Source organism: Rhizobium pisi (assembly GCF_003938655.1).
Lineage (GTDB): Bacteria > Pseudomonadota > Alphaproteobacteria > Rhizobiales > Rhizobiaceae > Rhizobium > Rhizobium pisi.
Map to the genome: position 1 here is coordinate 111370 of NZ_RJJT01000003.1, position 57140 is coordinate 168509.

Here is a 57140-nt window from a genome sequence, read left to right on the forward strand (position 1 = left end):
GATTACTTGACGGCGGCGCCGACGACGGAATCCCAGTTCTTGGTGATGGCTTCCTTGCCGGCAGCCTGTTCTTCGAGCGTCGGGAAGACAGCCTTTTCATAGGCTGCTGCCGGCGGCAGCTTGTCGAGCAGGTCCTTCGGGATCTTGTTTTTCTTGGCAAGATCGTTGAAGCGGATCGGGTGGCAATAGCCCTTCAGCCAGCCGAGCTGACCTTCGTCGGAATAGAGGTATTCCATCCAGAGCTTGGCAGCGTTCGGGTGCGGAGCGAAGGCGGAGATAGCCTGGACGTAGACGCCGGCGACGACGCCGGTCTTCGGAACGATGACCTCGAACGGCGGGTTGCCCTTCAGGCTCTGGCCCCAGGAGAGGGCGTTGTAGTCCCAGGCGACGATGATCGGCGTGGAGCCCTGCGCGAACGGAGCAGCCTTGCCGACAACCGGTACGAAATTGCCGCTCTTGTTGAGTTCGGCGAAGAACTTCAGGCCTTCTTCGCCTGCCTTGGCGGCGTTACCGCCGGATGCCGAAAGACCAGCGGCATAAACGCCCTGGACAGCCTGGTTGGCTGTGCGCGGATCGCCAGCAAGGGCGACGGTGTTTGCGTAGTCGCTCTTCTTCAGATCGGCCCAGTCGGCCGGCGACTGCTTGACGAGGTCCTTGTTCACGAGGAACGAGAGGACGCCGTAATAGTCGCCGTACCAGAAGCCGTCGGCATCCTTTGCGGTGTCCGGGATCGAGTCCCAGGTCGATACCTTGTAAGGCTGGATCAGGCCGTCCTTCTTGGCGGACGGACCGAAGGAGAGGCCGACGTCGATGACGTCAGGAGCCTGCGGGCCGGTGTTGCCCTTGTTGGCCTTGATGGCTTCGACTTCGTCGCCCGAACCTGCATCCGGGTTCAGTTCGTTGACCTCGAGGCCATACTTGGCCTTGAAGCCGGCAATGACGTCACCATAGCCGCACCAGTCGTGCGGAAGAGCGATCGTCGTCAGGGTGCCTTCCTTCTTGGCGGCAGCGATAAGTTCAGCGCTCGGCTCAGCAGCGGCAATCGCGGTCGAAGCCACGATCATCGCAGTAGAAAGTGAAAGCAGTCGAGAAAGGTTAGAGATCACTGTTGTTCTCCTTCGGGTTTCAGTGTCTGGCGATGCTGTTAATGAGCTTGCATGAAGCTTGTGTGACACTTGGATGACGTTAATTTTGCCATGAATGGCAAGCGTTTGCGACGGATGGTTTATTTGCGACAGCGCCATCGGTTTTCGCGAAAAGCCGTCATTGTTTTTCCTTTGTTTTAGCCGCCCTCCTACCCCGGTTTGCGGAAAAGCTTGGTCTGCTCGAACAGGCCTTCCAGCGTCTTCATGCGCTCCTTCGTCTCGTCCCAGGTCGAATTCTGAACAGCCTCGATCAGCGCTTCGACGATGAAGAGAGTGACGACGGAAGAATCCCAGGCGGACGGCGCCTCAATCCGGACGCGGAAGGCATGCCTGGCAAGCTTGGCGGCAGGCGAGCCCCACTGATCGGTGAACACCACGATTTCGGCGCCGCGCTTGCGGGCGGCGGTGGCAAGGCTCACCATCTCCTGCTCGTAGCGGCGGATATCGAAGATGATCAGGACGTCGCCGGCATTCATGTTGAGGACATATTGCGGCCAACTGCTGGAATTCGACGACAGCAGCGTCGTTGCCGGCCGGATCACCTGCATATGAGTGAAGAAATATTCGGCGAGCGCGCCGGTGATGCGGCCGCCGGCGAAATAGAGGCCGCGCTTGCGGTCCGACAGCAGCGCGGCGACGTTGTCGAAGGTCGCGGTGTCGAGATCGGTCAGCGTCTGGCGCAGGTTGCCCATGATGGCATCGGCGAAACGGTTGAGGATATGCGTGCCCGGCGCGTTCTGCGCCCAGCGATCGTGCTTGGCTATCGGGTTGGAGATCGTCGCCTCGACTTCCTGATGCAGATGCGCCTGGAAATCGGGATAGCCCTTGAAGCCGAGCTTCTGGACCATGCGCACGACGGTCGGCGTCGAGACGCCGGCATTCTCGGCGATGGTGGTGATGCTGCCGAGGCCGGAAACCGGATAATTGTCTAGAAGGCTTTCCGCCAATTGCTTCTCGGCGCGCGTCAGCACCCCAAGATGCGAGTGGATGACGTCCGAAACCGTCTTCGACGCAGTTGTCACTGACTTTGCTCCCCGGGATGGTCTAGCGCCACTTTCCCACCCAAAGTTAACAACGCTGTCATAATCCATGTCAACTGCCGTCATGAAAAGAAATTTTCAGCGGATGCTTGACAGCGGCCGAAAGCTGAAGAATTCTTTTCTTATAAATATTTTATTAAGGGACAGGAGTGGCGCCTTTGGTGCTGGCCCAGCCGAAAATCCTCAGCGAAGCCGATGGCGAATGCGTCGGGATCGAGCGTATTGGCGGCCGCAGCCCTGTGCTGCTGGTTTGCGAGCACGCTTCGAACACGCTTCCTGCCCGGTTCGGCGATCTCGGCCTGTCCAGCGAAGCGCTCTCGAGCCATATCGCCTGGGATCCGGGGGCTCTAGCGGTTGCGCGCGGCATCTCCAAAGCGCTCGACGCCACACTTGTCTATCAGCGCTTCTCCCGGCTGATCTACGATTGCAACCGTCCGCCGAGTTCGCCGGGCGCCATGCCGGAGACGAGCGAGATCTACGTCATTCCGGGCAACAAGGATCTGACCGACGAAGAGCGCCTTGCGCGCACGGACGCACTCTATGTGCCTTTCCACGACGCCATTCGCGAGCTGATCGGCGATCGTCGGGCGAGGGGCCAGGACAGCGTCATCGTGACGATGCACAGCTTCACGCCGATCTATCACGGCCGCCAACGCGCCGTCGAACTCGGCATATTGCACGACGAGGACAGCCGGCTCGCCGACCGCATGCTTGACGCTGCGGCCGAGGCGCCGCTCTACCGAACGGAACGCAACGAGCCTTACGGGCCTAAGGACGGCGTGACTCACACGCTGATCCTGCACGGGCTTTCGAACGGCTTGCGCAATGTAATGATCGAGGTCCGCAACGACCTCCTCACAGACGATGGCGGCCAAGGGGTCATGGCCGACTATCTGACAGGGCTTCTCCAGCAAAGCCTGGACGCCTGATAAAAAAGAAGACCCGAGGGAGCAGTTTATCTGCGGACGTCCGCACGGCGCAAATGCCGCGGACAATTGGCACTGGACCGGCCCGCAATCCCGCGGCCGATCGTGAACAGGGGGAAGTCATGTCGGACTATACCGAACTGGACAAAAAGCAGGATGTGCACATCCTGCATTCCATGGGCTATGCCCAGGAACTCGAACGACGCATGAGCTCGTTCTCGAATTTCGCCGTATCATTCTCCATCATCTGCATTCTCTCCGGCGGCATCAATTCGCTGGCGCAGGCAACCTCGGGTGCCGGCGGAGCCGCTATCGGCATCGGCTGGCCTGTGGGATGCTTCATCTCGCTCGTCTTCGCCGTCGCCATGGCGCAGATCAGCTCGGCCTATCCGACGGCCGGCGGCCTCTATCACTGGGGTTCGATCCTCGGCAACCGCTTCACCGGCTGGCTGACCGCCTGGTTTAACCTGCTCGGTCTCGTTACCGTGCTCGGCGCCATCAATGTCGGCACCTATTATTTCTTCATGGGGTCGTTCGGCACCAGCTATTTCGGGCTGACGGACACGACGTTGGTGCGCATCGTCTTCCTCGTCATCATCACCGGCGCGCAGGCGCTCGTGAACCATATGGGCATCGGACTTACCGCGAAGCTGACCGACTTTTCGGGTTATCTGATCTTCGCGACCTCGATCGCGCTGGCGGCCGTCTGCCTGATTGCAGCGCCCTCCTACGAGATCAGCCGTCTCTTCACCTTCGCCAACTATTCCGGCGAAGCCGGCGGCAATGTCTGGCCGTCCACCTCGGGCGCCTGGGTCTTCCTCGTCGGCCTGCTGCTGCCGATCTACACCATCACCGGCTACGACGCCTCGGCGCATACGTCGGAAGAAACGGTCAAGGCCGCCGAGTCGGTTCCGCGCGGCATGGTCGCGTCCGTCCTGTGGTCAGCGCTTTTCGGCTACATCATGCTGTGCGCCTTCGTCCTCATGCTGCCGAACATGGACGATGCGGCCAAGCAGGGCTGGAACGTGTTCTTCTGGGCGATGGACAGCCAGGTGAACCCGATCGTCAAGGACATTCTCTACCTCGCCATCCTGGTCAGCCAGTGGCTGTGCGGTCTTGCGACCGTCACTTCGGTCTCGCGCATGATCTTCGCCTTCTCCCGTGACGGCGGTCTTCCGGCATCGAAGGCGCTGTCGAAGGTCAGCCCGCAGTATCGCACGCCGGTGGCCGCGATCTGGACCGGCTCGATCCTGTCGGTACTTTTCGTCTGGTTCACGTCACTCGACTTCATGAAAATCGGTGACACGCCGGTTTATACGATCGTCGTCTCGTGCACCGTCATCTTCCTCTTCTTCTCCTTCGCGATTCCGATCACGCTCGGCCTCTTCGCCTGGGGCACATCGAAGTGGGACAAGATGGGTCCGTGGAACCTCGGCGAAGGCGCCTTCAAGCTCTTTGCCGTGCTCACGATCATCGCGATGGTCCTGATCTTCATTCTCGGCATCCAGCCGCCGAACGGTGCTGCGCTCTACGTTACCGTTGGCTTCCTCCTGCTGACCGCGATCGTCTGGTTCGGTTTCGAAAGCCGGCGCTTCAAGGGTCCGCCGATCGGCGCCGATGTGGCAAAGCGTCAGGCCGAGATCGCGGCGGCCGAAGCAGCCGTCGGCGAAAGCGGCGAACGCTAAACATCGAGCTTCCCTCTCAAAGGATGGGGCCGCGTCCTGCGGCCCCATCGGATCAACGAAAGCGCATCGGGCCGCGATCTCAGGCCGAGCGCATGCGATTTCGTTGCCCCGATCTCTCAATTCCAATTCAGGCGGATCAATCATGAGCAGCAGTTACACAATCGACGATCTCAGGAAGGATGTTGCCGAAGGGCGCATCGACACGGTTCTGGCCTGCCAGGTGGACATGCAGGGCCGGCTGATGGGCAAGCGTTTCCAGGCGGAATATTTCGTCGAGAGCGCCTGGAAGGAAACGCACAGCTGCAACTATCTGCAAGCGACTGACATGGAGATGGAAACGGTCTCCGGCTACAAGGCGACGAGCTGGGAGAAGGGCTACGGCGACTACACGATGAAGCCGGATCTGGCGACGCTGCGCCGTATTCCCTGGCTGGAGGGCACGGCGCTCGTGCTCTGCGACGTGCTCGATCATCACACGCACGAAGAGGTCGCCCATTCGCCACGGGCGATCCTGAAGAAGCAGGTGAAGCGCCTCGAAGACATGGGCATGAAGGCCTACATGGCTTCCGAGCTCGAATTCTTCCTGTTCGACCAGACCTACGAGGCTGCGCAGGCTTCCGGCTACCGCAACCTCAAGCTCGCCAGCGCCTATAACGAGGACTATCACATCTTCCAGACCACCAAGGAGGAAGAGGTGATGCGGGCGATCCGCACCGGGCTGCAGGGCGCCGGTATTCCGGTCGAGAATTCCAAGGGCGAGGCTTCGGCCGGCCAGGAAGAAATCAACGTGCGGTATGCCGACGCGCTCGCGATGGCCGACCGGCATGCGATCATCAAGAACGGCTGCAAGGAGATCGCCTGGTCGAAGGGCAAGGCCATCACCTTCCTCGCCAAGTGGAACTATAATGCCGCTGGCAGTTCCTCCCATATCCACCAGTCGCTCTGGAGCCTCGAGGAAAAGCCGCTGTTCTTCGACCATGCCGGCAAATACGGCATGTCGCCGCTGATGCACAATTACGTTGCCGGGCTTCTCTCCCATGCGAGCGAGATCACCTATTTCCTGGCGCCTTACATCAATTCCTACAAGCGCTTCATGGCCGGCACCTTTGCGCCGACCAAGGCGATCTGGAGCAAGGACAACCGTACTGCCGGTTATCGCCTCTGCGGCGAGGAAACCAAGGGGATCCGTATCGAATGCCGCGTCGGCGGCTCCGATCTCAATCCCTATCTCGCCTTTGCCGCGCTGCTTGCCGCCGGCATCGACGGGATCGAGAACAAGCTCGAACTCGAAGCTCCCTTCGTCGGTGACGCTTACGGCGGCAAGGACATTCGCGAGATCCCGCGCACGCTGCGCGCGGCTTCGGCCGCGATGACGGAATCGGCAATGCTGCGCAAGGCCTTCGGCGACGATGTGATCGACCATTACACCCGTGCCGCCGAATGGGAGCAGGAAGAATACGACCGCCGCATCACCGATTGGGAAGTGGCGCGCGGTTTCGAAAGAGCTTAATAGGCATTTGCGGGCTGCTTGCCCCTCACCCTAACCCTCTCCCCGCATGCGGGGAGAGGGGACTTGCCATGCGAGACGTGGCGGGGAACGGAGAGATTGCGGCATTCCCCTTCGCCCCGTTTACGGGGAGAAGGTGCCGGCAGGCGGATGAGGGGCTGTCGCCCACCTGAATTTTGATCAATACGAGGATGGAAATCGATCATGGCAATGATCCAATGCATTTCACCGGTGGACGGATCGGTCTACGCCGAGCGACCGGCACTTTCACTTGACGCTGCCAAAGACGTTGTGGCGCGCGCCCGCAAGGCGCAGAAGAGCTGGGCGAAACGGCCGCTCGAAGAGCGTGTCCAGCTTGTGCTGAAGGGTGTGGCGCGGCTGAACGAGATGTCTGACGTCGTCGTGCCGGAGCTTGCCTGGCAGATGGGCCGTCCGGTCAAATACGGCGGCGAATACAGGGGCTTCAACGAGCGCTCCAACTATGTCGCCTCGATCGCGGCGGACGCGCTGGCGCCTCTCGTCGTCGAGGAGAGCGAGCGTTTCGAGCGCCGCATCGAGCGCGAAGCGCATGGCGTCGTCTTCGTCGTAGCACCCTGGAACTATCCCTACATGACGGCGATCAACACGATCGCCCCGGCGTTGATGGCTGGCAATACGGTGGTGCTGAAACATGCCTCGCAGACGCTTGTTGTCGGCGAGCGGCTGGTGCAGGCCTTCATCGAGGCCGGCGTTCCCGAAGACGTGTTCCAGAACGTCTTCTTCGATCACGAGACGACGTCGGCGCTGATTGCCGCCGGCAGCTTCAATTTCGTCAACTTCACCGGATCGGTCGAAGGCGGACGGTCGATGGAGCGGGCCGCTGCCGGCACTTTCACCGGCCTCGGCCTCGAACTCGGCGGCAAGGATCCGGGCTATGTCATGGAAGACGCCGATCTCGAAGCGGCGGTCGATACGCTGATGGATGGCGCCACCTATAATTCCGGCCAGTGCTGCTGCGGCATCGAGCGCATCTATGTGCATGAGTCGCTCTATGACGCCTTCGTCGAGAAATCGGTCGCCTGGGTGTCGAATTACAAGCTCGGCAATCCGCTCGATCCGGAAACCTCGCTCGGGCCGATGGCGAACAAGCGCTTCGCCAAGGTGGTGCGCGAGCAGATCGCCGATGCAGTTTCCAAGGGTGCCAAGGCGCTTGTCGACCCTAAGCTTTTCCCTCAGGATGACGGCGGCGCCTATATCGCACCGCAGGTTCTCGTCGATGTCGACCATTCCATGGCCTTCATGCGCGAGGAAACCTTCGGCCCGGCGGTCGGCATCATGAAGGTGAAGAGCGACGAGGAGGCACTCGCTTTGATGAACGACAGCCAGTACGGGCTGACGGCTTCGCTCTGGACCAAGGATGTCGAACGGGCTGCACGTCTCGGCCGCGAGATCGAAACAGGCACCGTTTTCATGAACCGCGCGGACTATCTCGATCCGGCGCTCTGCTGGACCGGCGTCAAGGAGACCGGCCGAGGCGGCTCGCTGTCGATCATCGGCTTCCACAATCTGACTCGTCCGAAATCCTTCCATTTGAAGAAAGTCACAGCATGAGCAGCAACATCACCGCAAACTGGAGCTATCCGACATCGGTCAAGCTCGGCCGGGGCCGCATCAAGGAACTGGCCGACGCCTGCAAGAGCCTCGGCATCAGAAAGCCGCTGCTGGTGACCGACCGCGGCCTCGCCTCGATGGCGATCACCAAGAACGCGCTCGATATCCTCGAAGATGCCGGCCTTGGCCGGGCGATCTTCGCCGATGTCGATCCAAACCCGAACGAGAAGAATCTCGAAGCCGGTGTCAGGGCCTTCAAGGACGGCGGCCATGACGGCGTCGTCGCCTTCGGCGGCGGCTCCGGTCTCGATCTTGGCAAGTGCGTCGCCTTCATGGCCGGCCAGACGCGGCCGGTCTGGGATTTCGAAGATATCGGCGACTGGTGGACGCGCGCGAGCCTCGAAGGCATCGCGCCGATCGTTGCCGTGCCGACGACGGCAGGCACCGGTTCAGAAGTCGGCCGCGCCAGCGTCATCACCAATTCCGAAACGCATGTGAAGAAGATCATCTTCCATCCGAAGTTCCTGCCCGGCGTCGTCATTTCCGATCCGGAACTGACCGTCGGCATGCCGAAGATCATCACGGCCGGCACCGGCATGGATGCCTTTGCCCATTGCCTGGAAGCCTATTCTTCGCCCTTCTACCACCCGATGTCGGCCGGCATCGCGCTCGAAGGCATGCGGCTGGTCAAGGAATTCCTGCCGCGCGCCTACAGGGAAGGCACCGATCTCGAAGCCCGCGCCAATATGATGGCTGCCGCCGCCATGGGCGCGGTCGCCTTCCAGAAAGGGCTTGGCGCCATCCATGCGCTGTCGCACCCGATCGGCGCCGTCTATAACACCCATCACGGCATGACCAATGCTGTGGTGATGCCGGCGGTGCTGCGCTTCAACCGCGCTGCCATCGAGGAGAAGATTGGCCGGGCGGCCGCCTATCTCAGCATTTCGGGCGGTTTCGACGGCTTCTACGATTACGTGCTGAAGCTCCGCTCCGATCTCGGCGTGCCGGAGACACTGACGGCGATGGGAATCGCCCCCGACCGCATCGATGAATTGTCGGCCATGGCGATCGAAGATCCGAGCGCCGGCGGCAATCCGGTTGCAATGACGCTCGAAAATACCAAGGCGCTTTTCAGGGATTGCTTCTGACAATTGAAGGCGGACCTGCAGACTGGCCCGGAAGGCTTTGGCTTTCCGGGCCTTTTTCGTTTCAAGGCATCCCTAATTTTAGGGATGTGAAAAATAACAGGCTGCAATTTCGGCGGGCGCGTTTGGAATTTGTTAACCATGATTGTAAAGGATGGCTTAACCGCACGATGCTCCGAGAGTGCGCAAAAGAGCGATGCCGGCTCGCATCATTGCCTTCCGAGGAACGAACATGCCTGTCATTACTTTCGCAAATACCAAGGGCGGCGCCGGCAAGACGACCGCTGTTCTGCTGCTCGCGACCGAGCTTGCTCGTACGGGTTACCGCGTCACCATCCTCGACGCCGATCCGCAGCACTGGATTTCGCGCTGGCATGAGATATCAGGTCACGTGCCCAATATTTCGGTGATCGATTTCGTGACCACCGCCTCGCTGCCGCAGCATATCAGCGAGAACAAGCACAATACCGACTACTTCATCGTCGATCTGCCGGGTGCGCGCAATCCGCTGCTCGCCACCGCCGTCGGCCTTTCCGACCACGTGCTGATCCCGATCCAGGGCTGTGCGATGGATGCGCGCGGCGGCGCTCAGGTGCTCGAGCTGCTGCAGTATCTGGACGAGAAGGCGGGCATCAAGATCGGCCATTCGGTGGTGCTGACCCGTGTCAACTCGATGGTGACGACGCGGGCGCTGCAGCTCGTCAAGTCGCTGCTCAGCGAGCGGCACGTGCCGGTGCTGGATACCGCCATCATCGAACGCTCGGCTTTCCGCGACATCTTCGACTGCGGTGGCACGCTGCATACGATCGATCCGACACGCGTCAGCAATCTCGACAAGGCGCGTGAAAACGCCACCTGTTTCGCCGAGGAAATGATGCGCAAGCTGCCGGTCAAGCTGACGGCGTCCGCCCGGATGGCGACGGCAGCCTGACAGTTAGCGTATCCTCGAACGACATGCGTCCGGTTCGCACCGCGACGCATTTCGTTTTTCAGGCGCTTGCCGTGCGGCTGCCATCATGGAGGGAATGAGCCAGAAGGTCGGAAAGGCGCCTTTTGACGTCGGCCAATTCGTCCGACATGCGATTGCGTTGCCGCGGCAGGCCTATATCGACCACCTCCAGAATGCGTCCCGGCCAAGGGCGCATCACGACGACGCGATCCGCCAAATAGGCTGCCTCTTCGATATCGTGCGTGACGAGCAGCATCGTCGTGGCATTCGCGCGCCATAGATCGATCAGATGATCCTGAAGTTCGACGCGCGTCATCGCATCGAGCGCGGAGAAGGGCTCGTCCAACAGGAGCACGGCCGGCTTTGTCACAAGTGCGCGCGCCAAGGCCACGCGCTGCGCCTGCCCGCCGGATAGTTCCTTGATCCAGCGCTTCTCGTAGCCGCGAAGACCGATCTTCTCCAGGGCCGCCGACACCTGCTCATCCCGTTCGCGGCTTGCCAGATTACGTAGGCCGAAACCGATATTGTCCGCGACAGTCAGCCAGGGAAAGAGCCGAGGCTCCTGGAAGACGATATTCACCAATGAGTCCGGCTCCGTCAGCAGCCGTCCCTCCAGGCTTATTTGGCCCTGCGTGGGAGCTTCGAGGCCCGACAGCAGCCTCAGAAGGGTGCTCTTGCCGCAGCCCGATCCTCCGATGACCGCGACCAATTCCCCCTTTCCGATATTGAGGGAGAAGTCTTGCAGCGCATGTGTTCCGTTGGGATAGATCTTGGACAGAGAGCGGATATCGAGCATGTCAGATCCTGCTCGCATGGCTGTCGCGCCAGCGCAGGAACGGCGCGCTCGCAATCAGAAGCAGGCTGTCGGTGGCCTTGCCGACAACGGCAAAGATCAAAATAGCGGCAAGGATCTGGTCCGGTTTTCCGAGTTGCTGACCATCCACCAGAAGATATCCCAGGCCTTCGGATGCGCCCATGAATTCCGCCGCAACGACGAACATCCAACCGAGACCCAGGCCTGCGCGCAAGGCAAGGATAAAGTCCGGAAGGACCGCCGGCAGCAGGATCAGACGAATGAGCTCGAAGCCTGAAAGCCGAAAGACACGACCGACCTCGACGATGCGTCGGTCAACGCCGGTAACGGCGCCATAGACCCCGAGATAGACCGGGAAGAAGACGCCGACGGCAATCAGGGCGACTTTGGAAGCTTCGAAAATGCCGAACCACAGGATGAACAGCGGCACCCAGGCAATGGAGGGAATTGCCCGCAGAGCCTGCAGCGTTGGATCCAGCAGGCGTGCTAGCAGTTTGGAGTAGCCGGTCAGCGCCCCAAGAGCGGTTCCCGCCAGCGACCCGAAGGCGAAACCGATCGTCACTCTGCGCAGCGTCGCGCCGACATGTGTTGTCAGATCTCCGGATGCCGCCAGCGCATAGACCGTAGAGAGAATTTTCGAGGGCGGAGGCATCAGGCGGCCGCCGACTATTCCCGCACGGACGAGGATCTCCCATGCGGCAAACAACGCGAGCGGAAACACGATTCCGACGATCGGATGATCGAAAGGCGAAACTCGGCGCCGCCGGGTCTCCCTTGCTGCTTCCGTCTTTTGCCATGACAGCGCGATGTCCACCAATGACATGGGGATGCTCTTTCTATCGCTTCACTGGCCGAGAGCGGCGGAGGCGTAGCTGGGGTCGATCAGCGCCGATACGGTCTTGCCGACATCGACATCCGCCTTGATGACATCGGCCTTTTGCAAAGCCAAACCCGCGGCTTCGATCGTCTCGCGCTGGGCATCGCCGATCACGGAATAGGTGAGGTTCGTGCGCTCCAACTGGCGGTCTATCACGCTATCGGGCAGCTTGGTGGCGGCGACGAGGGCGGCCTTGAGCTTGGCCGGATCTTTCAGAGCTTCGGTGCGCGCCTTTTCATAGGATGCAAGCACGCGTTTGACGAGATCGGGATGGGCGGCGGCAAACTCTTCGCGCACGTTGAGAACGCCCCAGCTGTTGTTGTCAGGCTTGCGGTAGAAGAGCACATCGCCATCTTCAATCTCGGCGGAGGCCATGATCGGATCGAGGCCGGCCCAAGCGTCGACGTCGCCGCGCTTCAACGCAAGGCGTCCGTCCGCATGCTGCAGCAGAACAAGCGAGACATCCTTTTCAGTCAGGCCTGCATCGGCGAGAGCGCGCACCAGGAAAATGTGCGGATCGGTGCCGCGCGTCACAGCGATGGACTTGCCCTTGAGGTCCTGTACCTTGGCAATGCCGGTATCCTTGCGGGTTACGAGCGCGGTCCATTCCGGACGTGAATACACATAGATGGATTTGATCGGGTTGCCATTGACGCGGCCGATCAAGGCAGCCGCACCCGCGGTCGAGCCAAAGTCGAGGGAGCCGGCATTCAGGAATTCCAGGGCTTTGTTGGAGCCTGCGGACTGGACCCAGGTTATCTTGATCCCATCCTTTTCGAATTCCTTTTCCAGGATGCCTTCATCCTTCAGAATGAGGCTGACCGGGTTGTAGGTGGCCCAGTCCACGCGAATTTCCGAGACATCGGCAGCCTGCGCCGTGCCGACGGCGATCAAACCCGCCAATACGCTCAAAGCCAATCGAACAAGCGATTTCATACGACCTCCAAAATGTTAGGAAGTGAAATCTACAGATTTAATAGCTTTTTGCGCGCTTTCGGGTTCCAAACTTTGGGACGGGAGAGCAAATTTGAACTGCCGCCGCAGCCCGCGCTAGATTGTTGTGTCAAAAATGCTGTTGGCACCGACCGACCCTGCCGCGCCTCGGACGATCCCAGCCGCCTGGCATCGTCGTCTGTTTGCTTGCGGTCATTCCGCCCGAAGATGCGGGGTCAGTCGACGAATTCGACCGTCACGCCCGGCTTGACCATCTTGGCAAGTTCGGTGGCATCCCAGTTGGTCAGACGGATGCAGCCATGGCTCTGCGTGCGGCCGATCTTGGAGGGCTCGGGCGTGCCGTGGATGCCGTAGGTCGGCTTGGAGAGCGCCATCCAGACGGTGCCGACCGGGCCGTTCGGGCCGGGCGGAATGTTGAGGATCTTGTCGTTGACGCCCTGCTGGAAATTGATCTTCGGATTGTAGGTGTAACCCGGATTGAGGGCGACGCGCTCGACAGTCACCGTGCCCGAGGGGGAGGGCGTGTCGGTGGAGCCGATCGAAGCCGGGTAGGCGGCGAGGAGGTTGCCGGCGCCGTCATAGGCGAAGACCTGCTTGCGGGCCTTGTCGGCGATGATGCGGGCGACGTCACCGGTCTTCGGCTCACCGGGATTGACGACCTTGATGACGGTGCCGGGAACGCTGAAATCGGCGCCGGGGTTCATCTCCTTGAGGAAGGCCTCGTCCATGTGGAAGCGCTCGGCGAGCATTTCGGTGGTCGAGGTATAGGCGAGCGACGGCAATAGCGCCTTCTGCGAATAATCTTCAGGGATCTGCGCGACGAAGGGGCCGGCGGCATCGGCCGGGGTGATCGTGTAGCTGACGACGGGCAGGCCGCCGTTCATGCGCAGCTCTTCCAGAATGGCATCGGTGTCGTTCGGATCGAGTTTCGACCCGGTCATTTGGTCGTAGGCATAGATGCCCTTGGTGACGTTCGAGCCCATATGCCCGTCGATGACGCCGGGGGAGATGCCGGCGCGGTCGAGGAAGACCTGCAGTGCGACGATCTCGGGCTTCGACTTGTTCTTCAGCGTGATGACGGGCTCTTCTGGTACCGCCTTCGGCGCGTCGGCCGGCGGAATCTGCTGATCGGGATCGATCGAGGCATAGTCGTCGCCCGGCTGCGGATTGCCGATGCTGTTGTCGTCAGGATAGGGCTGCTCGCCGAGCGGCCGGCGCTCGATCGCCGCATCCCGCGGAATGCCGCCGGTCACGGCCCCGCGCTCGGAGTAACGCGTATCGCCATTGTTACCGTCGTCGGCATAATAGGGATCGTTGCCGTACTGGTTGGCATCGCGCGAGCCGGGGCGAGGCGGATAATAGCCGCGGGCACGCATCTCGGTGGCGACGATGTTGCCGTAGGCATCGATCAGCACTCGGTTGCCGCTGCGGTCCCGGGCGTAGGCAGCGCCGGGGGGGAGGTAGTCGAGGATTTCGCCGTTCGGCGTAACCAGCACGATATCGCTCTGGCGGCGGTCGCGGAACTGCTGCGCGCCTGCCTCAGGCGCTGCGGCGGCAAGGGCTGCCAGCACGACCGCAAGCGAAAATGCCGATTTCAAAAAGCGATTCACGTCTCAAACCTCGAACGGTGACTGGGCAGACACACACCCGTCAATTTTGACGCTAGTGTGGAATTTATGAAACTGTGCTGAACAAAATATGAAAATCACTAAGATTTCCTTTTACTCATAAACGTTTGCGTTCTTGTGTCCGTTCCGCAAAATCCACCGTTGCGGCGAAAACGCAAGATGGAGGCGGCGCCAATTGACGAAGGGCGGACCAAAACCTAACGCTACGGCGGGCGATAAATCCTTGAGGAGACTGCGATGATCGAATTTGCCGCCGCAAGCGGGCCGCGCCTGATGCTGGATGAAACATCGGTGCTGGATATCGGCGGATGTATCGTCGACGGCGTCGATATCGCGCCGAAGCGGGCCATTCCCGATGACGGCGATCCGCGAATCGATCATTCGCTTGAAGGCTTCCTCTTCACCTGCGGACCGGACCATATCCGCCACCGCCAGCCGATCCCCGGCCGGTCGGACGGCAAGGTCTATCCGTTGCACGGATCGGCCTCCGGCCATGCGGCGAAGGTGCTGTGGACGAAATTCGAAAACGGCAATGCCGAATGCCGCGCCGATATCGACATCATGACCGTCGAGGGCCTGTCGCAACGCATCGAGCGGCTGTGGCGGATCGAGGGGGCGACCGGCGAGGTGCGGCTCGAGGACCGCGTCGTCAATACCAGCGACCGGACCGTGCCGACCTTCCTGATGTATCACATGAACACGGGCGGCAAATGGCTGGACGAGGGCACCCGGCTCGAAGGGCAGATGCTGGAGAATGGCGGCTTTCCCTGGACCTTCGGCGAGGAGCCGGGCGGCATCTTCTGCCTCCCCACGCCGGTGACGGAGGAGGGCTTTGCGGAGGTCCGGCTCGGGCCGATCGCCGCGATCGGCGGCAGGACGCTTCGCGTGCGCTTCCGTGCCGATACGCTGCCTTATCTGCAGGTCTGGCGGAACCAGAAGACGCCGGCCCATATCATCGGCATCGAGCCCGTTTCGCACCGCTGGGTCTTGCGCGACGAGCTTGAGGCGGCCGGAGAGTTCAACATGCTGGCGCCTGGCGAGAGCCGCAGTTATGCGCTGACCTTCACCTTCCTGTGAGTGAAGTGTTGTTGACGCCTGCCGGCCTGCGTCGTAGACCTTCAGCCCACGATTTTTAGGAGACAGGACGATGGATATTCGCCAGATCGACGATGAATATTCGGTTTCGGGTCAGATCACGCCCGAGGACCTCGACGAGATCAAGGCGCTGGGCTTCAAATCGATCGTCTGCCATCGCCCCGACCAGGAAAGCCCGGACCAGACGCCGTTCTCGGTCATCGAGGCGCGCGCCAGGGAGCTCGGCCTCGATATCGCCCATGTGCCTGTGGGACCGATGGGCGTGACCGAGGAAGCGGTGCAGGGCATGGTCGACGCGCTCGACGAATTCCCGCGGCCGATGCTCGGCTATTGCCGCTCCGGCGCACGCTCGACGGCGATCTATCAGAAGACCCATCATATCCGCGGCTAAGCCCGGCTCCGGAGCCCGATTTTCCGGCGCTGTTTTTCAGCGCCGTCATTTTCCATTCACTGAGGAGACTATAATGAGCATCAAGCGTATCGACGTCGGCTCGCGCATGAGCGGCGCCGTCATTCATGGCAACACGGTTTATCTCGCAGGCCAGGTCGGCGAGGGCGAAAGCGTCACCGATCAGTGCAAGTCCTCGCTTGCCGAAGTCGACCGCCTGCTGGCTGCATCAGGCAGCAGCAAGTCGAAGATCCTGCAGACGATCATCTACCTCTCCGATATCGCCTATTTCGCAGAAATGAATGCCGTCTGGGAAGGCTGGATCGACCCGGCAAACCCGCCGGCACGCGCCACCAGCGAAGCCAAGCTCGCTGCGCCGAAATACAAGGTCGAGTTCATCGTCACGGCTGCGCTCGACTAAGGTCGCCGCAAGTCTGCTCTCAAAGCCGGTGGGGCAACCTACCGGCTTTTTGTTTGCGCGATTTCAGAAAGAGTGCGCGTCGGCGTGATCGCCTCCGGATCGAGCTTCACCTCGATGATCGCGGGTTTGCCGCTGGCGCGCGTGCGTTCGAAGGCGGGGGCGAATTCCTCGGTCTTCTCCACCGTCTCGCCATGGCCGCCATAGGCGCGGGCAAGGGCTGCGAAATCGGGATTGGTCAGATCCGTGCTGCTGACGCGGCCCGGATATTCGCGCTCCTGATGCATGCGGATCGTGCCGTACATGCCGTTGTTGACGACGACTGATATGATCGGCAGGCCGTAGCGGATGGCGGTGGCGAATTCCTGGCCGTGCATCATAAAGCAGCCGTCGCCGGCAAAGCAGATGACCTCGCGCTCGGGAAAGAGATGCTTGGCGGCGACGGCGGCCGGCAGGCCGTAACCCATCGAGCCGGAGGTCGGGGCGGACTGCGTGTTGAAGCGGCGGAAACGATGGAAACGGTGCACCCAGGTGGCGTAATTGCCTGCGCCATTGGTGAAGATCGTCTCCGGCCCGGTATTGGCCTCCAGCCATTCCATGATCGGTCCCATCTGGACGGCGCCCGGGCCTGTCGCCGGCGGCTTCGACCAGCCGAGATAGGCCTGGTGCAGACGCTCGGTGCGCTCGGCCCAGCGCGGCTCGGCCGGCGCTTCCAAATCGGCAAGTGCGGCGACGAATTCGGAGGGTGCGGCGCAGATGGCGAGATCCGGACGGTAGATCCGGCCGAGTTCGGAAGCGTCGGGATAGACGTGCACCAGCGATTGCTGGGGGTAGGGGATATCGACCAGCGTATAGGACGAGGATGGCATTTCCGACATGCGGGCGCCGAGCAGGATCAGCAGGTCGCTCTCCTTGACCTCTTTTGCCAGGGCAGGATTGATGCCGATGCCGACGTCGCCGGCATAGCAGGGATGGAGATGATCGAACAGCATCTGCCGGCGGAAGGAGCAGCCGACCGGCAGGCTGAAGCGTTCCGCGAAGCTCTGGAAATCGGCAACGGCATCGGCATCCCATCGCGTGCCGCCGAGGATCACCATCGGCCGCTCGGCCTTCAAGAGGCGCAGATACAGATCGTCGATCTGGCGGCGGCCGGGATGAGCTTCGACGCGCGTGTAGCGCCGGGCGCGGGGTGCTTCCACCTCGTCGCGCAGCATATCTTCGGGCAGCGTCAGCACGACGGGGCCGGGGCGGCCGGAGGTCGCGATCGCAAAGGCGCGGGTGACGAATTCGGGAATGCGGGCGGCATCGTCGATTTCGCCGACCCATTTGGCGAATTCGGTGAAGGCGCGACGGAACTCGACCTCCTGGAAGGCTTCGCGCTCGCGCGCTTCCCGCTGCACCTGGCCGATGAAAAGGATCATCGGGATCGAATCCTGTCTTGCGATATGCAGCCCGGCCGACGCGTTGGTGGCGCCGGGGCCGCGGGTGACCATGCAGACACCGGGTTCGCCCGTCAGCCTGCCCCAGCAATCGGCCATCATCGCAGCTCCGCCTTCCTGACGGCAGACGAGGACGTCGATATCGCTGTCGCGCAGCGCGTCGAGGACGGCAAGGAAGCTCTCGCCGGGCACGCAGGAGAGGCGTTTGACGCCGTTTGCCTTCAACGCCTCGACGATCAGTTCTCCGCCCGTTTTCTTCATGACCAAGCCTTCTTCATGACGATGCCTTCCTCTCGTACTCAGCGAGTTCCGCCAGAATTTCATCCCTGTGTTCGCCGAGGCGCGGGCTCGGCCTGGTGTAACGCAGCGGCGTCTCGGACATGACGACAGGCGTCCTGACGCCTGGGATCATCGTGCCTGCGGCATCCGCAAGGTCGATGCGCAGGCCGCGGGCCTGCACCTGCTGATCGGCGAACATTTCCTCGATCGTGTTGATCGCGCCGGATGGAACCCCATTCTCCTCGCAGGCTTTCAGGAGATCCGCCTTCTGCCATTTCAGCGTCTCGGTAGAGATGAGGCGGCGCACCTCGCCGCGATTGGCGACGCGAGCCTTGTTGGTGGAAAAGCGCTCGTCGCCTGACATCGCCTCCAGGCCGAGGATGGTGCAGAGGCGGCGGAACTGGCCGTCGTTTCCCACAGCAAGGATGAGATAACCGTCAGCCGCCGGCACGACCTCATAGGGCGAAATGTTGGGATGGGCATTGCCGAGGCGGGTCGGTGCGGCGCCGGAAATGAGGTAATTCATGTTCTGATTGGCAAGCACGGCCGACTGTACGTCGAGCAGGGCCATGTCGATGAGCTGGCCTTCGCCTGTTTTCAGCGCGTGGATCAATGCGGCCTCGATTGCCGAGACGGCATAGATGCCGGTGAAGATATCGGCGATAGCCACACCCGCCTTCATCGGCTGGCCGTCAGGCTCTCCGGTGATCGACATGAAGCCTGAGATGCCCTGCACGATATAGTCGTAGCCGGCGAAGCTGGCATAGGGGCCGGTCTGGCCGAAGCCGGTGATCGAGCAATAGACGAGCTTCGGGTTCACCTTCCGCAGGCTGTCGTAATCGAGCCCGTATTTGACGAGGCCGCCGAGCTTGAAATTCTCGATCACCACATCGGCGGTGGCCACGAGCCGGCGGACGAGATCCTGGCCTTCCCCGCTCTTCAGGTCGGCGGTGATGGAGCGCTTGCCGCGATTGGTGGCGTGATAATAGGCGGCCGAGAGATTTTCGCCGTCGGCGCCTTCGACGAAGGGCGGTCCCCATTGGCGGGTATCGTCGCCGCCATCGGGATTTTCGACCTTGATGACGTCGGCGCCGAGATCGGCAAGCATCTGTCCTGCCCAGGGGCCGGCCAGCACTCGGGCAAGCTCGATCACCCGGATGCCGGCAAGCGGCGGCTTTTTCGTCACGGTTTCCGTCATATTCCTCCGGAAGGCGGTTACGGCGCCAGCGTCGCCTCAGATGTATCGGATACGGGTCTGGATGCAAAGCGGCGCTCGCGCCAGAGGATGTAGAAGCCCGACGCCATGATGATCATGATGCCGAGCCATTTGACCGCATTCGGAAAGTCGCCGAAAACCAGCCAGGCGAAAATCGTCGCCGATACGATCTCGAAATATTGCAGCGGCGCCAGCGTCGAGGCCGGTGCGGCGCGATAGGCATAGACGCCGAAGATGCCAGCGGTTGCCGCCGTGGCGCCGACGCCTGCGAGATAGAACCAGACATTGCCCTGCGGCATGACGGGATCGAGGAGATCTGAACCGGTTCCCTCGCCGAAAAAGAGCAGGATGGCGCAGAAGAGCAGGCCCCAGATGCCCATCTGGAACTGCATCGCCCAGGGGTCTTCCCTGTGCGAGAGGACGCGGGTCATCAGCACGAAGGTTGCGATGCAGAGCGCGCTGAGGACGGGCAGAAGCGCGACATAGCCGACCTCCTCGAAGCTCGGCTGGATGATCAGCATCGCCCCGAAGAAGCCGACGCCGCAGGCGGTATAGCGCCGCCAGCCGATCGTTTCCTTCAGGAAGATGCCGCCGAAGATCGTCACGATGATCGGCTCGACGAAGAAGATCGCAATCGCGTCGGCGACCGCCATGTATTTCAGGGTGGTAACGAAGGAGATCATCGAGACGGTGATGATCGCGCCGCGGATGGCATGGAACAGGCTCTGGCTCCACGAGAAATCGGTAAAGCTGCGCCGCCACAACACGATCGGCAGCATGCAGAGCGCCTGGATGGCGAAGCGGGCGGCGGTGACCTCGGCGGATGGAATGGTGACGACAGCAAGCTTGGAGAAGACATCGATGAGCGGCGAGACCATCACCGATAGAAACATCAGCGCAAGCCCGGTCGTCACTTCGGAGGCGGACGAAACTGTGCGGGAGGAGGAGCTGCTCATGATGGAATCCCTGTGGCTCAGGCTCTTGCGATGGCCCCGTCGCACCAGTCCGCGAAGGCCGCGGTCGCCGCATCCGCGCCGATCTCGTTCAGCGTTTCGTGCCGCATGTCCTGATATATCAAGGTGCTGATACGAGAGAAGCCCTGGCCTTTCAAATGGTTTGACAGCCAGAGGATGGCTTTTCCACGCTCCGTTGCTGGATCTTCTTCGCCGCCGACCAGATGGATCGGCAGATCTCGCGCCAGCCGGTCGAGATGGGCCTTCTGCGGCGCGCGGAAGGTCATCTCGAAGAGATCGAGCCAGAGGGAGACGGAGGCATCGAAGCCGCAAAGCGGATCGGCGACATATTTCTCGACTTCTCCGGGAATGCGCGACAGCCAGTCGAATTCGGTGCGGTGGCCGGGAACGGATTTGCCCCAGGCGCCGAAGGTGAGTTTCGGCAGCAGGCCGCTCGGCACGTCGGAGCCTTTCAGCATGCGCTCGGCAAGGAGGATCGCCTGGGCGGCGCGGCCGGCAAGGCCGACGGCGAAATTCGAATTCCAGACGGCGACGGCATCGAAATCGGCCGGAGCCGTGACCGCCGCATTGAGAGCGATGAGGCCGCCCATCGAATGGCCGAAGAGGATCACCGGCAGGCCGGGGTGGCGGGAAGCGGCATGGGCGCGCATGGCGATGACGTCGCCGATCACCTTATCGACGCCGCCGCGCCGGGCAAAACGGCCGATCGGCGCGTCGGGCGCCGTCGTCTCGCCATGGCCGCGGTGATCGTGGGCATAGACGTGATAGCCGCGCGCCGCCATCGTCTCGGCAAAGGCGCGGTAACGTTTGGAATGTTCGGCGAGCCCGTGCGATATCAACAGGATGCCGCGCGCCGGGCCGGCAGCCTCGGCATGATGATAGGCGAGCGACGCCTCCGGCACCACGAGCCTTCGCGTTTCAGAAAACATGCAGGTCCTCCTTGCGGCAACAGACCAGATCGCCGGGCAAATGCAACAGAGGCGTTTGATTTATCCGATAGCAATTTGCGATGCTGTTGCGATTCAGGGTTGCGGGCTTTCGATCTTCATGCTTATTTGTTCCTGTATTGTTCTTTTGGGGGTTGAAATGAGCAGCATGCAGTTGCGTACCTTGGCGTTCGCCTTGTCGATGGTTCTTGCCGGCGCCGCCACGGCGCAGGAAGGCGGCGGGCGCACCCGCTTCATTCTGGCGGCGAGCTGGCAGCCCGCCTTCTGCCAAACGAACCAGAAGAAGGCCGAATGCGCCAGCCAGACCGGCGAGCGTTCCGACGCGACGAATTTCTCGCTGCATGGGCTCTGGCCGATGAAGCAGGATTATTGCGGCGTGAGCGCCGAGCAGAAGGCCGCCGACAAGGACGGCAAATGGAACGAATTGCCGGAGGTCACGCTCTCGGCGGAGGCGAAGTCGGCGCTCGCAAAGGCGATGCCCGGCACGCAGTCCGGCCTGGAACGGCATGAATGGGTGAAGCACGGCACCTGCACGAAGATGAGCGCGGAGGATTATTTCGGCGTCGGAATTCATCTCGTCGACGCGCTCAACGCCTCGGCCGTGCGCGATCTCTTCGCCGCCAATATCGGCAAGACAGTCAAGGCCGACGCGATCAAGGCGGCTTTCGACAAGAGCTTCGGGCCGGGCGCCAGCGACCGCGTCAAGATGAGCTGCCGGCGGGCTGGTAGCGTCAGGGTGATCAGCGAGCTGACGATCGGGCTTTCTGAGGACGCAGGAACGGCGTCTGCGAAAAGTGCCGTGCTTGCCGATCTGATCCAGGGGGCGGGAAAAACCTCTTTCGGCTGCGATGAAGGCGTCGTCGATGCTGCGGGTTTCTGACCGGAAATCCTGAGTAAACCGGGTTTCGGCGTTGCCCGCAGGCGCTGTTTCGCCTACATAGCGGCACGATTGAAGTTTCCCGCCCGGAGCAGCGCAGTTATGGCACGTCAGTTCATCTATCACATGTCCGGCCTCAACAAGGCCTATGGCAACAAGAAGATCCTGGAGAACATCCACCTTTCCTTCTACCCGGATGCCAAGATCGGTATCCTCGGGCCAAACGGCGCCGGTAAATCCACCGTGCTGCGGATCATCGCAGGTCAGGACAAGGAATATACCGGCGAAGCCTGGCTCGCCGAAGGTGCGACGGTCGGCTACCTCGAGCAGGAGCCGAAGCTCGATCCTGCCAAGACCGTGTTCGAAAACGTCATGGAGGGCGTTGCCTCCAAGACGGCCATCCTCGATCGCTACAACGAATTGATGATGAACTATTCCGACGAGACGGCGGAAGAGGGCGCCAAGCTCCAGGACATCATCGACAGCCAGAACCTCTGGGATCTGGAAAGCCAGGTCGAGATGGCGATGGAAGCGTTGCGCTGCCCGCCGCGCGATGCCGAGGTCACCAGCCTTTCCGGTGGTGAGCGCCGCCGCATCGCGCTCTGCCGCCTGCTGCTGTCGCAGCCGGATCTGCTGCTGCTCGACGAACCGACCAACCACCTCGACGCCGAAACCATCGCCTGGCTCGAAAAGCATCTGCGCGACTATCCGGGCGCCGTGATGATGATTACCCACGACCGCTACTTCCTGGACAACGTCACCGGCTGGATCCTCGAACTCGACCGCGGTCGTGGCATTCCTTACGAGGGCAACTACTCGGCTTACCTGCTCGCCAAGGCCAAGCGCATGCAGCAGGAAAATCGCGAAGAGGCAGGCCGTCAGAAGGCGATCAGCCGCGAACAGGAATGGATCGCCTCCAGCCCGAAGGCCCGTCAGGCCAAGTCCAAGGCACGTATCAAGTCCTACGAGCAGTTGGTGGAAGCCGCCGAGAAGCAGCGTCCCGGCGACGCTCAGATCATCATCCCGGTCAGCGAGCGTCTCGGCCAGGTTGTCATCGAAATGGAAGGCATCACCAAGGGCTTTGAAGGCCGCACGCTGATCAACGACCTGTCGATCAAGCTGCCGCCGGGCGGCATCGTCGGCATTATCGGCCCGAACGGCGCCGGCAAGACGACGCTGTTCAAGATGATCACCGGCCAGGAAAAGCCGGATAGTGGTTCGATCCGCATCGGCGAGACCGTCCATCTCGGTTATGTCGACCAGAGCCGCGACGCGCTTGCCGCCGACAAGACGGTCTGGGAGGAAATCTCGGGCGGTGCCGAAATCATCAAGCTCGGCAAGTTCGACATGAACTCCCGTGCCTATTGCGGCGCCTTCAACTTCAAGGGCGGCGATCAGCAGCAGAAGGTCGGCAATCTCTCGGGTGGTCAGCGCAACCGCGTTCACCTTGCTAAGATGCTGAAGGCCGGCGGCAACGTTCTGCTGCTCGACGAACCGACCAACGACCTCGATACGGAAACGCTCGGCGCTCTGGAAAGCGCGCTGGAAGCATTTGCCGGCTGCGCCATCATCATCAGCCACGATCGCATGTTCCTCGACCGTCTGGCCACGCATATCCTGGCTTTCGAAGGCGAGGGCCATGTCGAATGGTTCGAAGGCAACTTCGAGGATTATGAACAGGACAAGGTCCGCCGCCTCGGCCCCGACGCCCTCAACCCGGGCAGCCAGGCCCACAAGCGCCTGACGCGCTGATCGCAGCAGGGCGCTGGGCGATTTACTCGCTGGGGATATTTTCGCGAGAGTTTGGCTGAATAGTCGCCGCAAAACTTGATTTTGCGGCGACGTAAAATCAAATATTGCAGCAGTTGTATATTTCGGCGATTTGCAATGCGTGAGATGCCTGGGTGGCGCCTAACTGCGTGTGACGTGCGTCCGCGCCAATTTTCAACGAGCCTAACGATTTTGCTATGGCCCCTGTGAAAAGCGAATTTCCCGCCCTTCTAACTTATCGACTCCGCCTGCGTGAATCGGTTTTCGATGACTGCGGCGACGTCCACGACTTGCTTTCTATTCCGGAAGTCACCCGGTTCTCGAACTGGTCGGATGCGCCGAAAAAAGGACAAACCGAGCGCGTGATGAAATGGATGTGCGGCGCATTCGCGAAGGGAAAGGGCTGCGCGTGGATCATTGAGGACCGCGCCTCAGGACGGTTTTTAGGAAGCATACGGTTCAACAGCATCGATAAGTACTCAAAATGGGCTGAGATCGGCTACGAATTGCATCCATCCTTCTGGGGGAAGGGACTAATGAGCGATGCGGTGAAAGCAGTCGCTCGATGTGGGTTCGATGACTTTTCCCTGAACCGGATCGAAGCCTGGACTCTGCCTGGAAATCCGGCGTCGGACCGGGTTCTGGAAAAAGCCGGGTTCCGATATGAAGGGACACTTCGCCATCAGGCGTGGTTCAAGAACGCCTTCCATGACTTCCGAATGTTCGGCCGTCTAGCCGGTGAACCGCCTGACCTGCCAAAAAGATCCTGAGTTTAGTAATAGACCGATCGTCCTTTGCGAGATCGGTGGTCCATATTTTGGCCCGGCATTGACGGTTCGGTCGGTGTTTTTTTGCCCAACGAGCCTTGTCGCAATCTGAGCAGCCAATTTCGCGGAGAGCGCAAATTGACGCTTGCCACGTTCTTTCAAATCACATAAAGATATCTTTATATCTTGATTGGGCTGGAAATGAGCGAACCCTTGAAGCTAGGACTGGATGGGCTGGTGGACGTCTTGAAGGCGGCCGGCGAGCCCACGCGCCTGCGTCTTCTGGCACTTCTCGACGGCGGCGACCTGACGGTCACCGATCTTACCGAAATCCTCGGCCAATCCCAGCCCCGCATCTCCCGCCACCTGAAGCTGCTCGGCGAGGCCGAACTGATCGAGCGTTACCAGGAAGGCGCCTGGGCCTATTTCCGGCTCAAGCAGGACGGCAAGGCGGCCCTGCTCGTGCGGGCGCTGTTGAAGCATGTTTCCGAGAACGATCCGACCGTCCTTCGCGACGGCGAGCGGCTTTCGCAGGTCAAGCGTCAGCGGGCCGAGCGGGCGCAAGCCTATTTCAGCCGCAACGCCGCCGAATGGGACGAGCTTCGCCGTCTGCACGCGGCCGACGAGGAGGTCGACGCTGCCGTCATCCGGCTGCTCGGCAACCAGCCGATCGATTCACTGCTCGATCTCGGCACCGGCACCGGCCGCATCCTCGAGCTTCTGTCCGGCCTCTACCGCCGCGCCATCGGCGTCGACGCCAGCCGCGACATGCTGAGCGTGGCGCGCGCCAATCTCGACAAATCCCGCATCACCAAGGCGACGGTCCGTCACGCCGACATTCTGAACCTTCCCTTCGAGGGGCAGGATTTCGATCTGGTGACGATCCATCAGGTGCTGCATTTCTTCGATCAGCCGGAAATTGCGATTGCCGAAGCGTCGCGCATGCTCCGGCCAGGTGGCAGACTCGTGGTCATCGACCTCGCGCCGCACACGCTCGAATATCTCCGCGACGAGCATGCCCATGTCCGTCTCGGCTTTTCGCACCAGGCGATGTCCGACTGGCTACGCAAGGCCGGGCTCGACGTCGAGCAGGTCGTCGATCTTCATCCGGGTCAGCAGGGCGGGCAGGGATTGACGGTCACCGTCTGGCTCGCGCGCGATCCGAGGCGCCTCATGGCTTCGCAGACGAGCGAAGGCGCCGAACCTACATTTGCCGGGAGAGTATGACATGGCTTTGAAAAACGAAGGACGCGGGCGCAACATCGGGATTTCCTTCGAATTCTTCCCGCCGAAATCGGAGGAGATGGAAGGGCAGCTCTGGGATACCGTCAGCAAGCTGCAGGACTGGGATCCTGATTTCGTGTCGGTGACCTATGGCGCCGGCGGCACCACCAAGGCGCCCACGCTCTCCGCCGTCACGCGTTTCCTTTCGCAGACGCCGCTTGCCACGGCCTCGCACCTGACCTGCGTCGGCGCGACGAAGGAGGAAACGCATCATATGATCGATACGTTTCGCAAGGTCGGCGTAAAGCATTTCGTGGCGCTGCGTGGCGATGCGCCCGGCGGCGCCGGCGCACCTTATCAGCCGCATCCCGGTGGTTACGCCAATGCGGCGGAGCTGGTGGCCGGTCTCAAGTCGGTCGGCGATTTCGAGATTTCGGTCTCGGCCTATCCGGAAAAGCACCCGGAAAGCCGCGATACGGCCGCCGATATCGACATGCTGAAGCGTAAGGCCGACAATGGCGCCGACCGGGCGCTGACGCAGTTCTTCTTCGACAACGACAATTTCGAGCGCTACCTGGAGCGGGTGCGCGCTGCCGGCATCACGATCCCGGTTGTGCCCGGCATCATGCCGATCCAGAACCTGACGCAGTTGAAGCGTTTTGCCGGCGCCTGCGGCGCGGTCATCCCCGCATTCCTCGACGAGCGCTTCGAGGGCTTCGACGACAAGCCCGAGGAGCGGGCGAAGGTCGCGGCCGACGTTGCCGCCGAGCAAATCGAGGATCTCGTTCGGCGCGGCCTCGACGAGTTCCATCTCTATACGATGAACCGCGCGCCGCTCGTTTCCGCCGTCCTCGACAATCTCGGCTTCTCCCGCCGGGCGCAGAAGAGTGCCGGCGCGGCAGCCTGATCCTCTCGGCACGGCTCAAATGTGAAAAGCGCATGTCGGGCGGGACATGCGCTTTTTTGTCGGCGGATTGATCAGCTATTGGGGAGTGTAGGCACTATCAGTCATTTCGCCTTCGTGATCCGGCTCAGATAAAGAGCATGGACAGGACGAAAACAAACGCTGCACTGACCAACAGAACATTCAAGGATTGCGTGAGTCCCATGTCTGTCTCCTCGCGTTAACCGTCAAATATTATGACCGAAATATGTCGGTTGGAAAGCAGATTCTATGCTGCAGTGCCGAACCGGTCAGTGGATAAATGAAAACGTGATTCTGTAACTAATTGAAATTATTTTATAATTTTGAATAAATTTTTGTTCACAGAATTTAACATGCCGTTAAATCGGGCGATTGGGGATTTACCTATGCGCCCAAAACATGGCGGACGCGCAAGCGGTTGAAAACATAGAGGAACCGCAACCGGTTTTCAGGCTGTTCTCGCCAACCGACGATAGGCGCGGCCGTCGAGGATGACGAGGCCGAAACCGATGAGCGCCATTCCGGCGTATTCGGCAGCACTGAGCCTCTCACCGAGAAAGAGTACGCCGAGAAGGATGGCGCTCGGCGGCACCAGAAGGGTGACGAGAGAGGCGTTGGTGGCTCCCGCCGCGGCCATGATCCTGAAATAGAGGATATAACCGAAGGCGGTCGACAGCAGCGCCAGCGCCAGGATGGCGAGGATCGCATCGAGCGGCGGTATTGCAAGCGTCCAGGGGCGATCGGCCAGCAGCGATAGCGGCAGTGCGATCAGCGAGGAGGCCGTCAGTTGGCCGGCCGACGTGACAGGGGCGGGGACGTCCCTGAAACGTTTGCCGTAGGTGGCGGCGAAGCCATAGGAGACGGCGGCCAGCACGGGAAGCAGCAGCGCCCAGAGCGGCGCCTCGCTGCCGGTGGAGATGCCGGGGCCGATCAATACGATCGTTCCGGCGAGGCCGACGAGGCAGCCGGCGATCTTTGCCGAGGACAGTTTCTCGTCCGATGTGAAGTAGTTGGCAATGAGCACTGTCCAAATCGGCGTCGTCGCGTTCAAAATCGCCGCAAGGCCGGCGCCGATGCGGGTCTGGCCGAAGAAGATCAGCGCGTGCGGGAGCGCATTGTTGATGAGGCCGAGGATCAGGAATTCGCGCCAGCGGGCCTTGAGGATCGGATAGATGTCGAAACGGCCGGCGATATAGACATGCAGCGCCAGCGCCGCGAGGAACAGCCTGAGAAAGACGAGGGTCAGGGGCGGCACGTAATGGACGGCGATGCGGGCAAAGAAGAAGGAGCCGCCCCAGATCAGGCCGAGCAGGACCAGCAGACCCCAGGTCCAGGCATTCATTCTGCTTTCCACGCCGCTTCCTCCACCGCAAATCGCATTGCCGCCGGAGTTCGTCTAAAACTGGCGGCTTTTCACCACGAAGTCTTAGCGCATGCAGGAAACGGCGCCACCCGTTTCTTGCGGAACGGATGGCGGAAGACCGTCAGTGATGGTCAGAGAGCGTTGAGAAGGGCAGGGGTCGCCCAGCCGTCGGCCGGCATGCCCAAGCGCTGCTGTTCCTTCTGGATCGCGATACGCGTGCCGGAGCCGAGGATGCCATCGATCTCGCCGACATCATGACCGAGCGACTGCAGCTTGTTCTGCAGCGTCTTCATCTGGTCGTTGGCGAGCCCCTGTTCCGGTGCGCCCTTGAGATAGGTCGGGGCGCCGGAAAGGCGGGTCCCGAAATACGCGGCCGAGGTCGTGTAGATGAACGACTTGTTCCACTCGAGATAGATCTTGAAATTCGGATAGGCGATGAAAGCCGGTCCCATGCGGCCTTGCGGCAGCACGAGATCGCCTTCGAGATTGGCGAAGGCGGTGTTCTCGTCTCGCGGCTTGACGCCGAGCGCGAACCATTCGCCTGCTTTCATCGTGCCGCCGAGGCCGGATTTCTCCCAGGGCAGATTATCGGGCACGGTCACTTCCTGCAGCCAGGGCTGGCCGCGCTCGAAGCCGAGATGCTGGATGAATTTCGCCGCCGTCAGGATGGCGTCCGGGCCGCTCTGCTTCAGGCGGATGTGGCCGTCGCCGTCGCCGTCCATGCCATAGGCGATGATGTCGCGCGGCAGCATCTGCACCTGGCCGATCTCGCCGGCCCAGGCGCCGGTGTTGGTCGCGGGGTCGAGATCGCCGTGCTGGACCATCTCAATGAGAGCGATCAGCTGCGGGCGGAAGAGTTCCGGGCGGCGGCAGTCGTGCGACAGCGTCACCAGCGCGTTGCGGGTGTTGAAATCGCCCTGGACGGCGCCGAAATCGGTTTCCATCGCCCAGAAGGCGGTGATGACGCCCGAGGGAACACCGAATTCCTGCTCGGCGCGGGCAAAGACGTCGGCATATTGCTTCATCTTCTGGCGGCCGATGTCGAGGCGGGCCTGGCTGACGGTGCGCTGGGAGAATTCGAGGAAGGTCTGCTTGAAGACGCCTTGGGCGCGATCGCGGCTGAGCACCTTGGGATCGATCTCGGCGCCGGCAAGCGCTGCGTCGGCGGCTGCCGCACTTGCGCCTGCGGCGACCGCATCGGTTTTGACGCCTTCGAGGAAGGCCGTGAGATCGCCGCCGCAGGGTGCTGCCGGGGCTGTTGGGTCTGCGGCCGGGGCTTGCTGGGCGGCCGCGCCGCCTGCAAGGGCGAGGGCAAACAGGAGGGCGAGTGCAGAGCGGCTTGCGAGCGAGCGGTGCATGAATGCGGTCCTTATATCAAACGGATGTCCGTCGCTTTCCCAGAGGAATGTGACGGAAGCAAGAAACATCGAAAGACGTTACTAAGAATTTCTATCCTTGGAAACGGCCGCGACCCAATTGTTCCAGTTCTTTGCGCTGCCGGCAAAGACGTTGATATCGGTCGGCCCCTTGATGCCGGGAATAACGCCGGTCGAGGTATATTGCCAGAAGGCCCAGCGGCGGTCGGAATAGGTCACTTCCGGGTGTTTCGCGACAGAGCGGACCCAGAAATGATAGTCTTGGAAGTAGCCGGCGAGGTTGTCGCGATGGAAATCGACCGAGGTATAGATGATCGGGCGCTTGCCGTAGTAAGCCTCCAGCCGGTCCATGAAACGCTGCATTTCGGAGCGCACCGTTTCCGGGTCGGGCCGGTAGCGGCAGGTCTTCGACTCGGCGTTCCATTCGACGTCGAGCACCGGCGGCAGGCGCATGGCCTCTTTCGGCACGTTGCGGATGAACCAGTCGGCCTGTTCGTCGGCCGAGGAGCAGAAATAATAGAAATGATAGGGCGCGTGCGGGATGCCGGCGGCGCGGGCCTCGCGCCAATATTCGTCGAAGCGGGGATCGACCCTGTCCTTGCCTTCCGTCGCCTTGATGAAGGCGAAGCCGACGCCGGAGTTCCTTACCGTGCTCCAGTCGATATCGCCCTGCCATTTGGAAATGTCGATGCCATGGATGGCATTCAGCTGGGGATGCTTCGGACCGAAATCCTGCGGATCGGTGTCCTTGAAGCGCATCTTCGGCTTGATCGATGCGGTTTCCAGATAGTCATGACCTGCTGAGGAGCAGCCGGCCAGGAGGATGGCCAAAGGCAGAACGCAAAACAAAAGCCGGCGCATGGGTATCCCGTCGTGAACCGAATGATCTCTTTGCCCCACAGCCTGACCTTCGAATATGACGAGCCCAGCAGAGGAATAACCCTCTTTTCACCATATCAACGTAAAAAATCGGTTAGTTTCAAGCGAATTATGAGCGCTTGCTGATAATAGCCGCCCGCCAGGCATAGCCGCCGCCGACGGTTTCGAACAATAATCTCGCGTTGTTTTCATGGGCTTGCGCTTCCAGCACCTCGCGCAGATCGGAGCGCGGGGTGACGTGGAATTTCGCAAGCCAGGACTGCAGCATGCGGCGGAACCAGCGCGGCAGGCCTTCCTGCTCGCCGAAATCGACGATGTGCAACTGGCCGCCGGGTTTGAGCGCGGCGATCGACGCGTCGACGGCGCGTTCCCAATCCGGGATCATCGACAACGCATAGGAGATCAGGATGCGGTCGAAACCGCTGACGCCGAATTCGCGCGGGGTAAACGCGGTGGCGTCGGCGACGCGGAATTCCGGGATCGTCGCCTTGGTGGCGAAGGTCTTGCGCGCCGAGATCAGCATTTCCTGGGAAATGTCGAGGCCGAACAGCTTGGCGGTCGGGAAATGCTTGTGGGCGAAGGCCATATTGCGGCCGGTGCCGCAGCCGACTTCGAGCAGGGTGCCGCCCTCGGGCACGTCGAGATTGCGGATCGTACTGTCGCGGCCGAGAAGATAATATTTGCGGGTGAGGTCGTAGATATGGCGCTGGTAGCGGTACATGCCATCCATGAGGCTGGCATGTTCACCGCTCTTTTCTGCCGTCTCGGTGCCGACCTTGCTCACGCCTTCTTCCCGTAAATGTGGAAGCCGCCGTAAATCGCCGAGCGATCGAGCGCGGTCAGTTCACGCGACTTCTCCTCGAAGTAATCCCACTGGTCGCGGATCGAAGGCGACAGGCGGCCTTCGATGATGCTCTTCTCGGCAGCGGTGCGGAAGATCACACGGGCGCCATCGCGCGCCGTGCGGGTGATTTCCCGCCAGACGTCGTTGAGCTGCGTGTCCGTCATCCAGTCCTGCGCGTCGAGCAGGATATAGCGGTCGCGCGAGGCGGCCGGCTCGCGCGCCAGAAGCTCGGTGAAGCTTGCATGGTGGACGTTGACGCGGTCGACATTGGCGCGGATCACCTCGTAATGCTCCGGCTTCAGATAGGTCGGCAGCGGCCCTTCCTTTTCGGTGCCGTAGCGCCGGCCGAAGGCCTGCCAGGCGAAATAGTTGTCGCTCATCGGGAAATGGCAGGCGAGCTTTTCCAGGCGATGCTTCAGCACCGGCGCGATCGAATGATCGTCTGCAAGGCTTGCGAGCTCGTCATATTGCTGCGGCGGAATGCCGAGGCCGAAAAGCGAGCTCTTGCGGCCGGTGATCCACCGCACGACCGGCTTTTCGAACAAGGGCGCGATCTGTTCGTCGAAGAACTGGCGCTGTTCGCGGATCGTGCGGGTCTTGGTCATTTCGCGCAGCTTGACGCCGTGCAGGCGGGCAAGAAGATGGGCTGCGCCGATGAAGCGGCCGAGCAGGCCCGTTTCATAGATATTGCGGTCGAAGACGGTGACGCGGCGGCGGCCGAACTTGCGGCCGTTCCAGTAGTTGCGGGTCGTCTCGTCGAGCTTGGCGGAGAGGTGCCGGTCGAAGGCGCGGCTGTTCGACTTCTCGTTCGGCATCGCCAGGAAACGGACGAGATCGGCATGATCGGGGAGATGCTTGAAGGCGGCGAGCTTCAGGCGGTTCAGCGCGATATGGTGCGGGTTGAGATCGACCACGTCGATCGAGGCCGGCGCCTTGGAGAGATAGGCGAGCATGTTGCAGCCGCCGGAACCGATGGTGACGATGCGATGGTTTGGCTTCAGCTCCATCGCCTGCATGTCGAGATCAGGATCTTCCCAGATCTGCGGGTAGACGAGGCCGGAGAAGAGAAGGCCGAAGAGGCGCTCGGAAAAGCCGTCCTTCGAAAAAGCCTTGTGGCGGAGAAGGGCGTCCTTGAGTTTCCGGTTCTTGCGGAAGCCGGCATCCGGTGCAAATTCTGACATGAGTCTGTCACCTTTTTAGCGTTCAGGGCGTGTAACGCGCCTCTGCTACAGTTTGATGACGCGGGCTGTGGGCCTTGCGTTCTCGATACATGCTCCTCCTCGGAAAGTGATCGGGGTGACGGGCCTTCTTCACGCCGCCCTCTTTCCGGCGAGCGCAATTCCTGCTTCTCTCGGGGCATTCGGAGGAATGCCATGCGATTTGTTCTGCGTGTCCTGAAGGCGCTTGCTCTCCTTCTCGTTCTCGTCGTCATCGCCGGCACCGGCTGGCTCTTCGTGCAGCCGCCGGAACTCTTGCGCGTCGGGGACGGTTACGCCGCCAAGATCGTCTGCTCCAATGTCTTCATCGCCGGCCGGGAGGCGGACGAGGTGCTTCGTGACGATGTTCAGGCGCCCGGAAATCCGTTGCTGCGGCTGATGCGCGTCGGCGTCGACCGCGACAACGACCGCGTGACGGCGCGTTTCATGGGGCTGTTTGCGCCGAGCTATGCGCTCTATCGCAGCGGTCTCGGCTGCACGACCGTGCCGGACGGCGATTTCGAGGCGGCGGCGAAAGCCGTGCCCTTCGATGCGCCGCCCAGGATGGAGGCAAGCGACGCATTGTGGCCGGAGGGCGAGGGCGCCGGCAATGAGCCGGACAAGACGATCGCCGCGCTACTGGCCGATGCCCGGTTGGCCGGGCCGGCGATGCGGGCGATCGTGGTGGTGCGCAGCGGCCGCATCGTCGCTGAAGCCTATGGCCCCGGCTTCTCGGCGAAGACGCCGCTGATCGGCTGGTCGATGACGAAGACGGTGAATGCTGCGATTCTCGGCCGGCTGATGCTCGACGGCAAGATCTCCTTCGACGACGATCATCTGCTGGCGCAGTGGAAGAACGACGAACGAGCCAGGATCAAGGTGTCCGACCTGCTCGGCATGGAGAGCGGCCTTTCCTTCAACGAGGATTATGGCGATGTCGCTGACGTGACGCGCATGCTCTATCTCGATCCAGACATGGTCTCGCTGCCGGCCAACGCGCCGATGGAGGCCGCACCCGGCCAGCTTTTCCGCTATTCGAGCGGCACGGCCGTGCTCTTGTCGCGTATCTGGATGGACAGGGTCGGCAACGCGCAGGCCGCCTTTTCCTATCCGCATGACGCGCTGTTTTCACCGCTCGGCATGACGAGCGCCGTCTTCGAAGTCGACGCGCGCGGCACGTTTGCCGGCAGCTCCTATCTTTACGCAACGGCGCATGACTGGGCGCGATTCGGGCAATTCCTGCTGCAGGACGGTGTGTGGAACGGCCGGTGGCTGCTGCCGGAGGGTTTCGTCGGCGCCATGCGCACCCCGACGGCGGCTTCGAACGGACGGTATACGCAGGGCCAGGCCTGGCTCGCCCCCGGCGGACCGAGCGCTGCGTTCGGGCTGCCGGAGGATACGTTCTGGCTGACGGGCCATGACGGGCAGAGCATGGCGATCGTGCCTTCCGCCGGGCTGGTCGTCGTCCGGCTCGGACTGACGCCCGGCTGGCTTGGCTATCAGCCGCAGCCGCTTCTCAAGGCGATCCTGGCAGCCTTGCCGCAAGCCGGAGAGCCGCAACAGCAGGCCGGATCGCAATAGCGCACGCAAGCGCAGCCATAAGCAGGCTTCGAAGCCGTTTCAGTTTCGTTGTTAGCAATTGCCCGGTGTCAATAATTGCCTTGGGCGACGTCGGTCATGCCCTTGCGCTTGGCGTCGTAGTAATAGCCGCGCGCATAGAGGCGGACGGCGTCGTCTTCCTTGTTGTCGGAGACGAGCCAGGCGCCGCGCAGATATTTCGCGGCATATTTGATGTTGGTCTCGGCGTCGAAGAGGCCGCCCGGCGCACCGTCATAGCCCATGGACTTGGCGGTGTTGTACTTGATCTGCATCAGGCCGAAATAGCCGCGCTTGTTATAGGCCTTCGGATTGTAACGGCTTTCGCGATGGACGATGCGGTGGAGCAGCGTCTCGGGAATTTCGTAGATCTTCGAATATTTCTGGATGAGCTTGGTGACGAAGCTTTTCTCGACGGTCGGCGCGTCGTCTGTGTCGTCGTCGCTGAACATCGGCGGCGCGGTCGGCGGATCGATCGGCCCGGATTCGTCGAAGCCGTAATCCATGGAGCGCGGCGTGGTGTCGACCGCGGCAAGTGCCGCAAGGGCGCTGTTCTGCGGCGTTGCCGCAAAGGCAAGCTGTGTCGTCGGCTGCGCGGGCGTGCCCGGACGCGGCGTCGGCACGACGGACTGGATCGCCGTCATCTCCGGCGTCAGCGGGATTTGCGCATAGGCTACCGGCTGGATGCCAAGATCGGCGGGCTGGGACGCCGTGGCAGCCGGCATCGCCGTTGCGGTCAGCGAAGGAGTTGTCTGCGTCTGGGGAAGAACGGCGCCGGCAACTGCCTGGCCGGAAGCGCCCTCGGCTGTCGGGATCGCGGCGAGTGTCGCATCTTCGCCGGGCTTCGGCATCGGTATCACGGTCTGAGCGGCTGTCAGTTCGGCCTGGGAGGTGTATTCGACGCTCGAGCAGCCCGTTACCACGCCGCAGCAGAGCATCGTGGAAACGACAAGACCGCGTTTTAAGCCGGACAATCCGATCGCTACCATTCCGTCACTTTCGTGAAATCGCGCCGCCCCGGCAGCGTATAAAAGTTACTAAATACCTTAAGCCCCGCTGACCGCATTAACCTATTCGTGGCTTTCCGGCAACCACGGAATGTTACTAAGCTGCAATACGGCGATACCCGGCCGTTACGGCGCCTGCGGCGATCAGCAAAGTGCCGCCTGTGCGGTTTACGGCGCGCTGGACGCTCGCCTTGCGAATCAGTCCGCGGGCGGCATGGGCGAGAAGCGCATAGGTGGAGGCGTTGAGGATCGCGAGTACGAGGAAGGTCGCTTCCATGATCGCCATCTGCCCGAAAAAGGGCAGGGCGGGGTTGAGGAACTGCGGCACGAAGGCGACGAAGAAGACGATGCTCTTCGGGTTGAGGGCGGTGACGACATAGGCGTGGAGGAAGATTTTGAGCGACTTCTCTTCCGGCAGATTGTCGTTGTCGGCAACCGGCTCGCCGATCACGGGAGCCCGCCAGAGCTTGATTCCCAGCCAGATCAGGTAGGCGCCGCCGATCCACTTCAGGACGGTGAAGAGGGCGGCGGAGGTGGCGAGCACCGCGCCGAGACCGAAGAGGGAAGCCGTCATCGCCGTGAAGTCGCCGAGCGCCACACCGCTCACCGTCGCGAACGCAGTCCTGCGGCCATGACCAAGCGCATAGGAGACGACGAGCAATATCGTCGGCCCCGGTATGGCCAGCATGATGGCGGATGCGGCCGCAAAAGCGACCCAGGCTTCAACCGACATGGTGTCTCCTCCTATTCCTCAGGAAGAAGCAAAGACATCATATTAACGATCCGTCAATCACGCTTCCTTGTATTTCTGCCCTATATTGTCCATGACTTCGGCAAACCATGCCGTAGAAAGGTCAAAAGCCTTGCCGCCCTTGATGCGCGGGAATTCTATAGTGCGCAATTTACCGTTCTGCGCTTCATCGTGACCGGTGACGCCGGAGACTTTGTTAAGAGCGCTTTCGACGGCGAGGTCGACCATGCTCTGGATCAGCCTGAGGTCGTCGCCATTGGCCGGAGCCGAACGGGCGAAATAGCCGGATTTCTGTACGAGGGAACGTTCGGCATCGAGCAGATTGGCGAACTGCTTCTGGAACCAGGCGCCGACATTGATCGTGTCGATCTTCACATGACCGAAAGCGTCGCGCTTGACGGTCTCGCCGGCGGCTTCGCGCTCCGCGACGATGGCGTCGAGGCAGGCGCCTTCCGAGACGAAGACGGTGGCATGGCCGGTGCGGTCCATGATGTCCTTCAAGCGGGCGGCCTCGGCATCGAGGTCGAAGGCCATCTCGGGCAGGTAGACGGCGTCGATGCTCTTCAGATGCGCATCCATCATCAGGCCGTCGACATACTGGTTGCGGCTGGTGCGCTGGAGATAGGCGCGAGCGGTGGCGGCCGTCAGCCAGCCGCAATGGCGGCCCATAACCTCGTGGATGACGAGGGTGCGGGGCGCTGCCGTCTGCTCGTTGCTGACATTGTCGAAGAAATGCGCGCCGACTTCGGCGGCCGTCCAGGCGCCAAGCGACTGGCGGATCGGCACCACGTCGTTGTCGACTGTTTTCGGCAGGCCGACGACCGTGAGATTGTAGCCGTTGGCGGCGAGATAGGCGGCAAGGTCGGCAGCCGTGGTGTTGGTGTCGTCGCCACCGATCGTGTGGAGAATGGTGATGCCGTCGTTGGCGAGGCGTTCGGCGGCGACCCGGAGCGGGTTCTCGCCTTCCTTGACCAGGCCGCGCTTGACGCAATCGGCGGCATTGGTGAGCTTGACGCGGCTGTTGCCGATCGGCGAGCCGCCGTAGCGGTGCAAGAGCGGCGCCTTTTCGCGCATATCGCGACTGATTGCGATGCTGTCGCCGAGCAATACGCCCTGATAGCCCGACTTGTAGGCGACGAGGTCGATCTCGGGTGCGACGTCGCTGTAGCGTTCGATGAGGCCGCCGACGGCGGAGGAAAGACAGGGCGCCAGGCCTCCGGCGGTCAGCATTGCGACTTTCTGTTTGGCCATGGATCCCTCCTGCGGTGTTACTGTGCGGCAGCGTAGCTAGCGCATGGATGCGGCAGGGAAAGGGCCCTGTAAAGTAAAGAATTTACGAAAAACGCGCCTTTCTGCGGCTGCCGACAGCAAAGGCTAATGGAACCGCCGATATAATCGTTTCAAGCCCGGCCTGTGCGTCTGGAAGCTTTTGTGGAAATCGTCGACGTGGCGAACCGGGAGCCATGCGAAGTGGAGCAGGGGCGCTTGCTGCGATGCAATAATTACCGAATTGTGAAAACTGTTTTCGATCCTACGACCAATAGTCGCCTTGCAAAGGCTCGGATTCTTTGGTCAAGCTGTTTGTTATAACGGCAAGCGTGCGAGAGATCTTCGATGTCCTTCTGGGAAAAACTGTTGAATGCCATTGGCAATACCGCGGGCAATGCGCTCTCCGCGGTGGTCGAGGCTATCCGCACGGTTTTCGAAGGCGATCCGGAGACGCGGCGCAAGGTGGCCTTTTCCGTGGCGATCATCGCGCTTTCGGCCAAGATGGCCAAGGCTGACGGCATCGTCAGCGAGAAGGAGGTCGAAGCCTTCCGCGAAATCTTCGAGTTTCCTGCGGACCAGGCGAAGAACGTCGCCAGGCTCTACAATCTCGCGCGCCAGGACGTCGCCGGCTACGAAGCCTATGCCGAGCGGCTTTCTTCGCTCTGCGTCACCTGCGCGGCCAATTGCCCGGTGCTCGAAGACGTGCTCGACGGCCTTTTCCACATCGCCAAGGCCGATAGGCTGGTCCACGAGAAGGAACTGAATTTCCTGCGTCATATCGCCGAGATCTTCCAGATGAGCGAGACCCGCTTCGAGCAGATCGCCGCCCGCCACGTCTTTTCCGGCGGCGATCCCTATAAGGTGCTTGGCGTGTCGCCATCCGACGATTTTCTGACGATCCGCCGCCGCTACCATGGCCTCGTGAGCGAACATCACCCCGACCGGCTGATCTCGCGCGGCGTGCCCAAGGAGTTCCATGTGATCGCCAATGAGCGCATGGCGGCGCTGAATGCGGCCTATGCGGCGATCGAGAAGGAACGCCGCGCCGCATGACCTCTTTCGAGGCCGATTATCGAAGCGCATCCGTGCGTCCATCGCCGAACCATGGCGAGCGGGCGGACGGGCGCGATCCCGATATGATCCTGCTGCACTATACCGGCATGCCGACGCCAGAGGGCGCGCTCGACTGGCTCTGTCGCGCCGAGAGCCAGGTTTCCAGCCATTATTTCGTGCATGAGAACGGTGACGTGGTGCAGCTCGTGCCGGAAACGCGGCGCGCCTGGCATGCAGGCAAGAGCAGCTGGCACGGCGAGACGGATATCAATTCGCTGTCGATCGGCATCGAGATCGCCAATGCAGGCCATCCCGGCGGCCTTCCCGACTATCCGAAAGAACAGATCGCGGCGGTGATCGAATTGTGTCGCGACTGTGTCAAACGTTGGTCGATCGCGCCGGAAAGGGTGCTTGGTCACTCCGATGTCGCCCCTGTCCGCAAGGTCGATCCGGGCGAAAAATTCCCCTGGGGCGAGCTTTGCCGGGCGGGTGTCGGGCACTGGGTCGAGCCGGCAAGGATCACCGGCGGGCGCTTCTTCCAGCGTGGCGACGCCGGCCAACCGGTCGAAGCGCTGCAATCAATGCTGTCGCTCTACGGTTATGGCACTGAAATCACGGGTGAATTCTCCGAAAAGACGGCCGGCGACGTGGAAGCCTTCCAGCGCCATTTCCGCCCCGAACGGGTGGATGGGATCGCCGATTTCTCGACCATCGACACGCTGCATCGGCTGCTGTCGGCGTTGCCGCGTTATTCCTGACGGTAGAAGCCGGATTTTTCGGCGGTTTTCCCGTGTTGGGCGAGAAATCTGCCGCGCCACATCATTTCCCTATTATCTCCTCATTGCGATGGTCTAAGAACGCCCGCTGAACAGCGCTCGCGGCTTATTTAAAGTGTAACGACGAGCGCAAAATGAAACGATAAGAATTGCTGCGGACGCGATCAGTCCTTGATCGCGTATGACCGGATGACGGCGAGGCGCGCAGTCCTGCAATTCTTTGGGTCGGAGTAAAGAGACTATATGAAGAATTTGATTATTGGCGCTGCGGCGTGCTTCGGCATGCTGCTGGCAGGGTATAACTTTGCCTCGGCGAATGATGACTGGGGTGTCAGGGCGCAAACCATCTCGCTGAAGACCGTTGATCGCCAGAGCGGCTATGCGATGCCCGACTTCTCCACCGCCGCCGTTCCCTATGCTGCGCTGATCAATAAATATGCCGCTCAATACGACGTCCCCGTCGCACTCGCCCAGGCCGTCGTTCGCGTCGAGAGCAATTTCAATCCGAACGCGCGCGGCAGCGCCGGCGAAATCGGCCTGATGCAGATCAAGCCGGCAACGGCCAGGGTGATGGGGTATTCCGGCACGAGGAAGGGCCTGTTCGATCCCGAGACCAATATCAAATTCGGCATGAAATACCTGGCGGCCGCCCACCAGCTCGGCGGCGGCGAGACCTGCAACACCATCCTCAAATACAATGCCGGCCATGCCGCAACCCGCATGAACCCAGTGTCGAAGACCTATTGCGGCAAGGTGCTGGCAATGCTCGACTGAGCACGGCCGCACAAGCGCTTTCGAGAACTCTTGCGGCAATTTTGCGATATGAATCAGTGCGCTTGCCGTGATATCCCAGCTTGAAACGAGGTGGGCCACCTCGCAATGAGGTGGAAATGGCAGTCGATTTCAGGTTCATCGTCATCGGGCGCGGCATGATGGGGGCGGCGGCCGCGCGGCATCTCTCCTCGATGGCCGACGGCATCGCGCTGATCGGCCCGCGCGAGCCGGAAGAGCGAAAGACGCATGACGGCGTCTTCGCCAGCCACTATGACGAAGCGCGCATTACCCGCACCTTCGACGCCAATCTGGCCTGGGGAACCTTCGCCGCGCGGGCGCTCGACCGCTACCGCGAGATCGAAGCAAAGAGCGGCATTTCCTTCTATTCCGAGGTCGGCTGCCTCTATGTCGGTCCTCAGAAGGCCGAGGAGGACTTTTTCCGCGACGCCGTGGCCGTCAGCCGGACGCTCGGCAGCGATATCGAGGCCATCGCGCCGGCGGAACTCGGCCGGCGTTTTCCCTATTTTGCCGTCGATCCCGATTTCACAGGATATTTCGAGCGTAGGCGTGCCGGACATATCAACCCGCGGGCGCTGGTGCGGGCGCAGGTGAGCCTTGCCGAGCAGGGCGGCGTTTCTCTGATCGAAGAAACCGTAACCTCCGTTCGCGACGCCGGTTCGCATGTCGAGGTGACGGCCGGCGGCAAAAGCTACAGCGCCGGGCGTGTGCTGGTCGCGGCCGGCGGCTTCAGCAATTTCCATACGCTGTTGCCGCGCCCTATCGATACCAGGGTGATGGCGCGCACGGTCGTCTTCTACGAAATGGGAGAGCGCGAGATGGCGATCTTCGGCGATATGCCGTCGACCATCGTGCTCGGCGACCGGGAGGAGGACCACATCTATATCCTGCCGCCGGTGCGTTATCCCGATGGCAAGACCTATTTGAAGCTTGGCGGCGATACCGAGAGGCTTTCCTTCCAGAATCTGAAGGATGCCGGCGCGTGGTTTCGTTCCGACGGCAGTGCGGCCGAGCGTGATCACCTCTCGCGCATCGCCCCGCAGCTGATGCCGGAACTTGCCGGCTGCCCTGTTACCTCAGGCCCGTGCGTGGCGAATTTCACGCCGACCGGTTATCCCTATGTCGGCTTCGCACAGTCGCCGCGCATCGGAGTGCTCACCGGCGGCAATTTCGTCGCGGCCAAATCCTCCGACGAACTCGGGCGGCTGGGAGCCGTGCTTCTGGCGGAAGGACGGCTCGGGGATGAGGATTTCGGCCGGGAGCTGACGCCCGTTTTCGCTGCGGCATAACTCCTTAAACCCGAGAAGACGCGCGGCGCTGTAGAGAGGGAAATTCCATGGCAGTCGATTTCAAATACATCGTCGTCGGCCGCGGGCTGATGGGAGCCGCCGCCGCGCGGCATCTGGCGCGGCAGGCCGATGGCGTGGCGGTGATCGGCCCGGACGAGCCTGATGATCGCAGGACGCACGAAGGTGTCTTCGCCAGCCATTACGACGAGGGGCGCATCACCCGCACCATCGATCCCGACCGCAACTGGGCGCTGCTCGCCAACCGCTCGATCGGCCGTTACGGCGAGATCGCGAGCGAGAGCGGCATCGATTTCTATCGCGAGGTCGGTTGCGTCGTCGTCGCGCCCGATGGAAGCGACTATCTCGCGAGAACCCGGCAGGCCGCCGCCTCTCTCGACGTCGAGACCAGCCTTCTCGACGAGGCAGGGCTGAAAGCCGCCTTTCCCTTCTTCGCCTGTCCATCAGGCAGTGCAGGTGTCTTCGAAGCGAAGGGCGCCGGCCACATCAGCCCGCGCAAGCTGGTCAAGGCGCAGTCGCTGCTGGCGGAAAGGGCAGGCGCCACCGTCATCCCAGATCACGTCATCTCGATCCGCAGCGAGGGCGGGTCGGCTGTCGTTCAGACCGCTGGCGGGCTCACCTATCGCGCCGAAAAGGTGCTGCTGGCGGCGGGCGGATTTTCCATTGCGGAGAATCTGTTGCCGCGACCGGTTGCCATGACGGTTTATGCCCGGACCGTGACGCTGTTCGAGGTCAGTGAGGCCGATGCGGCCCGCCTTGCCGGGATGCCTTCGCTCATTCTCGAAACCCCCGGCTTTCATATCTACCTGCTGCCGCCGATCCGCTATCCCGACGGCAAATTCTACCTGAAGATCGGCGGCGACCCCGACGATCTGATCCTCCACGACGAGGCGGAAATGCGGGCCTGGTTCAAGACCGAAGGGCGTGAGACCGTGCGTGCGCATCTGCAGCGCATCGTCGCCGGCCTCGTGCCCGATATAACGCCGCTTTCGATTTCGACGGCGGCCTGCGTCGTCTCGTATACGCAAGGCGGCTATCCGATGATCGGCTATACCTCATCGCCCGCAATCGCCGTACTGACGGGCTGTGCCGGCACCTCGGCCAAGAGCTCGGACGAAATCGGCAGGCTCGGGGCCGAGCTGCTTTTGTCAGGCAGAATCAGCGGGCAGGGCTACTCCACGGAATTCACACCACAATTTCGGTAAGTAAATTTTGATTTTTATAGCAATTGCGATTTCTCTCGTTTATGGGAGCCCTGCCAGTTGGCCGGGCAGCCGCGCTTTACCAATGCCGAAAGGCGGTAGGGTGAGGAAAGTCCGGGCTCCACGGAAACACGGTGCCGGATAACGTCCGGCGAGGGCGACCTCAGGGAAAGTGCCACAGAAAGCAAACCGCCTGTCATGACAGGTAAGGGTGAAAGGGTGGGGTAAGAGCCCACCGCATCTCCGGCAACGGAAATGGCACGGTAAACCCCACCGGGAGCAAGACCGAATAGGGATGACGTGGCGGGCCGAAAGGTCTTCCGGCCGGTTTCCAGGTCAGTCATCCGGGTGGGTTGCGTGAGGCAGCGTGCGAGCGCTGTCCCAGAGGAATGGCTGCCACGTTCCGGTTCACGCCGGAGCCATACAGAACCCGGCTTACAGGCCAACTGGCGATTCATATTCTGTGGCGCAGAGATCCGGATCTTCACCGTAAGTCGCTGAAAGAGGCTGTTTTCAAGCGAATATTCATGCAGCCAGCGGATGGATTTTCTTGCGGAACCACCACTGCGCGTCCCCTGTGAAGGCGGTCCGCTAACCCTTTGTTAAACTTAACGGCTTATAAATTTTTGATTATGCGTCCATTGCAAAATGGGCGTATCCCATTGACGCCCATATGGTCCCATGCTATCCCAAATGTGCACTGCATCAGGGCAATCATCTGCCCGTTCATCGCAAAGCAAAGGCGGCTCCCTCTCCGGGAGCGTCGGATGGTTTTTTGCCCATTCGGCTTGCGAAGCTGTGCCTGATATCGGGACTTTCGGGCGTCTTTTGGTCCGGATCCCTGCGGGAACGGATGTTTCGTGTCATGAACCGCTTCCTTTCGAATGCGACCAACAGGATCGATGCCAAGGGCAGGGTTTCCGTGCCTTCGGCGTTCCGTTCCGTGCTGGCGCAGCGCAACGTCCAGGAGCTCTACTGCTTTCAGGACTTTGTGTTTCCGGCGATCAGCGTCGGCGGCCCGGATCTTCTCGAAAGATTCGAGCGGCAGATTGCTGCGGAAGACCCGTTTTCGCCGGATGCGAACGAGATGTCGCTTCTGATTCATGGGGGCGGGGTCTTCGTGAAGCTCGATGCCGAGGGGCGGTTGATGGTCACGGATTTCATTCGCGACTTCACCGGTGTCTCGGACGAAGTGACCTTCGTCGGTCGGGCGGATCATTTTCAGCTGTGGCAGCCGAAGGCATTTCTGGCGGCGCAGACGCAAGCACGAGGGGAGCGCAAGCTGGCGGGCAAGCGTTCCTGAAAGGACGAGGGAACGGAATGGCGGCGAATCCTGGCGGAGGTTCAACTGATGCCGGTGGCGGATCGGTTCGTCACATTCCGGTTCTTCTCGAAGAAGTGCTCGCGGCTCTGGCGCCTGCGCCCGGCAAGCTCATCCTCGATGGCACATTCGGTGCGGGCGGTTATAGCTCCGCTATTCTTGCGGCCGGTGCCGAGGTGATCGCGCTCGATCGCGATCCGACGGCGATTGCGGCGGGCCAGGCGATGGTCGCCGCCCACGGTGGTCGCCTCAGGCTCATTCATTCGCAATTCTCGCATCTTGCCGAGCATGCGCCGGAAGGCGGGCTCGATGGCGTCGTGCTCGATATCGGCGTTTCCTCGATGCAGATCGACGAGGCCGAGCGCGGCTTCTCCTTCCAGAAGAGCGGGCCTCTCGATATGCGCATGTCGGCCGAAGGCGTTTCAGCCGCCGATGTCGTCAATCGCGCCAAGGTCGCCGATCTCATCCGCATCTTCCATTTTCTCGGCGAAGAGAGCCAGTCACCGCGTATCGCGCATGCGATCGAAAAGCGCCGCGAGGAAAAGCCGTTCGAAACGACGCGCGATCTCGCCGGCCTCATCGAGCTCGTCACTCCGCGCAAGATGAAGGACAAGATCCACCCGGCAACACGCGTCTTCCAGGCCCTGCGCATCTTCGTCAACGACGAGCTGGGTGAGCTGGCCCAGGCGCTGTTTGCCGCGGAACAAGCGCTGAAGCCCGGCGGGCGGCTCGTCGTCGTCACCTTTCATTCGCTTGAAGACCGCATCGTCAAGAAATTCTTCTCCGACCGCGCCGGCAAGGCGTCCGGGTCGCGACACCTGCCGGTCGCTCATGAGCGGGCGGCGACTTTTACGGCGATCGGCAAGCCGATGGTGTCCGCAAGCGAGGCGGAGGCCGAAGCCAATCCGCGCGCCCGCTCCGCCAAGCTGCGCGCCGGCCTGAGGACGGATGCCGCGGCCGAGGCGGCGGATATGTCGCTCTTCGGATTTCCCAATCTTGCCACTCTCGGAAAGCTTGGAGGTTGATATGCTGAAAACGTTCGATCTCGTGCTCATCGGCGTCATGACGGCAGCGGCCGCCGTTACCTACACGATCAAGCACCGCGCCGAATTGAAGCTCGAGGAGGTTCATCGCCTCGAAACCGAGATCAAGCTCGAGAAGGATACGATCGACCTTTTGAAGGCCGACTGGGCGTTGCAATCGCAACCGAACCGGCTGGAGCGGCTGGTCAAGGCCTATAATGACGAGTTGCAGTTGCAGCCGACGGAATCGACTGCGCTCGTGCATGCCAAGGAATTGCCGATGCTGAAATCCGAGGTTCCCGTGCCCGATGTGACGGAGGCCAAGGCCGGCGGCGCGACCGGAGCCGCCGCCAAGGGCGCGACCGTTGCCTCCAAGGCCCAACCCGTTCCGACAACTGCACCGCGCGGCGCAGCGGAGCCGCGCGGTGCAGTTGATCCGCATGGCGTAGTGGAGCCCGGCGGCGGGGCAGAGGATGACGTAGACGCAGACGAGATCGAAACGGGGTCGGTGGAATAATGTCGTTTCTTTCCCGCATCATGGTCCTGAAGAGCCAGGCGCATTTTTCTGCCGGCGTCTATAACCGTTTCGGCGGTCCTTCCGCCGGCATGGCGATCGAGGGGTCGCGCAAGAAGAAATCAGGGCAGGCGAAAAGCCGCGTCGGCCTGCTGATCATGGGATTCATGGGCGTCTACGCCGTCATCGGCGGCCGTCTCGTCGAATATGCGATGAAGGACCAGGAGGTCGTCTCCAGCATCCTGCCGCCCGACCGGCTGATGGCCTCGCGCCCCGATATTGTCGACCGTAACGGCGAGGTGCTGGCCACCGATATCCGCACTGTCTCGCTGTTTGCCGAGCCGAACAAGATCGTCGACGTCGACGAGGCGGTCGAGAAGCTTTCTTCGGTCCTGCCCGAACTCGACGCCAAGGACACCTATAAGAAGCTTTCCCTCAAGACTTCGCATTTCGCCTGGCTTCGCCGGCAGCTGACGCCGAAGCAGCAGAGCCAGATCCTGGCGCTCGGCATTCCCGGCATCGGCTTCAGGCCGGAGAAGCGCCGCTTCTACCCGGGCGGATCGACCGCCGCTCACATCCTCGGCTACGTCAATATCGACAACCGCGGTGTCGCCGGCATGGAGAAATTTATCGACGACCAGGGGCTCGCCGATCTCGCCTCGGTCGGCATGACCAGCGACCAGCCGCTCGAGCCGGTGCGGCTTTCGATCGATCTGCGCGTGCAGAACATCGTCCGCGACGCCGTCGTCAACGCCGTCAACAATTTCCAGTCCAAGGGTGCCGGTGCGGCTGTCATCGACGTGCACACCGGCGAGGTGATCGCCATGGCATCGGCGCCGGATTTCGATCCGAACGATCCGCAAGAGGGCGCCAAGGACGGTTGGCTCAACCGCATGACCAACGGCACCTTCGAAATGGGGTCGACCTTCAAGACCTTTTCGCTGGCGATGGCGCTCGACACCGGCAAGGTGAAGATGACGGACACGTTCGATGCCAGCAAGCCGATCTATATCGGCGGCTTCACCATCCACGATTTTCACGGGCAGCGCCGCTGGCTGAGCGTTCCCGAAATCTTCCAGTATTCCTCGAACATTGGCACGGCGCGCGTCATCGACATCGTCGGCATCGACGCGCAGAAGGATTACCTGAACAAGTTCGGCCTGCTGACGAAGATGCAGACCGAACTGCCCGAAGTGAAGATGCCGAGCCAGCCGCGTGTCTGGAAGAAGATCAATTCGATCACGATTTCCTTCGGCCATGGTGTCTCGACGACGGCGCTGCAGACGGGCGTGGCGGCGGCCGCCCTCGTCAACGGCGGCAAGCTGATCGAGCCGACGTTCCTGCCGCGTACGCGCGCTGAGGCCGATGAGGTCGCAACGCAGGTGATCAAGAAGTCGACCAGCGACCAGATCCGCTATCTCCTCGACGTTAACGGTTTCAAGGGCTCCGGCCGCGTCGCCCGCGTGCCGGGCTTTGCCGTGGGCAGCAAGACCGGTACGGCCGACAAGGTGGTGAACGGGCGTTATTCGGCGACGCTGAACTTCAATTCCTTCATCGCCGCATTCCCCATCAACGATCCCAAATACGCCGTGATCACCTTCTGCGACGAGCCGAAGACCGGCGAGAAGCAATATGGTGGAACGATCTCTGCCGGTACCGCAGGCCCGATTGCCCGCGAGATTATCAGCCGTGCGGCCCCCATTCTCGGCATCGAGCCGAAATTCGGGGAGGGCGGTTCGGCCTTGCTGGTGTCTTATTGAATGTGAATGAATACCGACGCCGATTCGCAAGGTGCGGACCGGCTACAAGAGGGAAAAGTGCATTCGATGAAATTGCGAGACCTGGCCGGAGATCAGTTTCCGGAACTTGAAGCACAGCTCGAAGGCCCGGCTGGCCTGCTTGATATTTCAGGCCTGTCTTCGGACAGCCGCAAGGTGGCGCCGGGCAATGCCTTCGTCGCGGTCGCCGGTACCAAGGCGGACGGCGCGGGCTTCATCGCCGATGCCGCCGGTCGGGGTGCTGCCGTCGCGATTGCCTCCCAGGCCGTCGATGCCTCCATTCCAGTGCTTGCGGTCGGGGAACCGCGCCGCTTCCTTTCCATTGCCGCCTCGCGGTTCTATGGCAGACAGCCCGAGACCATGGTCGCCGTCACCGGCACGGCGGGCAAAACCTCCGTCGCCTCTTTCACAAGGCAGATCTGGGCGCATGCGGGCCATCCGGCCGCGATGATCGGCACGACGGGCGTCGTTTCGCCGACACGCAACGAATATGGTGCGCTGACGACGCCAGATCCGGTGTCGCTGCATCAGTTGCTCGCCGAACTTGCCGGCGAGGGCGTGACACATGCCGCGATGGAGGCGTCCAGCCACGGCCTCGACCAGTGCCGGCTCGACGGCGTGAAGCTTGCCGCTGCCGCCTTCACCAATCTCGGCCGCGACCACATGGATTACCACCCGACCGTCGAATCCTACATGGCCGCCAAGATGCGCCTTTTCCAGCTGCTGCCGAAGGGCTCGCCGGCGGTGATCTTCGCCGACGATCCGTGGTCGGCGCAGGCGATCAAGGCGGCGGCCGATGCCGGTCACGATGTTCGCACCGTCGGGCGCAAGGGCGATTATCTCACGCTGAAACGGGTCGAGCATTTCCGTCACAAGCAGACGGCCGAGATACATGTCGGCGACGAAATCTTCGAGGTGGACATTCCGCTGGCCGGCGATTTCCAGGTCGCCAACGCGCTTGTTGCGGCAGGGCTTGCGATGTCGACCGGCGTTTCGGCGAAGGTTGCGATGGCAGCGCTTGAGAAGCTCGTCGGCGCCTCCGGGCGTCTCGAGTTGGTCGGCCATACCAAGGACGGCGCGCTCGCTTATGTCGATTACGCCCACAAGCCCGATGCGCTGGAAAACGTGCTGAATTCGGTCAGGCCCTTCACCACGGGCCGCGTCGTGGTCGTCTTCGGCTGTGGCGGCGACCGCGACCGCGGCAAACGGCTGATCATGGGCGAAATCGCCTGCCGCCTGGCCGATGTCGTCATCGTCACCGACGACAATCCGCGTTCAGAGGAGCCGGCCTCGATCCGGGCGGAGATCATGGCGGCAGCAAGCTGCGCCTCGGAAATCGGCGATCGCGCCACGGCGATCCGCGAGGCTGTGGGCATGCTGAAATCGGGCGACACGTTGATCGTCGCCGGCAAGGGGCATGAGGAAGGGCAGACGATCGGGAGCGTCACATTGCCGTTCTCCGATCATGCGGAGGTGCGCAAGGCCTTGGAGGAACTGAAATCTTGAGCTGGCTCTGGACGACCGAAGACATGATTGCAGCGATGGCGGGGCGCCCCTTCGGCACTCCGCCCGAAGGCATCACCGGCATTTCCATCGACAGCCGCTCGATCAGCCCGGGCGAGGCTTTTTTTGCGATCAAGGGCGATCGTGTCGACGGTCACGACTTTGCGTCGATGGCGATGGCGAACGGCGCTTCCCTGCTCGTCGTCAGCGAAGCGAGGCTTCCCGCCATGGGGCGCCTGACGGTACCGATGATCGTCGTGGAAGACGTGCTTGCGGCGCTCGGGCGTCTGGGGCAGGCCTCTCGCGAGCGCTCGCGGGCGAAGATCATCGCGGTCACCGGTTCTGTCGGCAAGACCACCACCAAAGAGATGCTGCGGCACGTTTTGTCGCCCTCCGGCAAGGTGCATGCCTCCGTCGCCTCCTTCAACAATCATTGGGGCGTGCCGCTGACACTGGCACGCATGCCTGACGACACGGATTACGGCGTCTTCGAAGTCGGGATGAACCATCCGGGCGAAATCCGGCCGCTGGTGGCGATGATCCGGCCCCATGTCGCCGTCATCACGACGATCGCGCCGGCCCATCTCGGCAATTTCAAGAGCATCAAGGAGATCGCCGCCGCCAAGGCCGAGATATTCGAAGGGCTGGAACCCGGCGGCCATGTCGTGCTCAACCGCGACAACGACCAGTTCAATTTCCTCGACCGAACGGCGCAATCGCTCGGCGTCGAGCATATCCATTCCTTCGGCCAGCACGCCAAGGCGGAATTCCGGCTCGCCGAATTCAACGGATCGGACGAGAATTCGACGCTGTGGCTGACGATCGGTGGCGAGACGCTGGAGGCGGCGATCGGTGCGCCGGGCCGCCATATCGCCGAGAATGCGCTCGCAGCCCTCGGGGTCGTCAGGATCGTCGGCGCCGACATGGGCAAGGCGATCGAGGCGCTTGCGACGCTGAAGCCGGAAAAGGGCCGGGGCAAGCGCCACCGGCTTTCGATCGGCGGCGGCCGCGGCAGCTTCACGCTGATTGACGAGAGCTACAATGCCAATCCGGCCTCGATGCGCGCGGCGATCGCGCTGCTTGCGGCCTCTGAACCGGCCGGCCGCGGACGCCGCATCGCCGTGCTCGGCGACATGCTCGAAATGGGCGAATATGCCGAGAAGGTCCACACCGATCTCGCAGGGCCGCTGCTTGCGGCCGGCATCGAACATGTCTGGCTCGCGGGGACCGAGATGGCTGCGCTGAAGGAATCACTGCCGGAAAGCGTCCACGTCGAGTACCGCGAGAACACCAGCGAATTGACGGACTACGTGTTGAACTCGGTCGCTCCGGGCGACGTGTTGATGGTGAAATCGTCTCTGGGCATCGGTTTCGGCAGGATCGTCGCCGCGCTTCTTGACAAGTTCCCGGCATTTTCCGACACGCAACGCGAACTTTGACCGGGTAACAAGGGGCCCTGAATGCTGATCTGGCTTGTCGAACTGTCGGAATATTTCAAATTTCTGAACCTGTTCAGATATATTACCTTCCGCACGGGCGCCGCTCTCTTCACCTCCGCACTGATCGTCTTCCTGTTCGGGCCGACGATCATCAATTCGCTGCGGATCCGCCAGGGCAAGGGCCAGCCGATCCGCGCCGACGGGCCGCAGACGCATTTCAAGAAGGCCGGCACGCCGACCATGGGCGGGCTGATGATCCTTGCCGGCATCATCGGCGCCTCGCTGCTCTGGGCCGATCTTTCCAACGTCTATGTCGTGGCGACGCTGCTGGTGACGCTGGGCTTCGGCGCGATCGGCTTCTATGACGATTATCTCAAGGTGACGAAGCAGAGCCACAAGGGCTTCTCCGGCAAGGCGCGTCTCGGCATCGAGTTCGTCATCGCCGGCATCGCCGTCTATTTCATGATGCGCACTGCCCTTGCCTCGGGGATCGCAGGCTCGACCTTCGGCTCTTCGATCGCCTTTCCCTTCTTCAAGGACTTCATGATCAATATCGGCATCATGTTCGTCGTCTTCGGCGGTTTCGTCATCGTCGGCGCCGGCAATGCCGTCAACCTGACCGACGGCCTCGACGGACTTGCCATCGTGCCTGTGATGATCGCCGCTGCTTCCTTCGGCGTGATCGCCTATCTCGCCGGCAACGTGGTGTTTGCGAACTATCTGCAGATCAACTTCGTGCCCGGCACCGGCGAGCTTGCCGTCGTGCTCGGCGCCGTCATCGGCGCCGGCCTCGGCTTCCTCTGGTTCAACGCGCCGCCGGCCGCCATCTTCATGGGCGACACGGGATCGCTGGCGCTCGGCGGCACGATCGGCACCGTCGCCGTCGCCACCAAGCACGAGATCGTCATGGCGATCATCGGCGGTCTCTTCGTCATGGAGACGCTCTCGGTCATCATCCAGGTCGGCTTCTTCAAGATGACCGGCCGGCGCGTCTTCCTGATGGCGCCGATCCACCATCACTTCGAGAAGAAGGGCTGGACGGAGAGCCAGGTGGTGATCCGCTTCTGGATCATTGCCGTCGGCCTTGCCATGCTCGGCCTCTCGACGCTGAAGCTCCGGTGAGGCGGCAATGATCCCGGTCACGACGCTCAAGGACAGGAAGGTCGCGCTCTTCGGGCTCGGCGGCTCCGGCTTTGCCACCGCCCGCGCGCTGATTGCGGGCGGCGCAGACGTGACCGCCTGGGACGACAATCCCGACAGCGTCGCCAAGGCCTCGGCGGAAGGCATCCGGACGGAGGATCTGCACACGATCGACTGGAGCCAGCAGGCGCTGTTCGTGCTGTCGCCCGGTGTGCCGCTCACCCATCCGAAGCCGCATTGGACCGTCGATCTTGCGCGCGCGGCGGGCGTCGACATCGTCGGCGATGTCGAACTCTTCGTGCGCGAGCGCCGCGCCCATGCGCCGGATTGCCCCTTCATCGCTATAACAGGCACCAATGGCAAGTCGACGACGACGGCGCTGATTGCCCATATCCTGAAATCTTCCGGCTACGACACGCAGCTCGGCGGCAATATCGGCACGGCCGTATTGACGCTCGATCCGCCGAAGGCGGGCCGTTTTTTCGTTGTGGAATGCTCGTCCTACCAGATCGATCTGGCGCCGACGCTCAATCCGTCTGCCGGGATCCTGCTCAACCTGACCCCGGATCATCTCGACCGTCACGGCACGATGCAGCACTATGCCGACGTCAAGGAGCGGCTGGTTGCCGGCAGCGATGTGGCGATTGTCGGCATCGACGACAGCCATTCGGCGTTGATCGCCGACCGCGTCGAGCGGGCAGGCGTCAAGGTAGTCCGCATCTCGCGCCGCAACGTGGTGGCATCGGGCATCTATGCTGAGGGGACCAAGCTTGTTCAGGCCGCCGGCGGCGCCGCGCTGCCCTTCGCCGATCTCGACGGCATCCAGACGCTGCGCGGCAGCCATAATGCGCAGAATGCTGCCGCAGCCGTCGCCGCCTGCCTTGCCGTCGGGGTTTCCGCCGACGACATTCGCGCCGGCCTTGCTTCGTTCCCCGGCCTCAAGCACCGCATGCAGCCTGTGGGCAAACGAGGCCGCGTCGTCTTCGTCAACGATTCCAAGGCGACCAATGCCGATGCCGCGGCACCGGCCCTTTCGAGCTATGATCGCATATACTGGATTGCCGGCGGCTTGCCGAAATCAGGCGGCATCACGACGCTTGCGCCCTATTTCCCGCGCATCGCCAAGGCCTATCTGATCGGCGAGGCGGCGGCGGAATTTGCCGCGACCCTCGGCGAAGCCGTGCCGTACGAGATTTCGGGTACGCTGGAGCGCGCCGTCGCACATGCGGCAGCCGATGCGGAACGTGACGAGGCCGCCGCTTCAGCCGTGATGTTATCCCCGGCTTGCGCAAGCTTCGACCAGTATAAGAACTTCGAAGTCAGGGGCGATGCCTTCGTCGGCCACGTGGCGGCACTTGACGGAATGACGATGCTGATCGGTCCGGCAACAGGAGAGAAATGACATGGTAAGCCGCGCGGAACGTGGGCCTCTGGCCGATTGGTTCTGGACCATCGACCGCTTCTTCCTGGCGATGTTCATCTTCCTGATGGGCATCGGCTTCATGCTGTCCTTCGCGGCATCTCCAGCGGTTGCCGAGCGCATCGGGCTTGAGCCTTTCCATTTCGTCAAGCGCCATGCGGCCTTCATGATCCCCTCGATCGCCGTCATGCTCGGGCTGTCCTTCCTGACGCCGCGACAGGTGCGGCGCACCGCGATCCTGCTCCTGATCATCTCGCTCGCGATGATGGTGCTGGTGCTGTTCGTCGGACAGGAGGTCAAGGGCGGCAGGCGCTGGATCTGGATCGCCGGCCTTTCCATTCAGCCGTCGGAATTCATGAAGCCCGCCTTCGTCGTGGTCTGCGCCTGGCTGTTTGCCGAACATGCGCGCCAGCCTGAGATCCCGGGCAATCTCTTTGCCATCATCCTGTTCGGCATCGTTGCGGCCCTTCTCGTGGCGCAGCCGGACCTCGGCCAGACCATCCTGACGACGGCCGTCTGGGGCGGCATGTTCTTCATGGCCGGCATGCCGTGGATCTGGATCATGCTGCTCGGCGTCGGCGGCGCCGGCGGCCTGCTCGGCGCCTACTACGTCTTCCCGCACGTCGCGCTGCGAATAGACAAGTTCATGACCGGCGAGGGTGACACCTTCCAGATCGACACGGCCCGCGAGGCGATCATCCGCGGCAGCTGGTTCGGCCAGGGCCCGGGCGAGGGTATCGTCAAGCGCATCATTCCGGATGCGCATACCGACTTCATCTTTTCGGTCGCGGCCGAGGAGTTCGGCATCGTCTTCTGCATGGCGCTCGTCGCGCTGTTTTCCGTGCTTGTGCTGCGCGGCCTCTCACATGCCTATCGCGAGCGGAACGATTTCAACCGGTTTGCCGTTGCAGGCCTGGTGCTGCAGATGGGTATCCAGTCTATTATCAATGTCGGCGTCAATCTCGAGCTGCTGCCGGCCAAGGGTATGACACTGCCGCTGATTTCCTACGGCGGTTCTTCCATGGTGGCGATCTGCGTCACCGCCGGCTTCATTCTGGCGCTGACGCGCCATCGACCGGAAAAGCGCGCGCAGGACCGGAGCCTCTTCCGCGTCCCGCACGGCATGCCGGCGGAGTAAAAGCTTATGAGCAAGGGCATCGTGCTGCTTGCCGCCGGGGGAACCGGCGGCCATGTGTTCCCGGCGGAGGCGCTGGCCTTCAAGCTGAAGGAGCGCGGCTATTCGGTGCATCTCGTGACCGACAGCCGGGCCGAGCGTTATGCCGGCAAGTTCCCGGCCGAGGAAATCCATGTCGTGCCGTCGGCAACGATCGGCTCGAAGAACCCGGTCGCCGTCGCACGCTCGCTGTGGACGCTTTGGAGCGGCATGCGGGCGGCGAAAAGGCTGATCCAGCGGCTGAAGCCCGTCATCGTCGTCGGTTTCGGTGGTTATCCCACCGTGCCGCCGCTGCTTGCCGCGACACGGCTCGGCGTGCCCTCGATGCTGCATGAGCAGAATGCCGTCATGGGGCGCGCCAACAAGGCCCTGGCGCCGCGCGTGAAAGCGATTGCCGGCGGATTCCTGCCCGAAAGCGGCGGTGCTTTCTCCGACAAGACGATTGCAACGGGAAATCCCGTGCGTCCGGCGATCCTTGCCGCGGCCGAACAGCCTTATCTGCCTTCCCGTGCCGGCGAGCCGTTCAATCTCGTCGTCTTCGGCGGCAGCCAGGGCGCGCAGTATTTCTCCAAGGCGATGCCGACGGCGATCAGCCTGCTCGACGACGTGCTGCGCGACAGGCTGCGGATCACGCAGCAGGTGCGCCCCGAGGATATGGAGATGGTGCGCGGCTGTGCGGCTCAGTTGCAGATGAGCGCCGATATCGCGCCGTTTTTCAATGATATGGCAGAACGTCTTGCGAAAGCGCATCTGGTGATCTGCCGCTCCGGCGCTTCCACCGTTTCGGAAATCTCCGTCATCGGGCGCCCTGCCGTGCTGGTGCCGTATCCGCATGCGCTCGACCACGATCAGGCGGCCAATGCCGCAGCACTCGCCGCGACCGGCGGCGCGAAGGTGATCGTGCAGGCGGAGCTTTCGCCTGAACGCATCGCCTCCATTCTGAGCCATGTGATGAACGATCCGGAAAAGCTTGCCGGCATGGCGGCTGCGGCCAAGCTTGCGGGAAAACCGGATGCCGCGAACTTGCTTGCCGACATGGTTGAGGCTATTGCCGCCGGCAAGACAGTCTCCGAATTCAAGAGGACACGCGCATGAAACTGCCGAAGGCGATCGGTCTCGTCCATTTCATCGGCATCGGCGGCATCGGCATGAGCGGTATCGCCGAAGTGCTGCACAATCTCGGCCACAGGGTGCAGGGATCGGATCAGGCCGACAGCGCCAATGTCCAGCGACTGCGCGACAAGGGCATCGAGGTCTCCGTCGGCCACAGGGCTGAAAACCTGGGCGATGCCGAAGTTGTCGTCGTCTCGACGGCGATCAAGAAGAGCAATCCCGAGCTCATCGCCGCGCGCGAAAAGCTGCTGCCGGTGGTGCGCCGTGCCGAAATGCTCGCCGAACTGATGCGCTTCCGCAATTCGATCGCTATCGGCGGCACGCACGGCAAGACGACCACCACCTCGCTGGTCGCGACCCTGCTCGAAGCCGGCGGGCTTGACCCGACCGTCATCAACGGCGGCATCATCAATGCCTATGGCACCAATGCCCGCATGGGCGAGGGCGAGTGGATGGTGGTGGAGGCCGATGAATCCGACGGCACCTTCCTGAAGCTGCCGGCCGATGTCGCCGTCATCACCAATATCGACCCCGAGCATCTCGACCATTACGGCAATTTCGATGCGGTGCGCGCCGCCTTCCGGCAGTTCGTCGAGAACGTGCCGTTCTACGGCTTCGGCGTCATGTGCCTCGACCATCCCGAGGTGCAGTCGCTGGTCGGCCGCATTGAGGATCGCAAGATCATCACCTACGGCGAGAACCCGCAGGCCGACGTGCGCTTCAAGAATGTCCGCATCGACGGCACGCGCTCGATCTTCGACGTCGAGATCCGCCGCCGCCGTACCGGCCAGGTGATCGAGCTCAAGGGGCTGGTCATGCCGATGCCCGGGCGTCATAATATCTCCAACGCCACGGCGGCGATCGCCGTTGCGAACCGCCTCGGCATATCGAGCGCCGATATCGCCAAGGGTCTTGCCTCCTTCGGCGGCGTCAAGCGCCGCTTCACGCTGACCGGCGAATGGAACGGAGTGCAGATCTTCGACGATTACGGCCACCATCCGGTCGAGATCAAGGCTGTGCTGCGCGCCGCCCGCGAAGCCTGCAAGGGCCGGATCATCGCGGTTCATCAGCCGCACCGCTACAGCCGCCTTGCGAGCCTGTTCGAGGAATTCGCTGCCTGCTTCAACGATGCCGACAGCATCTTCCTCGCGCCGGTCTATGCGGCAGGCGAGGATGCGATCGAGGGGATCGATTCCATGTCGCTCGTCTCGCGCATCAAATCCGGCGGTCATCGCGACGCCCGCTTCCTTGCTTCGGCAGAGCTTCTGCCGCAGATGGTCGCGGAGGTTGCAAAGCCTGGTGATTTCGTGGTTCTGTTGGGGGCTGGGAGCATCACATCCTGGGCAGCGGCGCTGCCCAAGCAACTGGAAGGCCTATCGGGAAAGTCCGCATGAAACAGGTGAATGGGGAAAAGCTTCTCGCGTCTCTCGGAGACGGTGTAAAGGATATCCGCGGTCGTATTACGCCGGATGCCCCCATGGACCGTGTCACCTGGTTCAGGGCCGGGGGCCTTGCCGAGCTGATGTTCCAGCCGCATGATATCGACGATCTCGTCGCCTTTCTGAAGATCCTGCCGGAAGAGGTGCCGCTGACGGTGGTCGGCGTCGGTTCCAACATCCTGGTGCGCGACGGCGGCATTCCTGGCGTCGTGCTGCGCCTGTCGGCCAAGGGCTTCGGCTTCGTCGAGCTTGCCGGTGAAAACCGCATCCTTGCCGGCGCCATCTGCCCGGACAAGCACCTCGCGGCAATGGCGATGGACAACGGAATCGGCGGTTTTCACTTCTTCTACGGCATTCCCGGCAGCATCGGCGGCGCGGCGCGCATGAATGCCGGCGCAAACGGCGTCGAGACGCGCGAGCGGCTGATCGAGGTCAACGCGGTCGACCGCAAGGGCAATAAGCATGTGATTTCCAATGCCGAGATGGGGTATTCCTACCGGCATTCCACGGCATCCGCCGACCTGATCTTCACCTCGGTGCTGTTCGAGGGCTATCCTGAGGACCGCGCCCAGATCCGCGCCGAGATGGACGCGGTACGCAATCACCGCGAGACGGTGCAGCCGGTGCGCGAGAAGACCGGCGGCTCGACCTTCAAGAACCCGCCCGGCCATTCGGCCTGGAAACTGATTGACGAAGCCGGCTGCCGCGGCCTCGTCATCGGGGGGGCGCAGATGTCGGCGCTTCACTGCAACTTCATGATCAACATGGAGCAAGCGACCGGCTACGATCTCGAATATCTCGGCGAACAGGTACGCCGCGAAGTCTTCGAGAAAGAAGGCATCAAGCTCGAATGGGAAATCAAGCGCCTCGGCGTCTTCATGCCCGGCCGCGAAGTGCGCCCGTTCCAGGGTGTGACCAGCGAATAAAGGTCATCTCACTGCCAGTTTCAAGCCTTCGCGCGGGGTGACGACGGGCGACCAGCCCAGAACGTTGCGCGCGTGGGATATGTCGACCTGCAGCGAGCCGCAAAGGCGCTGATAGACCGCTTCCTTCCCCACCAGCTTTGCAGCCATGTGCAGCAATGCGGGTGGGAAGGGGAGCAGCGCTGGCTTGACGCCCAGCCCTGCGGCAATTCCCTTGATGAGCTCCGGCGTTGAAAGATCCTCGCCGTCTCCGGCAAGGAAAGTCTCGTTTGCTGCGGCGGGATGCGCCATGCAAGCGATGATCAGATCGACGAGATTTTGCACTGCGACCAATGTGCGGCGGTTCTTCAGCGAAGCGAAGGGG

General features: G+C 62.0%; 51 protein-coding genes and 1 other RNA gene (1 of these 52 running past the window's edge). 33 read left to right on the forward strand and 19 right to left on the reverse strand.

The genetic code is table 11. The features are described from left to right. Positions 1-2: 2 nt before the first annotated feature. Positions 3-1106 (reverse strand): ABC transporter substrate-binding protein, encoded by a 1104-nt coding sequence (locus EFD55_RS05125; RefSeq protein WP_125843535.1) that lies wholly within the window; start codon positions 1104-1106, stop codon positions 3-5. Between the two features lie 188 nt (positions 1107-1294). After that, a complete protein-coding gene (locus tag EFD55_RS05130; protein ID WP_125843536.1) occupies positions 1295-2167 on the reverse strand; it encodes a MurR/RpiR family transcriptional regulator in 873 nt (290 codons plus the stop codon). A 176-nt stretch (positions 2168-2343) separates the two neighbouring features. Between EFD55_RS05130 and EFD55_RS05135 the strand changes: the two genes are divergently transcribed. The 6 genes from EFD55_RS05135 to EFD55_RS05165 all read left to right on the forward strand — a co-directional run bounded on the left by EFD55_RS05135 (position 2344) and on the right by EFD55_RS05165 (position 9969). Continuing rightward, positions 2344-3114 (forward strand): N-formylglutamate amidohydrolase, encoded by a 771-nt coding sequence (locus tag EFD55_RS05135; protein WP_125843537.1) that lies wholly within the window; start codon positions 2344-2346, stop codon positions 3112-3114. Between the two features lie 119 nt (positions 3115-3233). Beyond that, a complete protein-coding gene (locus EFD55_RS05140) occupies positions 3234-4796 on the forward strand; it encodes an amino acid permease (RefSeq protein ID WP_125843538.1) in 1563 nt (520 codons plus the stop codon). 142 nt (positions 4797-4938) lie between these two features. Continuing rightward, on the forward strand, positions 4939-6306 hold the full coding sequence (locus EFD55_RS05145; protein ID WP_125843539.1) for a glutamine synthetase family protein: 1368 nt from the start codon (positions 4939-4941) through the stop codon (positions 6304-6306). 201 nt (positions 6307-6507) lie between these two features. After that, positions 6508-7893: an aldehyde dehydrogenase family protein gene (locus EFD55_RS05155; protein WP_125843541.1), complete on the forward strand. Its 1386-nt coding sequence runs from the start codon at positions 6508-6510 to the stop codon at positions 7891-7893. Further along, the gene (locus EFD55_RS05160) at positions 7890-9041 is read left to right on the forward strand and encodes an iron-containing alcohol dehydrogenase (protein WP_125843542.1); all 1152 of its coding nucleotides are present in this window, start codon (positions 7890-7892) and stop codon (positions 9039-9041) included. Before EFD55_RS05155 ends, EFD55_RS05160 begins: the two co-directional genes overlap by 4 nt. A gap of 229 nt (positions 9042-9270) precedes the next feature. Next, entirely contained in the window at positions 9271-9969 is a 699-nt protein-coding gene (locus EFD55_RS05165; protein ID WP_165504822.1) for an AAA family ATPase, read from the forward strand. A gap of 58 nt (positions 9970-10027) precedes the next feature. Here the strand turns inward: EFD55_RS05165 and EFD55_RS05170 are convergent, their stop codons facing one another. From EFD55_RS05170 to EFD55_RS05185, 4 genes are all read right to left on the reverse strand, one after another. Then, a complete protein-coding gene (locus EFD55_RS05170) occupies positions 10028-10783 on the reverse strand; it encodes an ABC transporter ATP-binding protein (RefSeq protein ID WP_125843544.1) in 756 nt (251 codons plus the stop codon). Position 10784: 1 nt separating this feature from the next. Further along, a complete protein-coding gene (locus EFD55_RS05175) occupies positions 10785-11624 on the reverse strand; it encodes an ABC transporter permease (RefSeq protein WP_125843545.1) in 840 nt (279 codons plus the stop codon). Between the two features lie 21 nt (positions 11625-11645). Further along, the gene (locus EFD55_RS05180; RefSeq protein WP_125843546.1) at positions 11646-12614 is read right to left on the reverse strand and encodes an aliphatic sulfonate ABC transporter substrate-binding protein; all 969 of its coding nucleotides are present in this window, start codon (positions 12612-12614) and stop codon (positions 11646-11648) included. Positions 12615-12847: 233 nt separating this feature from the next. Continuing rightward, entirely contained in the window at positions 12848-14242 is a 1395-nt protein-coding gene (locus tag EFD55_RS05185; protein ID WP_125843547.1) for a L,D-transpeptidase, read from the reverse strand. Positions 14243-14497: 255 nt separating this feature from the next. Here EFD55_RS05185 and EFD55_RS05190 point away from each other — a divergent pair, with 255 nt between their 5' ends. The 3 genes from EFD55_RS05190 to EFD55_RS05200 all read left to right on the forward strand — a co-directional run bounded on the left by EFD55_RS05190 (position 14498) and on the right by EFD55_RS05200 (position 16164). After that, complete coding sequence (locus tag EFD55_RS05190) at positions 14498-15337, forward strand: aldose 1-epimerase family protein (protein ID WP_125843548.1); 840 nt, start codon at positions 14498-14500, stop codon at positions 15335-15337. 70 nt (positions 15338-15407) lie between these two features. Further along, positions 15408-15746 carry a protein tyrosine phosphatase family protein gene (locus EFD55_RS05195; RefSeq protein ID WP_125843549.1) on the forward strand — a complete coding sequence of 113 codons (339 nt, stop codon included), beginning with the start codon at positions 15408-15410 and terminating at the stop codon, positions 15744-15746. A gap of 73 nt (positions 15747-15819) precedes the next feature. Beyond that, positions 15820-16164, forward strand: a complete 345-nt coding sequence (locus EFD55_RS05200; RefSeq protein ID WP_125843550.1) for a RidA family protein — start codon at positions 15820-15822, stop codon at positions 16162-16164. A gap of 38 nt (positions 16165-16202) precedes the next feature. Here the strand turns inward: EFD55_RS05200 and EFD55_RS05205 are convergent, their stop codons facing one another. From EFD55_RS05205 to EFD55_RS05220, 4 genes are read right to left on the reverse strand one after another with little or no spacing between them, the layout of a single operon-like run. Then, the gene (locus tag EFD55_RS05205) at positions 16203-17861 is read right to left on the reverse strand and encodes a thiamine pyrophosphate-binding protein (RefSeq protein WP_125843551.1); all 1659 of its coding nucleotides are present in this window, start codon (positions 17859-17861) and stop codon (positions 16203-16205) included. A gap of 13 nt (positions 17862-17874) precedes the next feature. Further along, positions 17875-19077: a succinate--glutarate CoA-transferase gene (caiB, locus tag EFD55_RS05210; protein ID WP_125843552.1), complete on the reverse strand. Its 1203-nt coding sequence runs from the start codon at positions 19075-19077 to the stop codon at positions 17875-17877. A gap of 17 nt (positions 19078-19094) precedes the next feature. Then, positions 19095-20051: a DMT family transporter gene (locus tag EFD55_RS05215; protein WP_125843553.1), complete on the reverse strand. Its 957-nt coding sequence runs from the start codon at positions 20049-20051 to the stop codon at positions 19095-19097. A gap of 17 nt (positions 20052-20068) precedes the next feature. Then, positions 20069-20998 (reverse strand): alpha/beta fold hydrolase, encoded by a 930-nt coding sequence (locus tag EFD55_RS05220; protein ID WP_125843554.1) that lies wholly within the window; start codon positions 20996-20998, stop codon positions 20069-20071. 157 nt (positions 20999-21155) lie between these two features. Between EFD55_RS05220 and EFD55_RS05225 the strand changes: the two genes are divergently transcribed. From EFD55_RS05225 to metF, 5 genes are all read left to right on the forward strand, one after another. Beyond that, positions 21156-21896: a ribonuclease T2 family protein gene (locus tag EFD55_RS05225; RefSeq protein ID WP_125843555.1), complete on the forward strand. Its 741-nt coding sequence runs from the start codon at positions 21156-21158 to the stop codon at positions 21894-21896. Between the two features lie 99 nt (positions 21897-21995). Further along, positions 21996-23645, forward strand: coding sequence for an energy-dependent translational throttle protein EttA (gene ettA / locus EFD55_RS05230; RefSeq protein WP_125843556.1), 1650 nt, complete (start codon positions 21996-21998; stop codon positions 23643-23645). Positions 23646-23860: 215 nt separating this feature from the next. Continuing rightward, entirely contained in the window at positions 23861-24433 is a 573-nt protein-coding gene (locus EFD55_RS05235; protein ID WP_125843557.1) for a GNAT family N-acetyltransferase, read from the forward strand. Between the two features lie 198 nt (positions 24434-24631). Continuing rightward, entirely contained in the window at positions 24632-25657 is a 1026-nt protein-coding gene (locus tag EFD55_RS05240; protein WP_125843558.1) for an ArsR/SmtB family transcription factor, read from the forward strand. Position 25658: 1 nt separating this feature from the next. After that, the gene (metF, locus tag EFD55_RS05245; RefSeq protein WP_125843559.1) at positions 25659-26561 is read left to right on the forward strand and encodes a methylenetetrahydrofolate reductase [NAD(P)H]; all 903 of its coding nucleotides are present in this window, start codon (positions 25659-25661) and stop codon (positions 26559-26561) included. A gap of 466 nt (positions 26562-27027) precedes the next feature. On the opposite strand, the gene EFD55_RS05250 is transcribed toward metF, so the two are convergent. The 5 genes from EFD55_RS05250 to EFD55_RS05270 form a co-directional block, all read right to left on the reverse strand. Then, a complete protein-coding gene (locus EFD55_RS05250) occupies positions 27028-27933 on the reverse strand; it encodes a DMT family transporter (RefSeq protein ID WP_125843560.1) in 906 nt (301 codons plus the stop codon). A gap of 140 nt (positions 27934-28073) precedes the next feature. Continuing rightward, complete coding sequence (locus EFD55_RS05255; RefSeq protein WP_125843561.1) at positions 28074-29300, reverse strand: lytic murein transglycosylase; 1227 nt, start codon at positions 29298-29300, stop codon at positions 28074-28076. 81 nt (positions 29301-29381) lie between these two features. After that, positions 29382-30179, reverse strand: a complete 798-nt coding sequence (locus tag EFD55_RS05260; RefSeq protein WP_125843562.1) for a glycoside hydrolase family 25 protein — start codon at positions 30177-30179, stop codon at positions 29382-29384. Between the two features lie 127 nt (positions 30180-30306). Then, positions 30307-30981, reverse strand: coding sequence for a class I SAM-dependent methyltransferase (locus EFD55_RS05265; protein WP_125843563.1), 675 nt, complete (start codon positions 30979-30981; stop codon positions 30307-30309). Next, positions 30978-32222, reverse strand: a complete 1245-nt coding sequence (locus EFD55_RS05270; protein WP_125843564.1) for a BtaA family protein — start codon at positions 32220-32222, stop codon at positions 30978-30980. The genes EFD55_RS05265 and EFD55_RS05270 overlap by 4 nt, the downstream gene beginning before the upstream one ends. Before the next feature lie 192 nt (positions 32223-32414). On the opposite strand from EFD55_RS05270, the gene EFD55_RS05275 reads away from it, so the two are divergent. Continuing rightward, complete coding sequence (locus tag EFD55_RS05275; protein WP_125843565.1) at positions 32415-33818, forward strand: serine hydrolase domain-containing protein; 1404 nt, start codon at positions 32415-32417, stop codon at positions 33816-33818. A 68-nt stretch (positions 33819-33886) separates the two neighbouring features. Here EFD55_RS05275 and EFD55_RS05280 read toward each other — a convergent pair whose 3' ends face one another. The 3 genes from EFD55_RS05280 to EFD55_RS05290 all read right to left on the reverse strand — a co-directional run bounded on the left by EFD55_RS05280 (position 33887) and on the right by EFD55_RS05290 (position 36842). Continuing rightward, positions 33887-34822, reverse strand: a complete 936-nt coding sequence (locus EFD55_RS05280) for a lytic transglycosylase domain-containing protein (RefSeq protein WP_125843566.1) — start codon at positions 34820-34822, stop codon at positions 33887-33889. A gap of 115 nt (positions 34823-34937) precedes the next feature. After that, the gene (locus EFD55_RS05285) at positions 34938-35573 is read right to left on the reverse strand and encodes a LysE family translocator (RefSeq protein WP_125843567.1); all 636 of its coding nucleotides are present in this window, start codon (positions 35571-35573) and stop codon (positions 34938-34940) included. Positions 35574-35630: 57 nt separating this feature from the next. Next, the gene (locus EFD55_RS05290) at positions 35631-36842 is read right to left on the reverse strand and encodes a pyrophosphate--fructose-6-phosphate 1-phosphotransferase (RefSeq protein WP_125843568.1); all 1212 of its coding nucleotides are present in this window, start codon (positions 36840-36842) and stop codon (positions 35631-35633) included. A 363-nt stretch (positions 36843-37205) separates the two neighbouring features. On the opposite strand from EFD55_RS05290, the gene EFD55_RS05295 reads away from it, so the two are divergent. From EFD55_RS05295 to murB, 18 genes are all read left to right on the forward strand, one after another. After that, positions 37206-37913, forward strand: coding sequence for a J domain-containing protein (locus EFD55_RS05295; RefSeq protein ID WP_125843569.1), 708 nt, complete (start codon positions 37206-37208; stop codon positions 37911-37913). Next, a complete protein-coding gene (locus EFD55_RS05300; RefSeq protein WP_125843570.1) occupies positions 37910-38671 on the forward strand; it encodes an N-acetylmuramoyl-L-alanine amidase in 762 nt (253 codons plus the stop codon). Before EFD55_RS05295 ends, EFD55_RS05300 begins: the two co-directional genes overlap by 4 nt. A gap of 261 nt (positions 38672-38932) precedes the next feature. Continuing rightward, positions 38933-39463: a lytic transglycosylase domain-containing protein gene (locus tag EFD55_RS05305; protein WP_125843571.1), complete on the forward strand. Its 531-nt coding sequence runs from the start codon at positions 38933-38935 to the stop codon at positions 39461-39463. Positions 39464-39579: 116 nt separating this feature from the next. Beyond that, positions 39580-40770, forward strand: coding sequence for an NAD(P)/FAD-dependent oxidoreductase (locus tag EFD55_RS05310; RefSeq protein ID WP_125843572.1), 1191 nt, complete (start codon positions 39580-39582; stop codon positions 40768-40770). A 47-nt stretch (positions 40771-40817) separates the two neighbouring features. Then, positions 40818-41993 (forward strand): NAD(P)/FAD-dependent oxidoreductase, encoded by a 1176-nt coding sequence (locus tag EFD55_RS05315; RefSeq protein WP_125843573.1) that lies wholly within the window; start codon positions 40818-40820, stop codon positions 41991-41993. Positions 41994-42046: 53 nt separating this feature from the next. Continuing rightward, an RNA gene (rnpB, locus tag EFD55_RS05320) (RNase P RNA component class A) lies at positions 42047-42444 on the forward strand. 411 nt (positions 42445-42855) lie between these two features. Beyond that, positions 42856-43293: a division/cell wall cluster transcriptional repressor MraZ gene (mraZ, locus tag EFD55_RS05325; RefSeq protein ID WP_165504823.1), complete on the forward strand. Its 438-nt coding sequence runs from the start codon at positions 42856-42858 to the stop codon at positions 43291-43293. 17 nt (positions 43294-43310) lie between these two features. Then, a complete protein-coding gene (gene rsmH / locus EFD55_RS05330; RefSeq protein ID WP_125843575.1) occupies positions 43311-44336 on the forward strand; it encodes a 16S rRNA (cytosine(1402)-N(4))-methyltransferase RsmH in 1026 nt (341 codons plus the stop codon). A gap of 1 nt (position 44337) precedes the next feature. Next, a complete protein-coding gene (ftsL, locus tag EFD55_RS05335; protein ID WP_125843576.1) occupies positions 44338-44850 on the forward strand; it encodes a cell division protein FtsL in 513 nt (170 codons plus the stop codon). Then, on the forward strand, positions 44850-46607 hold the full coding sequence (locus EFD55_RS05340; RefSeq protein ID WP_125843577.1) for a peptidoglycan D,D-transpeptidase FtsI family protein: 1758 nt from the start codon (positions 44850-44852) through the stop codon (positions 46605-46607). The genes ftsL and EFD55_RS05340 overlap by 1 nt, the downstream gene beginning before the upstream one ends. Positions 46608-46613: 6 nt before the next feature. Continuing rightward, positions 46614-48131, forward strand: coding sequence for a UDP-N-acetylmuramoyl-L-alanyl-D-glutamate--2,6-diaminopimelate ligase (locus tag EFD55_RS05345; protein ID WP_125843578.1), 1518 nt, complete (start codon positions 46614-46616; stop codon positions 48129-48131). Further along, a complete protein-coding gene (locus EFD55_RS05350; protein WP_125843579.1) occupies positions 48128-49567 on the forward strand; it encodes a UDP-N-acetylmuramoylalanyl-D-glutamyl-2,6-diaminopimelate--D-alanyl-D-alanine ligase in 1440 nt (479 codons plus the stop codon). The genes EFD55_RS05345 and EFD55_RS05350 overlap by 4 nt, the downstream gene beginning before the upstream one ends. Before the next feature lie 21 nt (positions 49568-49588). Continuing rightward, entirely contained in the window at positions 49589-50689 is a 1101-nt protein-coding gene (mraY, locus tag EFD55_RS05355; protein ID WP_125843580.1) for a phospho-N-acetylmuramoyl-pentapeptide-transferase, read from the forward strand. Positions 50690-50696: 7 nt separating this feature from the next. Further along, the gene (murD, locus tag EFD55_RS05360) at positions 50697-52109 is read left to right on the forward strand and encodes a UDP-N-acetylmuramoyl-L-alanine--D-glutamate ligase (RefSeq protein WP_125843581.1); all 1413 of its coding nucleotides are present in this window, start codon (positions 50697-50699) and stop codon (positions 52107-52109) included. A gap of 1 nt (position 52110) precedes the next feature. Next, on the forward strand, positions 52111-53265 hold the full coding sequence (ftsW, locus tag EFD55_RS05365; protein WP_125843582.1) for a putative lipid II flippase FtsW: 1155 nt from the start codon (positions 52111-52113) through the stop codon (positions 53263-53265). A gap of 6 nt (positions 53266-53271) precedes the next feature. Next, entirely contained in the window at positions 53272-54396 is a 1125-nt protein-coding gene (gene murG / locus EFD55_RS05370) for an undecaprenyldiphospho-muramoylpentapeptide beta-N-acetylglucosaminyltransferase (protein ID WP_125843583.1), read from the forward strand. Then, positions 54393-55808, forward strand: a complete 1416-nt coding sequence (gene murC, locus EFD55_RS05375) for a UDP-N-acetylmuramate--L-alanine ligase (RefSeq protein WP_125843584.1) — start codon at positions 54393-54395, stop codon at positions 55806-55808. The genes murG and murC overlap by 4 nt, the downstream gene beginning before the upstream one ends. After that, entirely contained in the window at positions 55805-56779 is a 975-nt protein-coding gene (gene murB / locus EFD55_RS05380; protein ID WP_125843585.1) for a UDP-N-acetylmuramate dehydrogenase, read from the forward strand. Before murC ends, murB begins: the two co-directional genes overlap by 4 nt. A 3-nt stretch (positions 56780-56782) precedes the next feature. Here the strand turns inward: murB and EFD55_RS05385 are convergent, their stop codons facing one another. After that, positions 56783-57140 carry the 3' end of a UDP-glucose 4-epimerase family protein gene (locus EFD55_RS05385; RefSeq protein WP_125843586.1) on the reverse strand. 572 nt of this gene lie beyond the right edge of the window, so only the last 358 of its 930 coding nucleotides appear in the window; the start codon falls outside the window, past its right edge; the stop codon is at positions 56783-56785.

Excerpts from the sequence above, each read along its gene's own strand:
- EFD55_RS05140 (WP_125843538.1), top strand. The coding sequence starts at position 3,234 with ATGTCGGACTATACCGAACTGGACAAAAAGCAGGATGTGCACATCCTG.
- EFD55_RS05145 (WP_125843539.1), top strand. The coding sequence starts at position 4,939 with ATGAGCAGCAGTTACACAATCGACGATCTCAGGAAGGATGTTGCCGAA.
- EFD55_RS05155 (WP_125843541.1), top strand. The coding sequence starts at position 6,508 with ATGGCAATGATCCAATGCATTTCACCGGTGGACGGATCGGTCTACGCC.
- EFD55_RS05160 (WP_125843542.1), top strand. The coding sequence starts at position 7,890 with ATGAGCAGCAACATCACCGCAAACTGGAGCTATCCGACATCGGTCAAG.
- EFD55_RS05165 (WP_165504822.1), top strand. The coding sequence starts at position 9,271 with ATGCCTGTCATTACTTTCGCAAATACCAAGGGCGGCGCCGGCAAGACG.
- EFD55_RS05170 (WP_125843544.1), bottom strand. The coding sequence starts at position 10,783 with ATGCTCGATATCCGCTCTCTGTCCAAGATCTATCCCAACGGAACACAT.
- EFD55_RS05175 (WP_125843545.1), bottom strand. The coding sequence starts at position 11,624 with ATGTCATTGGTGGACATCGCGCTGTCATGGCAAAAGACGGAAGCAGCA.
- EFD55_RS05180 (WP_125843546.1), bottom strand. The coding sequence starts at position 12,614 with ATGAAATCGCTTGTTCGATTGGCTTTGAGCGTATTGGCGGGTTTGATC.
- EFD55_RS05190 (WP_125843548.1), top strand. The coding sequence starts at position 14,498 with ATGATCGAATTTGCCGCCGCAAGCGGGCCGCGCCTGATGCTGGATGAA.
- EFD55_RS05195 (WP_125843549.1), top strand. The coding sequence starts at position 15,408 with ATGGATATTCGCCAGATCGACGATGAATATTCGGTTTCGGGTCAGATC.
- EFD55_RS05200 (WP_125843550.1), top strand. The coding sequence starts at position 15,820 with ATGAGCATCAAGCGTATCGACGTCGGCTCGCGCATGAGCGGCGCCGTC.
- EFD55_RS05205 (WP_125843551.1), bottom strand. The coding sequence starts at position 17,861 with ATGAAGAAAACGGGCGGAGAACTGATCGTCGAGGCGTTGAAGGCAAAC.
- caiB (WP_125843552.1), bottom strand. The coding sequence starts at position 19,077 with ATGACGGAAACCGTGACGAAAAAGCCGCCGCTTGCCGGCATCCGGGTG.
- EFD55_RS05215 (WP_125843553.1), bottom strand. The coding sequence starts at position 20,051 with ATGAGCAGCTCCTCCTCCCGCACAGTTTCGTCCGCCTCCGAAGTGACG.
- EFD55_RS05220 (WP_125843554.1), bottom strand. The coding sequence starts at position 20,998 with ATGTTTTCTGAAACGCGAAGGCTCGTGGTGCCGGAGGCGTCGCTCGCC.
- EFD55_RS05225 (WP_125843555.1), top strand. The coding sequence starts at position 21,156 with ATGAGCAGCATGCAGTTGCGTACCTTGGCGTTCGCCTTGTCGATGGTT.
- ettA (WP_125843556.1), top strand. The coding sequence starts at position 21,996 with ATGGCACGTCAGTTCATCTATCACATGTCCGGCCTCAACAAGGCCTAT.
- EFD55_RS05235 (WP_125843557.1), top strand. The coding sequence starts at position 23,861 with ATGGCCCCTGTGAAAAGCGAATTTCCCGCCCTTCTAACTTATCGACTC.
- EFD55_RS05240 (WP_125843558.1), top strand. The coding sequence starts at position 24,632 with ATGAGCGAACCCTTGAAGCTAGGACTGGATGGGCTGGTGGACGTCTTG.
- metF (WP_125843559.1), top strand. The coding sequence starts at position 25,659 with ATGGCTTTGAAAAACGAAGGACGCGGGCGCAACATCGGGATTTCCTTC.
- EFD55_RS05255 (WP_125843561.1), bottom strand. The coding sequence starts at position 29,300 with ATGCACCGCTCGCTCGCAAGCCGCTCTGCACTCGCCCTCCTGTTTGCC.
- EFD55_RS05260 (WP_125843562.1), bottom strand. The coding sequence starts at position 30,179 with ATGCGCCGGCTTTTGTTTTGCGTTCTGCCTTTGGCCATCCTCCTGGCC.
- EFD55_RS05270 (WP_125843564.1), bottom strand. The coding sequence starts at position 32,222 with ATGTCAGAATTTGCACCGGATGCCGGCTTCCGCAAGAACCGGAAACTC.
- EFD55_RS05275 (WP_125843565.1), top strand. The coding sequence starts at position 32,415 with ATGCGATTTGTTCTGCGTGTCCTGAAGGCGCTTGCTCTCCTTCTCGTT.
- EFD55_RS05280 (WP_125843566.1), bottom strand. The coding sequence starts at position 34,822 with ATGGTAGCGATCGGATTGTCCGGCTTAAAACGCGGTCTTGTCGTTTCC.
- EFD55_RS05285 (WP_125843567.1), bottom strand. The coding sequence starts at position 35,573 with ATGTCGGTTGAAGCCTGGGTCGCTTTTGCGGCCGCATCCGCCATCATG.
- EFD55_RS05290 (WP_125843568.1), bottom strand. The coding sequence starts at position 36,842 with ATGGCCAAACAGAAAGTCGCAATGCTGACCGCCGGAGGCCTGGCGCCC.
- EFD55_RS05295 (WP_125843569.1), top strand. The coding sequence starts at position 37,206 with ATGTCCTTCTGGGAAAAACTGTTGAATGCCATTGGCAATACCGCGGGC.
- EFD55_RS05300 (WP_125843570.1), top strand. The coding sequence starts at position 37,910 with ATGACCTCTTTCGAGGCCGATTATCGAAGCGCATCCGTGCGTCCATCG.
- EFD55_RS05305 (WP_125843571.1), top strand. The coding sequence starts at position 38,933 with ATGAAGAATTTGATTATTGGCGCTGCGGCGTGCTTCGGCATGCTGCTG.
- EFD55_RS05310 (WP_125843572.1), top strand. The coding sequence starts at position 39,580 with ATGGCAGTCGATTTCAGGTTCATCGTCATCGGGCGCGGCATGATGGGG.
- EFD55_RS05315 (WP_125843573.1), top strand. The coding sequence starts at position 40,818 with ATGGCAGTCGATTTCAAATACATCGTCGTCGGCCGCGGGCTGATGGGA.
- mraZ (WP_165504823.1), top strand. The coding sequence starts at position 42,856 with ATGAACCGCTTCCTTTCGAATGCGACCAACAGGATCGATGCCAAGGGC.
- rsmH (WP_125843575.1), top strand. The coding sequence starts at position 43,311 with ATGGCGGCGAATCCTGGCGGAGGTTCAACTGATGCCGGTGGCGGATCG.
- ftsL (WP_125843576.1), top strand. The coding sequence starts at position 44,338 with ATGCTGAAAACGTTCGATCTCGTGCTCATCGGCGTCATGACGGCAGCG.
- EFD55_RS05340 (WP_125843577.1), top strand. The coding sequence starts at position 44,850 with ATGTCGTTTCTTTCCCGCATCATGGTCCTGAAGAGCCAGGCGCATTTT.
- EFD55_RS05345 (WP_125843578.1), top strand. The coding sequence starts at position 46,614 with ATGAATACCGACGCCGATTCGCAAGGTGCGGACCGGCTACAAGAGGGA.
- mraY (WP_125843580.1), top strand. The coding sequence starts at position 49,589 with ATGCTGATCTGGCTTGTCGAACTGTCGGAATATTTCAAATTTCTGAAC.
- murD (WP_125843581.1), top strand. The coding sequence starts at position 50,697 with ATGATCCCGGTCACGACGCTCAAGGACAGGAAGGTCGCGCTCTTCGGG.
- ftsW (WP_125843582.1), top strand. The coding sequence starts at position 52,111 with ATGGTAAGCCGCGCGGAACGTGGGCCTCTGGCCGATTGGTTCTGGACC.
- murG (WP_125843583.1), top strand. The coding sequence starts at position 53,272 with ATGAGCAAGGGCATCGTGCTGCTTGCCGCCGGGGGAACCGGCGGCCAT.
- murC (WP_125843584.1), top strand. The coding sequence starts at position 54,393 with ATGAAACTGCCGAAGGCGATCGGTCTCGTCCATTTCATCGGCATCGGC.
- murB (WP_125843585.1), top strand. The coding sequence starts at position 55,805 with ATGAAACAGGTGAATGGGGAAAAGCTTCTCGCGTCTCTCGGAGACGGT.